This window comes from Pseudanabaena sp. FACHB-2040, assembly GCF_014696715.1.
In the GTDB taxonomy this organism is placed as follows: Bacteria; Cyanobacteriota; Cyanobacteriia; order Phormidesmidales; family Phormidesmidaceae; genus JACVSF01.
Genome location: NZ_JACJQO010000017.1, coordinates 114,203 through 169,919, shown reverse-complemented (window position 1 = coordinate 169,919; position 55,717 = coordinate 114,203). Strand labels below are relative to the sequence as shown.

The 55,717-nt window shown below is 53.2% G+C and carries 54 protein-coding genes (2 of these 54 cut by a window edge); 22 read left to right on the top strand and 32 right to left on the bottom strand.

Going from position 1 to position 55,717, the window contains the following annotated elements; translation table 11 throughout:
• The 3 genes from H6G13_RS19360 to H6G13_RS19350 form a co-directional block, all read right to left on the bottom strand.
• Window positions 1-323, bottom strand: partial view of an ATP/GTP-binding protein gene (locus tag H6G13_RS19360; RefSeq protein WP_190485828.1) — the 5' portion only. It extends 226 nt beyond the left edge of the window; the window shows 323 of its 549 coding nt (coding positions 1-323); the start codon lies at window positions 321-323; its stop codon lies beyond the left edge, outside the window.
• 78 nt (window positions 324-401) lie between these two features.
• Entirely contained in the window at window positions 402-773 is a 372-nt protein-coding gene (locus tag H6G13_RS19355; RefSeq protein WP_190485826.1) for a roadblock/LC7 domain-containing protein, read from the bottom strand.
• Window positions 774-914: 141 nt separating this feature from the next.
• Window positions 915-1,469 carry a protoglobin domain-containing protein gene (locus H6G13_RS19350; protein ID WP_190485824.1) on the bottom strand — a complete coding sequence of 185 codons (555 nt, stop codon included), beginning with the start codon at window positions 1,467-1,469 and terminating at the stop codon, window positions 915-917.
• Window positions 1,470-2,132: 663 nt separating this feature from the next.
• On the opposite strand from H6G13_RS19350, the gene H6G13_RS19345 reads away from it, so the two are divergent.
• Entirely contained in the window at window positions 2,133-2,882 is a 750-nt protein-coding gene (locus H6G13_RS19345; RefSeq protein WP_190485822.1) for a phytochelatin synthase family protein, read from the top strand.
• Window positions 2,883-3,036: 154 nt separating this feature from the next.
• On the opposite strand, the gene H6G13_RS19340 is transcribed toward H6G13_RS19345, so the two are convergent.
• The 3 genes from H6G13_RS19340 to H6G13_RS19330 form a co-directional block, all read right to left on the bottom strand.
• Window positions 3,037-3,381 (bottom strand): RNA-binding protein, encoded by a 345-nt coding sequence (locus H6G13_RS19340; RefSeq protein ID WP_190485821.1) that lies wholly within the window; start codon window positions 3,379-3,381, stop codon window positions 3,037-3,039.
• A gap of 190 nt (window positions 3,382-3,571) precedes the next feature.
• Window positions 3,572-3,883, bottom strand: a complete 312-nt coding sequence (locus tag H6G13_RS19335; RefSeq protein WP_190485819.1) for a hypothetical protein — start codon at window positions 3,881-3,883, stop codon at window positions 3,572-3,574.
• Between the two features lie 163 nt (window positions 3,884-4,046).
• Entirely contained in the window at window positions 4,047-4,736 is a 690-nt protein-coding gene (locus H6G13_RS19330; protein ID WP_190485817.1) for a tetratricopeptide repeat protein, read from the bottom strand.
• Window positions 4,737-5,054: 318 nt separating this feature from the next.
• Between H6G13_RS19330 and H6G13_RS19325 the strand changes: the two genes are divergently transcribed.
• Window positions 5,055-5,810 (top strand): succinate dehydrogenase assembly factor 2, encoded by a 756-nt coding sequence (locus H6G13_RS19325; RefSeq protein WP_190485815.1) that lies wholly within the window; start codon window positions 5,055-5,057, stop codon window positions 5,808-5,810.
• A 130-nt stretch (window positions 5,811-5,940) separates the two neighbouring features.
• Here H6G13_RS19325 and guaD read toward each other — a convergent pair whose 3' ends face one another.
• Complete coding sequence (gene guaD / locus H6G13_RS19320) at window positions 5,941-7,302, bottom strand: guanine deaminase (protein ID WP_190485813.1); 1,362 nt, start codon at window positions 7,300-7,302, stop codon at window positions 5,941-5,943.
• A gap of 712 nt (window positions 7,303-8,014) precedes the next feature.
• Here guaD and H6G13_RS19310 point away from each other — a divergent pair.
• The 3 genes from H6G13_RS19310 to H6G13_RS19300 all read left to right on the top strand — a co-directional run bounded on the left by H6G13_RS19310 (window position 8,015) and on the right by H6G13_RS19300 (window position 10,903).
• Window positions 8,015-9,109 (top strand): alkene reductase, encoded by a 1,095-nt coding sequence (locus tag H6G13_RS19310; RefSeq protein WP_190485809.1) that lies wholly within the window; start codon window positions 8,015-8,017, stop codon window positions 9,107-9,109.
• A 33-nt stretch (window positions 9,110-9,142) separates the two neighbouring features.
• A complete protein-coding gene (locus H6G13_RS19305) occupies window positions 9,143-9,520 on the top strand; it encodes a nuclear transport factor 2 family protein (protein ID WP_190485807.1) in 378 nt (125 codons plus the stop codon).
• 159 nt (window positions 9,521-9,679) lie between these two features.
• Window positions 9,680-10,903 carry an MFS transporter gene (locus H6G13_RS19300; RefSeq protein WP_190485805.1) on the top strand — a complete coding sequence of 408 codons (1,224 nt, stop codon included), beginning with the start codon at window positions 9,680-9,682 and terminating at the stop codon, window positions 10,901-10,903.
• 256 nt (window positions 10,904-11,159) lie between these two features.
• On the opposite strand, the gene H6G13_RS19295 is transcribed toward H6G13_RS19300, so the two are convergent.
• Complete coding sequence (locus H6G13_RS19295; RefSeq protein ID WP_190485803.1) at window positions 11,160-11,405, bottom strand: hypothetical protein; 246 nt, start codon at window positions 11,403-11,405, stop codon at window positions 11,160-11,162.
• Window positions 11,406-11,911: 506 nt separating this feature from the next.
• Between H6G13_RS19295 and H6G13_RS19290 the strand changes: the two genes are divergently transcribed.
• From H6G13_RS19290 to H6G13_RS19275, 4 genes are all read left to right on the top strand, one after another.
• A complete protein-coding gene (locus tag H6G13_RS19290; protein ID WP_190485801.1) occupies window positions 11,912-12,640 on the top strand; it encodes a class I SAM-dependent methyltransferase in 729 nt (242 codons plus the stop codon).
• Between the two features lie 303 nt (window positions 12,641-12,943).
• Entirely contained in the window at window positions 12,944-13,834 is an 891-nt protein-coding gene (locus tag H6G13_RS19285) for an AraC family transcriptional regulator (RefSeq protein ID WP_190485799.1), read from the top strand.
• A 110-nt stretch (window positions 13,835-13,944) separates the two neighbouring features.
• Window positions 13,945-15,387, top strand: a complete 1,443-nt coding sequence (locus H6G13_RS19280) for an amidase (RefSeq protein ID WP_190485797.1) — start codon at window positions 13,945-13,947, stop codon at window positions 15,385-15,387.
• 202 nt (window positions 15,388-15,589) lie between these two features.
• Window positions 15,590-16,723: a hypothetical protein gene (locus H6G13_RS19275; RefSeq protein ID WP_190485795.1), complete on the top strand. Its 1,134-nt coding sequence runs from the start codon at window positions 15,590-15,592 to the stop codon at window positions 16,721-16,723.
• Window positions 16,724-16,908: 185 nt separating this feature from the next.
• Here H6G13_RS19275 and chlP read toward each other — a convergent pair whose 3' ends face one another.
• Window positions 16,909-18,144 (bottom strand): geranylgeranyl reductase, encoded by a 1,236-nt coding sequence (gene chlP / locus H6G13_RS19270; RefSeq protein ID WP_190485793.1) that lies wholly within the window; start codon window positions 18,142-18,144, stop codon window positions 16,909-16,911.
• Between the two features lie 324 nt (window positions 18,145-18,468).
• On the opposite strand from chlP, the gene H6G13_RS19265 reads away from it, so the two are divergent.
• On the top strand, window positions 18,469-19,638 hold the full coding sequence (locus H6G13_RS19265) for a DNA double-strand break repair nuclease NurA (RefSeq protein WP_190485791.1): 1,170 nt from the start codon (window positions 18,469-18,471) through the stop codon (window positions 19,636-19,638).
• On the opposite strand, the gene H6G13_RS19260 is transcribed toward H6G13_RS19265, so the two are convergent.
• The 6 genes from H6G13_RS19260 to H6G13_RS19235 form a co-directional block, all read right to left on the bottom strand.
• Window positions 19,603-22,020 (bottom strand): EAL domain-containing protein, encoded by a 2,418-nt coding sequence (locus H6G13_RS19260; RefSeq protein WP_190485789.1) that lies wholly within the window; start codon window positions 22,018-22,020, stop codon window positions 19,603-19,605. The genes H6G13_RS19265 and H6G13_RS19260 overlap by 36 nt on opposite strands.
• Window positions 22,021-22,266: 246 nt before the next feature.
• The gene (locus H6G13_RS19255; RefSeq protein ID WP_190485787.1) at window positions 22,267-24,213 is read right to left on the bottom strand and encodes an ATP-binding protein; all 1,947 of its coding nucleotides are present in this window, start codon (window positions 24,211-24,213) and stop codon (window positions 22,267-22,269) included.
• A gap of 135 nt (window positions 24,214-24,348) precedes the next feature.
• Window positions 24,349-26,610, bottom strand: coding sequence for a transglycosylase domain-containing protein (locus H6G13_RS19250; RefSeq protein WP_190485785.1), 2,262 nt, complete (start codon window positions 26,608-26,610; stop codon window positions 24,349-24,351).
• A gap of 90 nt (window positions 26,611-26,700) precedes the next feature.
• Complete coding sequence (lspA, locus tag H6G13_RS19245; RefSeq protein WP_190485783.1) at window positions 26,701-27,219, bottom strand: signal peptidase II; 519 nt, start codon at window positions 27,217-27,219, stop codon at window positions 26,701-26,703.
• Window positions 27,220-27,225: 6 nt separating this feature from the next.
• Window positions 27,226-27,825: a biotin transporter BioY gene (locus H6G13_RS19240; RefSeq protein ID WP_190485940.1), complete on the bottom strand. Its 600-nt coding sequence runs from the start codon at window positions 27,823-27,825 to the stop codon at window positions 27,226-27,228.
• 103 nt (window positions 27,826-27,928) lie between these two features.
• Entirely contained in the window at window positions 27,929-28,738 is an 810-nt protein-coding gene (locus tag H6G13_RS19235; protein WP_190485781.1) for an ion transporter, read from the bottom strand.
• A gap of 124 nt (window positions 28,739-28,862) precedes the next feature.
• Here H6G13_RS19235 and H6G13_RS19230 point away from each other — a divergent pair, with 124 nt between their 5' ends.
• Window positions 28,863-29,906 carry a sirohydrochlorin chelatase gene (locus tag H6G13_RS19230; protein WP_190485780.1) on the top strand — a complete coding sequence of 348 codons (1,044 nt, stop codon included), beginning with the start codon at window positions 28,863-28,865 and terminating at the stop codon, window positions 29,904-29,906.
• A 205-nt stretch (window positions 29,907-30,111) separates the two neighbouring features.
• The gene (gene sipA / locus H6G13_RS19225) at window positions 30,112-30,366 is read left to right on the top strand and encodes a regulatory protein SipA (RefSeq protein ID WP_190485777.1); all 255 of its coding nucleotides are present in this window, start codon (window positions 30,112-30,114) and stop codon (window positions 30,364-30,366) included.
• 17 nt (window positions 30,367-30,383) lie between these two features.
• Here the strand turns inward: sipA and H6G13_RS19220 are convergent, their stop codons facing one another.
• Entirely contained in the window at window positions 30,384-31,088 is a 705-nt protein-coding gene (locus H6G13_RS19220; protein WP_190485775.1) for a PspA/IM30 family protein, read from the bottom strand.
• A 338-nt stretch (window positions 31,089-31,426) separates the two neighbouring features.
• Between H6G13_RS19220 and H6G13_RS19215 the strand changes: the two genes are divergently transcribed.
• Window positions 31,427-32,026, top strand: coding sequence for a hypothetical protein (locus H6G13_RS19215; protein ID WP_190485773.1), 600 nt, complete (start codon window positions 31,427-31,429; stop codon window positions 32,024-32,026).
• A gap of 57 nt (window positions 32,027-32,083) precedes the next feature.
• On the opposite strand, the gene H6G13_RS19210 is transcribed toward H6G13_RS19215, so the two are convergent.
• Window positions 32,084-33,445, bottom strand: coding sequence for a hypothetical protein (locus H6G13_RS19210; protein ID WP_190485771.1), 1,362 nt, complete (start codon window positions 33,443-33,445; stop codon window positions 32,084-32,086).
• 186 nt (window positions 33,446-33,631) lie between these two features.
• Between H6G13_RS19210 and H6G13_RS19205 the strand changes: the two genes are divergently transcribed.
• A complete protein-coding gene (locus H6G13_RS19205) occupies window positions 33,632-34,195 on the top strand; it encodes a DUF721 domain-containing protein (protein ID WP_190485769.1) in 564 nt (187 codons plus the stop codon).
• 59 nt (window positions 34,196-34,254) lie between these two features.
• On the opposite strand, the gene H6G13_RS19200 is transcribed toward H6G13_RS19205, so the two are convergent.
• The 6 genes from H6G13_RS19200 to rlmD all read right to left on the bottom strand — a co-directional run bounded on the left by H6G13_RS19200 (window position 34,255) and on the right by rlmD (window position 40,470).
• Window positions 34,255-34,731 carry a GNAT family N-acetyltransferase gene (locus H6G13_RS19200; RefSeq protein ID WP_190485766.1) on the bottom strand — a complete coding sequence of 159 codons (477 nt, stop codon included), beginning with the start codon at window positions 34,729-34,731 and terminating at the stop codon, window positions 34,255-34,257.
• A gap of 39 nt (window positions 34,732-34,770) precedes the next feature.
• Window positions 34,771-34,998, bottom strand: coding sequence for a hypothetical protein (locus H6G13_RS19195; protein ID WP_190485764.1), 228 nt, complete (start codon window positions 34,996-34,998; stop codon window positions 34,771-34,773).
• 452 nt (window positions 34,999-35,450) lie between these two features.
• Window positions 35,451-35,807, bottom strand: coding sequence for a hypothetical protein (locus H6G13_RS19190; RefSeq protein WP_190485763.1), 357 nt, complete (start codon window positions 35,805-35,807; stop codon window positions 35,451-35,453).
• 286 nt (window positions 35,808-36,093) lie between these two features.
• Window positions 36,094-37,683: a glycoside hydrolase family 57 protein gene (locus tag H6G13_RS19185; RefSeq protein ID WP_190485760.1), complete on the bottom strand. Its 1,590-nt coding sequence runs from the start codon at window positions 37,681-37,683 to the stop codon at window positions 36,094-36,096.
• A 343-nt stretch (window positions 37,684-38,026) separates the two neighbouring features.
• The gene (gene lpxD / locus H6G13_RS19180; RefSeq protein ID WP_190485759.1) at window positions 38,027-39,073 is read right to left on the bottom strand and encodes a UDP-3-O-(3-hydroxymyristoyl)glucosamine N-acyltransferase; all 1,047 of its coding nucleotides are present in this window, start codon (window positions 39,071-39,073) and stop codon (window positions 38,027-38,029) included.
• 29 nt (window positions 39,074-39,102) lie between these two features.
• The gene (gene rlmD, locus H6G13_RS19175; protein WP_190485756.1) at window positions 39,103-40,470 is read right to left on the bottom strand and encodes a 23S rRNA (uracil(1939)-C(5))-methyltransferase RlmD; all 1,368 of its coding nucleotides are present in this window, start codon (window positions 40,468-40,470) and stop codon (window positions 39,103-39,105) included.
• A gap of 406 nt (window positions 40,471-40,876) precedes the next feature.
• On the opposite strand from rlmD, the gene apcD reads away from it, so the two are divergent.
• The 3 genes from apcD (at window position 40,877) to H6G13_RS19160 (ending at window position 43,023) form a co-directional block, all read left to right on the top strand.
• Window positions 40,877-41,362, top strand: coding sequence for an allophycocyanin subunit alpha-B (apcD, locus tag H6G13_RS19170; RefSeq protein WP_190485754.1), 486 nt, complete (start codon window positions 40,877-40,879; stop codon window positions 41,360-41,362).
• A gap of 104 nt (window positions 41,363-41,466) precedes the next feature.
• A complete protein-coding gene (locus H6G13_RS19165; RefSeq protein WP_190485752.1) occupies window positions 41,467-42,102 on the top strand; it encodes a hypothetical protein in 636 nt (211 codons plus the stop codon).
• A 471-nt stretch (window positions 42,103-42,573) separates the two neighbouring features.
• Window positions 42,574-43,023: a tellurite resistance TerB family protein gene (locus tag H6G13_RS19160; protein ID WP_190485750.1), complete on the top strand. Its 450-nt coding sequence runs from the start codon at window positions 42,574-42,576 to the stop codon at window positions 43,021-43,023.
• Window positions 43,024-43,053: 30 nt separating this feature from the next.
• Here H6G13_RS19160 and rsmG read toward each other — a convergent pair whose 3' ends face one another.
• Together rsmG and H6G13_RS19150 are read right to left on the bottom strand one after the other, a co-directional pair.
• Window positions 43,054-43,815, bottom strand: coding sequence for a 16S rRNA (guanine(527)-N(7))-methyltransferase RsmG (rsmG, locus tag H6G13_RS19155; protein WP_190485748.1), 762 nt, complete (start codon window positions 43,813-43,815; stop codon window positions 43,054-43,056).
• 5 nt (window positions 43,816-43,820) lie between these two features.
• Window positions 43,821-44,477 carry an energy-coupling factor ABC transporter ATP-binding protein gene (locus tag H6G13_RS19150; RefSeq protein WP_190485746.1) on the bottom strand — a complete coding sequence of 219 codons (657 nt, stop codon included), beginning with the start codon at window positions 44,475-44,477 and terminating at the stop codon, window positions 43,821-43,823.
• 480 nt (window positions 44,478-44,957) lie between these two features.
• On the opposite strand from H6G13_RS19150, the gene H6G13_RS19145 reads away from it, so the two are divergent.
• Entirely contained in the window at window positions 44,958-45,887 is a 930-nt protein-coding gene (locus H6G13_RS19145) for a Sll0314/Alr1548 family TPR repeat-containing protein (protein ID WP_242028419.1), read from the top strand.
• 328 nt (window positions 45,888-46,215) lie between these two features.
• The gene (locus H6G13_RS19140) at window positions 46,216-46,668 is read left to right on the top strand and encodes a DUF3531 family protein (protein ID WP_190485743.1); all 453 of its coding nucleotides are present in this window, start codon (window positions 46,216-46,218) and stop codon (window positions 46,666-46,668) included.
• 69 nt (window positions 46,669-46,737) lie between these two features.
• On the opposite strand, the gene H6G13_RS19135 is transcribed toward H6G13_RS19140, so the two are convergent.
• Window positions 46,738-47,730 carry a ribose-phosphate pyrophosphokinase gene (locus H6G13_RS19135; protein ID WP_190485742.1) on the bottom strand — a complete coding sequence of 331 codons (993 nt, stop codon included), beginning with the start codon at window positions 47,728-47,730 and terminating at the stop codon, window positions 46,738-46,740.
• Window positions 47,731-48,079: 349 nt separating this feature from the next.
• On the bottom strand, window positions 48,080-50,617 hold the full coding sequence (locus H6G13_RS19130) for a glycosyltransferase family 39 protein (RefSeq protein WP_199306374.1): 2,538 nt from the start codon (window positions 50,615-50,617) through the stop codon (window positions 48,080-48,082).
• A 56-nt stretch (window positions 50,618-50,673) separates the two neighbouring features.
• On the opposite strand from H6G13_RS19130, the gene H6G13_RS19125 reads away from it, so the two are divergent.
• A complete protein-coding gene (locus H6G13_RS19125; RefSeq protein WP_190485738.1) occupies window positions 50,674-51,063 on the top strand; it encodes a VOC family protein in 390 nt (129 codons plus the stop codon).
• Between the two features lie 121 nt (window positions 51,064-51,184).
• Here H6G13_RS19125 and H6G13_RS19120 read toward each other — a convergent pair whose 3' ends face one another.
• Complete coding sequence (locus tag H6G13_RS19120; protein WP_190485736.1) at window positions 51,185-51,502, bottom strand: DUF3067 family protein; 318 nt, start codon at window positions 51,500-51,502, stop codon at window positions 51,185-51,187.
• A 588-nt stretch (window positions 51,503-52,090) separates the two neighbouring features.
• Here H6G13_RS19120 and petC point away from each other — a divergent pair.
• Window positions 52,091-52,633: a cytochrome b6-f complex iron-sulfur subunit gene (gene petC / locus H6G13_RS19115; RefSeq protein ID WP_190485734.1), complete on the top strand. Its 543-nt coding sequence runs from the start codon at window positions 52,091-52,093 to the stop codon at window positions 52,631-52,633.
• Between the two features lie 75 nt (window positions 52,634-52,708).
• Entirely contained in the window at window positions 52,709-53,677 is a 969-nt protein-coding gene (gene petA, locus H6G13_RS19110) for a cytochrome f (RefSeq protein ID WP_190485731.1), read from the top strand.
• A 321-nt stretch (window positions 53,678-53,998) separates the two neighbouring features.
• Here petA and H6G13_RS19105 read toward each other — a convergent pair whose 3' ends face one another.
• The 4 genes from H6G13_RS19105 to accD all read right to left on the bottom strand — a co-directional run.
• A complete protein-coding gene (locus H6G13_RS19105) occupies window positions 53,999-54,151 on the bottom strand; it encodes a hypothetical protein (protein WP_190485729.1) in 153 nt (50 codons plus the stop codon).
• 85 nt (window positions 54,152-54,236) lie between these two features.
• On the bottom strand, window positions 54,237-54,656 hold the full coding sequence (gene petE, locus H6G13_RS19100) for a plastocyanin (protein WP_190485728.1): 420 nt from the start codon (window positions 54,654-54,656) through the stop codon (window positions 54,237-54,239).
• Between the two features lie 236 nt (window positions 54,657-54,892).
• Complete coding sequence (gene psbV, locus H6G13_RS19095; RefSeq protein ID WP_190485726.1) at window positions 54,893-55,393, bottom strand: photosystem II cytochrome c-550; 501 nt, start codon at window positions 55,391-55,393, stop codon at window positions 54,893-54,895.
• Window positions 55,394-55,584: 191 nt separating this feature from the next.
• Window positions 55,585-55,717 carry the 3' end of an acetyl-CoA carboxylase, carboxyltransferase subunit beta gene (gene accD, locus H6G13_RS19090; protein WP_190485724.1) on the bottom strand. Its footprint extends 794 nt past the window's final position, so the window shows 133 of its 927 coding nt (coding positions 795-927); its start codon lies off the right edge, out of view; its stop codon occupies window positions 55,585-55,587.

Here is a 55,717-nt window from a genome sequence, read left to right as displayed (position 1 = left end):
CTGAGCAGACGACGAGCATACCGAAATTCGTGGGGACGGTGAGCTGCTACCAGCACAATGTAGGCGTGGGCTTTGCGAATCAAAATATCCCACATGAAGTCAAAGCGATCCTGGCCGGGAGTGCCATAGAGGTGCAGCGCCATCGCGGGACCAAACTGCAGCCGACCAAAATCAAAAGCAACAGTTGTTTTGTGCTTAAGCTGCGCCGTTTCGTCCGTTGCCCGACGGTCGGTATCGACAACTTCAATTTCACTCACCGCTCGGATGAAGGTAGATTTCCCTGCCCCCACAGGTCCGGTGACGACCAAGCGCATTATTTCCATTCGATTTCACGGGCAAAAGAAGTTAGCTGAAGAACTGCAACTAAGGGGACAGGCAGACCACCTCTCCCCCGGTTAACCCTATACCAACAGCAGCTTGAGTTCAGCGACTGCCCGTTTGATCTCCAGCATTAGCAGACCTTGCTTAGCTGCTTGATTCGCCAGCACTAGGAAGACGGCATCTTCGCCACAGCTGGTCAAAATGCCGTAGCCCGTATTGCCTTCTACATAAATTCGATCGATCATGCCGCGAGCCAGCTCACTGCCAATTCGCTCGCCCAGTGAGAGCATAGCGGCTGACATAGCCGATACCCGCTCTTCATCCATACCGCCAGGCAAGGTTGCTGCCAGCGGCAAGCCATCGGGAGTTACCAGAGCAGCGCCTTGAACATCATTAGTGCTAGAGACAAAGTTCTGCAGAATAGAGCTGAGCTTTTCTAGGTTGATAGACATGGTAGAAATCGTCCAAAGAAGGTGAAAAGTTGAGAAGAGGAGAAGCAAATATCAGTCTGGTAAGTTGATGACTAACAGCGACCGAACTTACCAGTCGTTTTTTGATCAAAAGTAAACGCTTGAAGGTAGGCTAGCGTTTACCTACATGGCGGCTGCGCCAGTGGTGATCATGCGTCTAAATAGCCGCTCAGACCAGCCGGTTTCTTTTAACACTGCAGCTGAAGTGACTTCAAGATAAGCCTGCTCGATAAACGCCAGGTCAATCATGCAGACCCGAGCCAGCGCATCTCTGAGTTCTTCGGATTTGCCTTCTTGGGTTACCCGCAGTCCAGCTTCACGCACCACAATTGCCATGGCTGGAACGACGTGCTGCGGGCCAATGCCAATCCTGACGTGAATCAGACCGATCCGCCAGCGACGGTCAGCGTAGGCTTCGCCCCAGCTGTCCATGCCCGTAAACATCTCATAGAACCACTGCACAAAGGTTTCGCGGAGACGATGAATGCGCCCTTCGCTCTCATTGAGAATGGCGCTCATTTCCTCATCCTTACCCATGTATCCGTAGAAAACGTCGGCCATATCTGAAGCGATGCTCAGGCCCCAATCAGCATTGGTATTGAGACTGGCTTTATCTGCATCAGAAAAAACCATTCTGCGGGTCATGCAATCCATAAATTCTGTAGGATTAAGCGCCATAAAAGTGGGGTCTCCCGGTTGTGTCTTACAGGTTGTTTGGCTTAACTGAGTAATAACAGCTTTGCTCAGGGCCACAGCACCGGGCTAACACTGAACAATGAGCGCTTCGTGGATGTTTATCCAGGTTTACGTTTGTTCATAAAACAGCGCTAAAAATATACTGATTTTACTTGCGTAAACAAAAAAGTTGTTTAAAGAGATGGGCCTGACAACGCGAACTGCACTGTGAGAAAGATGTAATCGTTTAATGCGTACTTGGAAGATTTATGGCTTATAGAGCTTCAAATGTATAGATCAATACTCTTAGAAGAGGACTTTTATAAGAGATATTACCCCTTGGTGTGAACGTGTTAATTTGGTTCAGATTTGCAGCTTAATTCAAGCCTTAATTTGATTAGAAATTTGGGCCATTGTTGACTTTGGTCGATAACAGGTTGTTTATAACCTGTGAATTCTCTTAGCAAAACTAAGCAGTAAATCCGCTAGAGATCGGATGGCTTGTCTGCTTTTGAGTACTGTTGCCTACGCAGATCTAGCTACAAAATTGTCCTTGGTCGGCCTGTTGTATGACGATATTTGTTTTTTGCCCTCGCTTTGAGCCAACAGCTAGACAAAACAGGCTCAATCGTTGAAAAATAGAGTCCTCTATTTGAGCGATTTGCAATGAGGTTTTTGCAGCCTGCGCTAATTGTGCCTTTACTGCTAGGGACTGGGTTGAGCGTTTTGCTGCATCCAGAGAGGCTGGCTGCTCAAACTCTGCCCTTGCCGGATCACTTAACCTCGCTCACTTCGCCTGAAGGTCAGGCCCTACTTTTGGAGAGCGAAGCTCAGACTGACTTCATTCCTCTAATGAGCCAGTTTGTGACTCAGGTTAACCAGGCTTTTTGCGGAGTTGCCAGTATGGTGATGGTGCTGAATGCGCTGGGCATCTCTGCACCTGCAGCACCCCAATGGGATCAGCAATACTTCACTCAGGAGAACCTATTTAGCGAGAAGACTGAGGCAATCATAACCCGTGACACGATTGAGCGACAGGGGTTGACTCTGGCCGAACTGGCTGGAATTTTGGAGAGCTACCCGGTCAGAGCTGAAACTTACTACGGCGGTGACGTTAGTCTGGAGGCGTTTCGCCAGCTGATTGCGGCCAACCTTGGTGAACCAGGCAATTTTGTGTTGATCAACTACCTGCGCCGAGCCATTGGTCAGGAACGGGGTGGTCATATTTCTCCTGTGGCAGCTTACGATGCCGACACAGATCAGTTTCTTGTCTTGAATGTTTCGCGCTACAAATACCCCCCGGTTTGGGTCAAGGCTGAAGATCTTTGGCAGGCAACCAATACGGTAGATACTGTTTCTAGTCGGACCCGAGGGTTTTTGCTGATTACTTCTCTGGAAAGTGCTGGAGAGCGTTGAGGGTTGAGCAAAAAAAGAGATGTGATGGGCCACATCTCTTTTTTTGCTATTCAGAAAAATGTTCGAGGTGCAGCTACACCTTACCTAGCAATAGTCCTAACCTCGGTTTGACAAGGTTCTGCACTGGTTAGCAGGGGTAGGGCTTGAGCCAACTTTACCAGCGGGAGAACTCGCGATCGCGACTGCCACGATCTTGACTGTCGCCCCAACCACCTCTGTTGTCAGAGGGTGCAGAGGTGCGATCGCGACTGCCCCCCTGACGTGGGCGGGCTTTGTTGACCCGCAGTTCGCGGCCCATCCACTCAGCTCCATCTAGGGCTTCAATGGCAGCATCTTCTTCGGTTTCGCTGCTCATTTCAACGAAGGCAAATCCCCGAGGGCGACCTGTTTCGCGGTCGGTCGGCAGCGTAACTCGGTTGACCTTGCCATACTCCTCAAAAACGGAGGTTAGGTCTTCCTGAGTAGCGTTGTAGGACAGATTCCCTACGTAAATGGACATAAACACAACTCCAACGAATATATGACGTGTAGCGAGTTCGATTCGGAGCGGTGCACATCCATGATCTCAGACCGAGTCAAAACCGTGATCAACCGACCTACCAGAAACAAACTACTTTCATACACACAACTTAGATTAGCACAGCCTTTAGGGGGATGATCCGGGGGCCAAGATGGTTGCCAGATAAAGGTTAGCGACGTCCGTAATAAGAAACTTCTATGTCTGCACACCAGCCTGGAGCTGTATTTTCGTAGAGAAATACGCGCTCTACTCGGTAGTACATACCGTCGCGAAAAAGGCAGTCGCCAGTGCGCGGAATGATGGGATAGGTGGCAAACCATAGCGCGTCTTTAGCAGGGCTTTTGGCGCTGCCGCTGCGGGCCGCTAGATAGATGACCTGCACCTTTAACCCTCCACTACTGGCTGGAGGCGGAGACGGAGGTGAAGCTGGTGGCGCTTGTTTTTTACTGCTGGCTTTGTCTGAGGGTTTTTTTGAGGTCACAGTAGCCTCAGGGAGTATGCGGTGGGGTAGCTGGAGAGAGTGGGCTAAACCTGATTCCTATAGCTATCCATAGTAATGAAGTCTCTATGGGATAACGCGTGAGATACGGTTTATCTTTCCTGCAGTCCTGCTGCTGGCTTTGTCGCTAGGTTGTTGCAAACCATCAACTCTCGTCGGTTAGGCTGCTCGCCAGAAGAGCTTCGACCTTGAGAATTTGGTCAGGGCTAAAGCCAGCCTGCTCTAGGCGTGGCAGATGGCTGCTGCTGCGGTAGCGGCCATCAATTTGCACTACCTTTTGATATAGGGTTTGAGCTTGAGCTAGGCTGCCGTTGGACTGGTGCGCCAGCGCCAGCGCTACCCAGGGGTGGGGGTTGCTCGGCTCTAGCTGGGTCGCTATTTCGGCGTGGTCAATGGCGGCTTTGAACTCTCCTAGTCTTTCGTGGGCCAGGCTGAGGTTGTAGTGAGCAATTTCGTTGTCGGGCTTGAGTTCGGTGGCGCGGGTGTGGGTGGTAACGGCGGCTTGCAGATCTCCGCTGACTAAATAGACAATGCCCAGGGCGTTCAGAGCCGGGATGAAGTCAGGATCTTGCCTGAGGGCGGTTTGTAGGGTTTGGGCGGCTAGCCCTTGATTGCCTGCCAAATGCTGAGTCCAGCCCAGGATGACATGGCTACTGGGATTGAGCGGATCGAGGGCGGCGGCAATTTTGAGGGTTGCGATCGCAGCCTCCAAGTTCCCTGCCTGCCGATAGCTCAGCCCTGCCTGCCGGTAGCGTTCAGCTGCCTGAGTATCGATCAAAAAGGCTGGATAGGCAAGAGCGACCTGAAGAGTTTTGCTTGGCGCTGCTGACACCATTGCGATAGGCGGTTCCCGGCTACAGCCGGCTAAGACTGTCAATAGCCCTAAACAAGCCACCCCATGCAGGTTCCATGACTTTCTCCTACTCAAGATTGTTGCCTCTTTCTAGAAGGTTACTTAGAGCCGTAAAAGACCAATCTCTTGAGGGAGTATAGCGCCCGCCGCTGCACCCTAGGATGTGATGCAGACAGCGGGCCCGTCAGGGAAAAGTACTACAGACTAACACTGAACCGGGCAGGGCTGAGGTCTTTAGAGCCAGCCCAAAGTTCTGTCTGATTAACCCCATTCCAAGCGACAGGACGCAGAGAGGACAGTATGGTTCAGCGTAATCAACTTCAAGGAAATCAAACCCAAAAGGCCCTGAGACGGGGAGCTAAAGCAGTTCTAATGTCGCGGGGCGTAAACCCCTCCACACGGCGCGGCAACAAGGAGTTGGACATGCTGCTAAATAAGCTGGCCCAAAAATCCTATGCCAGCCTTGAAGATGCCGTGCGTATGGGCGAAGCAGTGGGTTGGGAGATCGCTAAGCTCGCTGAAAGGCGCAATCAAACAAACCTAGATGCTAGCGTCATTCGGCAAGTTGCTGAAAGTGGCGACCTGTTTGCCCTAACCATGCCCCAAGCCGGAGCCGACCACGATCAGGCCAATGCAGCTGACTCACAAGTGACTGTAGACATTGACATGAAGCGAGGGGGTTCTCCTATTGAGAAAACGCCCGAAATATCGGTGAGCGGGAAAGCGTCTGAATCATCTCCCGCAGCAGAAAAGGCCCAGGAAGATATTGTTAAGTCTGAGCCCGTAACGCCGCTTTCTGATGAAGATGATGCAGCGACAGCTGCAGATATTGAATCAGATGCTCCAATGCCAGGAAGCCTTTCTGAGGCGATGGAAGTTGTTACCCCTCCTAGAAGCACCGATGGCGCTGATATGGACTCTGAAGCAGAAGAAGAAGCCGCTGCTGTAGATGCCGACGACATGGAAGATGTAATGCCCGACCCCGAAGCCTCTGAGGAAAGCACCCTTGGCGCTGACGATGACGTTACTGTTTCCGTTCCTGCCAAGAATAAGTGAGGCACCGATAGCTTAAAAGCTGCCACTGCCGTTGTGACTGCGGATAGTAAAGACAAAACCCCCAAAGAGGCACTTTTGGCTCTTTAGCGAAGAGAGTGCAGAAGCCCGGAAATAAGTTCGGCTCTCTGATTTAGAGAATCTTAAGCGGGGAATTTGCGGCTGGCAGATTCCCCGCTTGTCCTTTGCTGTGGGCCAATTCACCCAAGATATAGGTGGCCTGAACCGCCCGATCATCTCCCATAATCACTAGGGAGAAGAGTCGATCGGCGAGTTCTATTAGGGAAGCTGGGCTGGCTTCCGCATTGCGAAAGGCCATGACGGGCGTAGAGCGAGGGTCGAGAACAACAAAATCAGCTTCTCGACCGACTGCAAAGCTACCGATTTTATCGTCCAACGCTAGGGCTCTGGCACCGCCCAAGGTTGCTAAAAAGAGAGCCTGAAAGGGAGAGAGCTTTTGCTGTCTCAACTGAGCCACTTTGTAAGCTTCGTTGGCAGTTTGCAGCATAGAAAAACTGGTGCCTGCTCCAACATCGGTCGCTAGCCCTAATCGAATCGGACAATCCACCGATTTCGCCTTTTCTAGCTTAAAGAGCCCACTGCCAAGAAACAGGTTAGAAGTTGGGCAAAAGGCAATGGTTGCTTTTGCAGCTGCCAATCGCTCAAATTCTGCTTCTGTCAGTTGAATGCAGTGGGCAAAGAGGGAGCGCTCTCCTACCAGCCCTACCTGATCGTAGACATCTAGATAGCCCTGGCAATCTGGAAAAAGTTCTTTTACCCAGGCGACTTCAGCGACATTCTCAGACAGATGAGTATGTAGGTAGGTGCCAGGATACTCCTGCAGAAGTTTTGCCGCTAGCTGTAGCTGTTCTGGGGTCGAGGTAGGTGCAAAGCGAGGTGTCACAGCGTATAGCAGGCGGTTGTGCCCATGCCATTTCTCAATTAGGGTCTTGCTGTCTTGATAGGAAGAGACTGCTGTATCTAAGAGAAAGTCTGGAGCATTGCGATCCATCATGACTTTGCCAGCTACCATCCGCAGGCGGCGGCGGTCAGCTTCTTCAAAAAATGCGTCGGCAGACTCTGGATAGACAGCAGCCAGGACAACAGCAGTGGTCGTGCCGTTTCTCAGCAGCTCATCTAGAAAGAGAGAGGCTACCTGCTGAGCATAGGCCCGATCTTTGAACTTGCTTTCGGTGGGAAAGGTATACGTGTCTAACCACTCCAAAAGCTGCTCACCATAGGCCGCGATCATTTCCGTCTGTGGAAAATGAATGTGCAGATCAATAAAGCCTGGTGTGATCAGCTTGCCGGAATAGTCTTCAACGGGAACGCCAGCGTACTGTGGCTTGAGCTTGTCATAGTCCCCTAAGGCTTTTAATCGACCTTGCTCAACTACCAGCAGGCCATCTGAAAAGTAGCGGACGCTTTCAGCTTCGGATGTGTAGAAGGGGTCGTTTACAAAGTCTAGAAATGATCCACGAAAGGCTTTGAGCACGGCTTGAGTGGGGTGACCTAAATAGTGTGGTGAGTGACGCTTCTAGTGATTGACCGCTGTAGGGGAAAGCATACCCCCAATATTGCCCCGACTATTGTAAACGGATAATGCCTTAGCAGTTGCAAAGGCTTTTTGGCCTAAAGGGCATTCAAACAGCTTTTTAGGTAGGTTTTTGGAACTTATGATTAACCTACTCAGGGGATCACAGCGGTTTAGACACTGATACGACGCGCTGGCCAATTCTGCTTCTGCTCATATAGTGCAATACTACTCAACGCAGAAGCCCAAGATTCGAAGCTACTCTGATGGATTACCGCAAGCTCGGCTGCGACAAGTAACTGACTATATCAATGCACATTCAGCACAGAGTCTCAGCCTAATAGAGTTAGCTGAGGCGGTGCAGATGAGTCCTTATTACTTTAGTCATCTATTCAAATAATCTACGGGCCTAACCCCACATCAATATCTAATCAAATATCGGATTGAGCAGCCAAACGGTTGCTTAGAAATACAAATCTGTCAATCGCAAGCATTGCTACTCAAGTCGGTTTTGTGGATCAAAGTCACCTGGCCCGTCATTTCAAACGCCAGGTTGGAACTTCACCTAGTCAGTTTCGGGCTTCTTAGCAAGAACGTACTGATAAAAGCAAGATCATTCAAGACGACAAGGTTTATACCTGATACGCTTAGGCTCAAACTCAGAGAAAGAGCCATGAGTACAGCAATCAATCTTTTCTCACCCATCGAACTCGGTTCTAACAGCCTCGCCAATCGCATCATTATGGCACCTATGACTCGGCTGCGAGCAATGGGGGGTATCCCCAATTCTTTAATGGCAACCTACTACGCTCAACGAGCATCCGCAGGTTTGATCATCACCGAGTGCACAATGGTTTCACCCATGAGTAATGGGTACATGAACTGTCCGGGCATTTATTCGCCGGAGCAGATTGAGGCATGGCAAATGGTGACAGGCGCAGTACACGATGCAGGTGGAAAGATTTTTCTACAGTTGTGGCACTCCGGCAGAATTTCCCATCCCTCCCTACTAGGCGGAAAACAGCCTGTTGCACCGAGTGCGATCGCACCTGTTGGTGAACTGCACACTCCGACTGGCAAAGTGGCCATGGAAACGCCCCGGGCTTTGGAAAAACACGAAATCTCTGAAGTTGTTGAGCAGTTTCGCTCTGGTGCCAAGAATGCTAAAGCGGCTGGATTCGACGGTATTGAACTGCATGGTGCATTTGGATACCTGATTGACCAATTCCTGCAAGACGGTTCCAACCAAAGAAATGATGAGTACGGTGGCTCAATTAAGAATCGAGCCAAATTTCTGATGGAGGTCGTTGAAGCGGTTTCTAGTATTTGGGGAGCAGACCGGGTTGGCATCAAGCTCTCACCCAGCAACACATTCTATGGCATGGTTGACTCAAATCCTCAAGCGACCTTTAGTTACGTGCTTGAAGCGCTTAACCCCGTCGGGTTGGCCTATGTCCATTTAATGGAACCGAACGAAATAGATTTGAAGAGTCGAGATGTAATCAATCCTGTGACTCCTTTGTTTCGTCCCCTTTATCAAGGGACATTAATTTCTAATGGAAACTACACCTATGAAACAGCAAATGCTGCGTTAGCCGATGGAAGCGCAGATCTGATCTCTTTTGGAAAGTTGTTCTTAGCAAATCCAGACTTGCCAAGCCGCTTCAAGCTAAATACTTCGTTGAATGAACCCGATCCTGAAACGTTTTACGGCGGTGGTAAAGAAGGGTATACGGACTATCCTTTCTTAGAAAAAGTCGCGAGTTAAATTGACATAAAAATACAAAGAGCTATTAGACAAATGACAATTGATAGAGTAACTGAGGAACGCCTTATTCTCGAACTAGATGCTGCCTTTCTTGACGCTTTACTAGAACGTGATGTGGCAGTAGTTGATCGCGATCTGCCGGACGACTTTTTAGCTGTTTTCCCAGATGGCCGAGTTGCAGACAAGCAAATGGAACTGGAAAACGTTAAGCACGCTGAGGTTGAATCGTACACGACAGATGAGGTTCAAGTGCATTGGTATGCTGACACAGTTGCAGTAGTCAATTTCCGCATGACATTGAACATGAAGGAGCGAGGACAAAAACGAGTCAGAGATTTGCACGTTTACATCAAACGTGATGGAAAGTGGCAAATGATTACAGGACAAGTAACACCCATCCTACAAACCTAACTTATTGATGTATTGAAGAGATAACCAATGGAACAAGGCAATCATCTCTATGTTTGTTAACTGGATTTTAGCTTTCTTGGCTAACTCTCCAGGTTGAGAAGGCTGTAAGTCTTTGCACAGTCACTAGATATCAGCTCTATTACAACCCCTCGTAATTTTATGAGAACTCAAGATCCAAACGCAGGGCTGACGAAAATTACAATTTTGCTAGCCAGCACACTCACAGTGATGTCAGGAGCCACCATAGCGCCTTCTCTACCTGCTATGCAGGCGCACTTTTCGAACGTTGCCAATTCCGAATTTTGGGTACGGCTAGTCTTGACAGTGCCTGCCCTATTTATTGTGATCGGTTCGCCGATCGCTGGGCAAGCCGTTGATAAAATTGGCCGCAAGTCTCTGTTGTTGGGCTCTGCAATTCTGTATGGCTTTGCTGGAAGCTCAGGTTTTGTGCTGAATTCGGTCTTTACTATTCTTGTCGGGCGAGCGTTGCTAGGGCTGGCAGTAGCAGGTGTGATGGTCAGCGCAACGACACTGATTGCAGACTATTACCAGGGCGATGCACGTGCGAACTTTATGGGTTTACAAGCGGCATTTATGGGTTTTGGCGGTGTTCTGTTTCTATCAGTGGGTGGGTTTATTGCCGATTTGAACTGGCGTTTTCCCTTTTTGATCTACCTGTTTTCGTGGCTATTGATACCGGGTATTGTGTTTAGCTTATATGAGCCATTGCGGATTAAAGCTGATGTTGTAAGCGCTGATACGCCCGTGCCTACTGCAAAGCTGCCTGTAAAGCTGTTGGTGCTGATATACGCTTGTGTAATGCTACAGCAGATTGCCTTTTACCTGATTCCGGTACAGTTGCCTTTTTACCTTGAGCAGCTTTCAGGGGCCGGAGCTACTCAAACTGGGTTAGCGATCGCATTTTCTATTCTTTTCAGTGCCTTTGCTTCTATGAACTATGGCAGAGTTAAAAAACGCTTTAGCTTTATCAAGATTCTGGCGATCGCTTTTGGGCTAATTGGGCTAGGTTACGTTGGTATTGGAGTTGCCAGCAGCTACTCACTGATACTATTGGTGTTGATCCCGACTGGCATCGGGTTGGGTTTAATGATGCCAAACCTAAATGTCTGGACTGCTAATGAAGTTCCAGATGCTCTGCGAGGGAGAGCATTAGGAGGGCTAACCATGTTTATGTTTTTAGGTCAATTTCTCTCTCCTATCGTCTCTCAACCAATTAGTCAAAACTTTGGTATGACAGCGACCTACGGATTAGTAGGAGTTTCTCTAGTCGTACTCGCTGCACTGCTGTGGATATACAAAAAACAAGTTTGTCAGGCAGTGGACAGCACTATTGGGGCTGTCATCATACCAAAGAGTTTATAGGTGCTTCGGTTATGTGAGGGGAGGCAGTCACGAGCTTTTTATCCATTGTTTAAGGTTAGGTAGAGGTTGAGCGATAGTATCTAAATTCAGGATGATAAGGTGAAAAACTATGGCGAGTAGCCAAGCCATTAAACCAATTCGTTCTCATTAAAGGCAAAACAATCGTCTAGGGGAGTTGAAGCCTTTTGCGACATGAGCCAGGGAATCAAATCCCCTGGCTATCTGTGTAAATGTGCGGAACCGACCCTACAAAGACCTACTCAATCAGCAGGTGCTTGATCAACACCGCCATCCACTGGCTGTCTTTGCCGCTGGGAATAGGGTCGCTCCAGTCGTCGGGGTCGGCGTAGTGGAGGGTGTGCAGATGCTTGATGGTGCGATCGAGCACTTCTAGGCTGCCGTAGAGCACATTGGTCACCTTCTCGCGTCTCGGTTTGCGCTTGGTTGATTGGACAGGTGGAACTGTGGGTGGCTGAGCACCCAAATCGTTTGATTGAAACATGTGGTTCTGGTCCCTATGTAGTGTGAACTAGGAAACCAGAACTCACTTTCCTAGCAGCCCCGTGGTTGTGTGCAATCGGGGCGGCAGGGGAGGTAAACTAACCCCACGCCTCCGAACTGCCCAAGTCAGCTTCGGGGGAACAGTCGCCTGTTTGTGCTGAGAACACTTGCAGGCGGCGCTAAGTCAATGAGTTCCGGGTCTAGGCTGCCGCGCACGACAGCTTAAGGATTGAGAATACGGTGTGTGCTACGTAGGCGTCAACCGTATAAAAGATTTTTTTGAGTAGGGTCAGCAGCAGGAGCGAGGAACAAGATCGCCACCAGCTTAGCCACAACACGATACATCCACAAAGCCTGCCCAGTGCCTCAGCCCGTCTTTTAGCTTCACTGACTCTCTAGTTGATTTGTCTGAGATGAGCGGCTTAGGAAGTTATTGTTAAAGCATTGCTCGACTAGCGGTGGGCGATAGAGATGAGGCTAACCACATACGGAACTTTGTGTACTGAGGTGTATGAACTGACCAAGCCAGTCGGCGGAGAGTACCCTGATGTTCCTTACTTCATTCAACATCTTTCCAGAATTGGTGGAAGAATTTTGGAGGCAATGGTTGGGACAGGACGTTTACTAATTCCTTTACTGGAGGCAGGATTAGATGTCGAGGGAATCGACGCATCCCCTGACATGTTGACTGCTTGTAAACAGAACTGTGCAGTAAGAGGCTTAAATCCCGTACTTTATGAGGGTTCAATAGAAAACCTAGATGTCCCGGGTAGGTTCAGTGCAATCGTCATAACTTTAGGGTCATTTATGTTGCTAGGCAGCCGAACAGCTGCGATCGCAGCCTTACGAGCATGTGCTAGACATCTAGAACCTAATGGGCAAATCTTCATTGATCTAGAATTGCCTGTTGACTCCTTCAAGACAGAACATACTGTGAAGCAACGGCAGCCTATCCAATGCTCGGATGGCTCAGTGATTGTGATGCAAACGTCATCCTCGATTGATTGGATAGAGCAAGTTGAACACACGCTCATTCGTTACGAGAAATGGAAAGACGGAAAGTTAATTGACACAGAATTACAGCATCTTCCGTTACATTGGTTTGGGCGGGAAGAATTCATCATGTGTTTGCGAGAGCATGGATACGTTGATGTTACCCTCTGCGCTAATTACAAAGATGGATTAAAACCAAGGTCACATGATGACCAATTGTGTTTTTCAGCCACTCTTGCTTAAGACAGCGCCTAACATATCGCTGAACTGGAACGGAGCATAGATCACTGTTTGAGTACGAAGGTCGTTTCTACTTGATAGCTGAATCGGTGGAACACCTCAATCGTTACCATATCAATTAAACGCTTTGTATTTACGTAGTTTTTCATGATGTGACTGGGCAGGAAAAATGGATAAGAACCCTATAGAACCTAAAAGGAAGGAATACTTCAAGCTCAACTCATAAATTGCTCAGTTGAATAATACTCAACTGCGTTCTCTACTTGACGATAGAATAATTTTTACCTTCCATCAATCATCAAAGCCATGCAAAACCTTGAACCTCGGCTCGTTCAGCTTGAGCGATCAGACGCTTGGCAGCAGGTTTTACCATTACCGCCTGTCATGTCTAGCCAGCAGGCCGGATGGAAGGGAATTCATTTTGAATATCATCGCCAGCCCATTCATGCAACTCCCGACTATGCCTTTCCGGTGCACATCATAAGTATTGGGTTGAGCTACGAGTCAACTGAGTTTAAGGCAAATCGTCGAGTCTACAAACAGTTCTGGCCAGGTAATGTTGCCATTAATCCCGCGCACGAAAGCTTAAGTACCGAAGCGTATGGCAATGCGGAATTTATGTTGATGTCGCTTCATCCAGATTTACTGGCACTGGTAACAGACAGAAATTTGGGCGTAGAGCAAATTGAACTCACACCACAAGTCTTGGGACGAGATCCGCTGATCTATCACATGGGACTAGAGCTTAAACGAGAACTTGAATTTGCAGGCAGCGATAGTCAGCTTTATGCAGAATCGATGGCAACAGCTTTAGCAACGCACTTGATTAGACGATATGCAACCCGAAACGCAATTATCAAAGAGTATTCAGGTGGGCTATCTCCTTACAAACTCAAAACTGCGATCGCATATATCCAAGACAATCTTGATCAGTCGCTGAGTTTAGGGGAGATTGCAGCCGTCGTGCAAATGAGCCCCCACTATTTTGCTGGTCTGTTCAAACAGTCGATCGGCGTTGCGCCTTACCAATATGTGACACAATGCCGCATTGAGCGAGCAAAACAATTACTGAGCCGGCCTGAATTGGCGATCGTTGAAGTGTGCCATCGAGTCGGGTTTCAGAACCAGAGCCATTTTACAAAAGTATTTCGTGAGCATACGAGTGTCACACCTAAGGCTTATCGAAACTCACTCTAAAGTTTTTGGTGGATCACGATAATTTTTGGAAGATCGCGAAAGACAAGCCGTAATGGTTTTGACTAAGCTCGGCGTTGAGCAAAACCATTCAGAATTGAATTTCAGCACCTATGAGTGATCTTGTATTTTGGACAGCTAGCCAGATAGCCAAAGCGATTCGCGAGCGTCAAGTTTCAGCCCAAGACGTTTTAGAGGCGCATCTTCAGCAAATCAAAACGCACAACCCAAAAGTTAATGCGATTGTCACGCTGGATGAAGAACACGCCAGACAACAAGCGAGAGCTGCGGATAAGGCGATTACTAAAGGAGAAATCTGGGGTGCATTACATGGTGTGCCGATAACCGCTAAAGACTGCTACGAAACGGTTGGACTGCGATCGACTTGCGGCTATAAAAAGTTCTTTGACTACATCCCAACACAAGATGCCACGATCATTGCTCGCATGAAAGCATCAGGGGCAATTCTGCTGGGAAAAACCAACATGGCGATTCTTGCTTCTGATATGCAGGCTCTTTCTGATTTTGGGCGAACCAATAATCCTTGGGATTTATCTTGTACTGCGGGAGGAAGCAGTGGCGGAAGCGCAGCCGCAGTTGCCGCCGGATTTGTCCCAATGGATGTCTGTACTGGGTTGGGGGGATCTGCTCGAATTCCGGCTCACTTCTGTGGAGTATTTGGCATCAAACCGACAGAAAATCGGGTTTCAATGGCAGGCGCATGGCCTGCTCCCTTGGAGGGCGACACAGGGCTTCAATATCTTTATGCTCCGGGTGTCATGACTCGTGCGGTCGAAGATCTAAAGCTTTGGCTCTCAATCGTCGAGGGTGAAGATGAACGATGGATTTATGCTGCTCCTGCCCCACCACAAGCGGCTGATTCTCGCCCACTCAACACCTATCGGATTGCTTGGACAGATGACTTTGGAGAGATCTCTGCCAGTCAGGAAACCCGAAACGTGCTTACGAAGGTGACACAAATTTTGATTGAGCAAGGATGCCAGCTTGAAAAAGCATCGCCCTCGAATTTCGATTACACGAGTGCCTGGGAAACCTACGGCGAGCTGATTGGCGCATGGCTAGCATCTCGACCGATTCCGGTTCAGCCGATCTTGAAAGACAATCTGCGGAAGATAATTGCAGGCGGTAGTGTAATCAAGGGTGCGTTGAGAGGCTCAAGGTTGACGTTGAAGCAATACAGTACAGCCTTGGCTCGACGATCTCGCCTCATGCAGCAGATGGATCGCTTTCTCGCGCAATGGGATGCGTGGATTTGCCCAGTTGTTCCTTTTCCAGCCTTTAAGCATCAGACTCCTGGTAAGCCTATTCATATAGAAGGCCAGCAAGTGCCTTATGTTCTAGGGGGTGTTGCTTATACCAGTATCTTCACCTTGACTGGGCATCCTGTGGTAGTGCTGCCAATCGGACAAACTCAGAATGGATTGCCGATTGGCATTCATCTTGTTGGTAAACGGTGGAAGGATTATCAGCTTCTCGATCTAACCGAGAAAATTGTGGCGGTTACTGGTACAGTTTCGCACCCACCCGGATATTGATGGGTTGCAGATTAGCGATTCGCGGCACAACAAATCGATGAAATGAACGGATGAGGGGGCTGATGGTAATGCCGAGGTTGTCTGCCGCTGTTTATCTCGGTTGTTGGAACGCCCTCATTGGTGCCGTATTAAACTAATGCCTCGATAAGGCGTGCTCTACTGGTATTAATGTGGCTTCTTATGATGGGACTGGGCAAGAAAAATGGATAAGAACCCCATAGAACTTAGAAGGAAGAGATACTTCAAGCTCAGTTCACAGATTGCTCAGCTGGATAATGCGCAACTGCATTCCCTGCTCGGCGATAGTCACTCAGGCTTGAGTTGGGAACTCACTCACACCATAGTTCTTGGGCAATCCAAAATTTTTGTGAAACGCATTCCAGTCACAAACATTGAATATGACAACTTGTTCTCTACTAGAAACCTTTACGACCTGCCAACTTACTTTAATTACGGACTCGGCTCTGCTGGTTTGGGGGTTGCCGGGCTAGGGGTCTTCCGTGAACTTGTGACACATATCAAGACTACCAATTGGGTGCTTGATGGGGAGATCGCCACCTTTCCGCTAATGTACCATTACCGGATTGTTCCGTTCTTTGCGCAGCGTGCAGACGTGGATAGGGAGCGTCTAAAGGGCTTTGTGGAGTACTGGGGTAATAGTGCGAACGCCGGGAAATACATGTTAGATAGAGCGAGTGCCGACCATGAGTTGGTTCTGTTCTTGGAGTATATACCGCATGTTTTAGAAACATGGCTCAGAGAAAACCCCAGCAAATTCCAGCAATCTCTGGATGACTTATGCACGACCATCGCCTTTTTGCGGGCGAAGGAGATTATCCACTTCGACGCACATTTTTGCAACGTCCTTACCGATGGTGAGCAGATCTATCTAACTGATTTTGGTTTAGCGCTTGACAGGAGTTTTACGCTGACGAAGGATGAAGAGACTTTTTTCCAAGAGAACACCTTTTACGATTACGGAGAGATTCTGCGAAACCTTAGCCACCTGATTCGATCAGCGTATAATTTGTGCCCGGAGAACGATAAGCGCAGGATACTGAAAAAATATGGCGCAAAAGAGGGCTTACAACCCTACGAGTTGGGATCTCTATTACTCGACAATATTGAGCAGATTCATGCTGATAGGGACATCAAGCTAGATGAATTCTATGTGGCCAGCATCGTGAAGTACCGCAGCATTATTGCACTGATGCGAAACTTCTATTTTGAGATATGGGGAAATAACAAAAAAGACACGAAACTGCCTCACGCCAAACTACAGCAGCTGCTTAAAGAGACGGGGTTTCTTTTGAGTGCTGAACCTCAAGGCACATAGTTTTCATCATTAATTAACCGCCTGCTTTTCTGGGCCGGCTCGGCCTTTTTGCGATCGCAACAAAAATCACTGCCTTGAAGTGTCAGGCAAGGTGCCTAACTCGCATAAAAAACTAGGAGCAGGTTACTGACCTGCTCCTAGCTGCTGTTAAGGAAAGATGTTTTGCTTCTTGGAGGTTGCGATCGCTACCAGCCGCGAGTGGGAGATAGAGCGTTGCCGCGCAGCAAACTGCCGACGGTTTTAGCCGTTATCTTCATCTGCACCAGCGGGTTAGCAGGCACTACGGTTTTGTAGAGGTAGCTGTCAAAGGTGAGCTTTTGCACATCCATGTCGGCGCACATTTCCACGAAGGCTTCGCGGGTAGCATCGGTGCGGTAAAACACGGTTTGCAGTATGTCTAACACCTTGTAGGTGATGCCGTACATTCTGTCCCAGCGCTTCAGGTAGACCTTGAGCTCGTCTTCGGTGGGGATGCGCTGACCGCCATTGGAAAATTCCACGATGGCCTCGGCGCACATGCGGGCAGACTTGGCCGCAAAGTAAATGCCCTCACCAGAGGACTTAGTGACGGTACCCGCAGCATCACCGACCAGAGCCACTCGACCAACCACACGCCGGGGGCGGGGATGCTCAGGAATGGGGTGGGCTTCAACCTTGATGATCTCGCCGCCTTCGAGCCGGTGAGCTGCCCGTTCCCGGATGCCCGCCTGCAGCTGCTTGATCTTGGCCTGGTTGACCCGCATGGTGCCGGTACCCACGGCTACGTGGTCGTATTTGGGGAAGACCCAGGCATAAAAGTCAGGAGAGACATCGTTGCCCACGTACATTTCGGCCAGATCTTCGTAGTAGGCCATTTTGTCGGCGGGCAGCCGAATGCGCTCTTGGAATGCGATCGCATAGTTATAATCTCCGGCATCAATCGCCTTGGCCACGCGGGAGTTGGCCCCATCAGCGCCAATTACCAGGTCTACCTGCAGCGATTTGCTCTCACCCACGAGTCCTGCCTCGGAGTGAGCAGTGTAGTGGAGCGTGTAGGGATCATTGCTGCCCTTGGGCAATTCGAGCGTGTGCACCGTACCGTTGATCAGCTTGGCTCCCAGCATGGCTGCCCGGTCGCGCAAAAATCCATCGAGCACTTCCCGACGGCACATGCCGATGTACTCGTCTTCTTTGAGAGTACTGCCGATATTGACCTCGATATTGGAGGGCGAGATCATTTTCATCTTGCGCACCCGCCGGTCAATAATTTCCGGAGGCAGCTCAAATTCATCCACCATGCAGAGGGGGATCGCCCCGCCGCAGGGCTTGGCGTTATCTAGCTTGCGCTCAAAGAGATACGTTTCAATGCCTGCTTTGGCTAATGTCTCAGCAGCTGAGGAGCCTGCCGGACCCGATCCAACGACTGCAACCCGGAGTGACAAGGGCCTGTTCTCCACTTCGCGAGAAAGTTACCACGGCATCCTATCACGCGGGATTGGGGGTTTTTGAAGGGTTCTGGCAGTTGTAACGGGAATTGAAACACAGGTTTACATTCTGCAACTGAGATCAAGGGCGTTTAATGATTTTTTGAGAGAAAAATCTATGCTGAGATGAGAGACGCAGAGCGGGGGGGCAGAGGAGTGGGAGAGAAGAGGGGACGCGTCTCCCAAGACCCGCACATGACAAATCCCTCACTTCCGGCTAAAATTGCGCCAATCAATACGTTCGTCCTACTGTGGGCGTTCTACACAGGCAGTTGTGGGCCTATGCCGATCAGTCCATCGCAGATTCGCAGATTGCTGGAGGAAAACAAAGACGCCTTTTCCGGCTTTAATCTGCAAACTTATGAGTTATTGAAGGCATACCGAAAGGGGTGGGCTGAGTATGGCTCGCTGCCGCTAGACCAGCGTATTGGGCGGATGAAGGGCGTGCCTCTACCTGCAGGTGCTCGGCCGTTAGAGGATGGGCCGGTGGACGACAAGGGTATAGTCCGTTTTCCGTGCCGTTGGGCGAATCGGGAGGAAGGGCATGACTGGGTGCGGCAGGTGCTCACCGGCATTACCACGTTTGCTGTGGACGGGTCGCAGATTTTCCCCAGCAAAGATCTGTCTCTGCCGATTGCTTTAATCCAAATTGGCTGGTTTGAAAATCCTCACCTGCCGACGGGCAGCTACAAAAAAGACATTCGCCTGGAAATTCTCACGCCGGACGATCTAAAGACTGGGCCGCAGGGGCAATTGGGCGATCGGCGGGTGAACATTCGCCGGTTTGAAATGGAGATCGAGCGGCTGGTGGAGTTTATGGAGTCTTGCGCCGACTCTCAGCGCTGCCTGGTCTTTTTTGACGGGTCGCTGGTCGTCACTTTTGCCGAGCCTTTCGACGATGAGAGTCAGGCCGCCTATGTCCAGGCCATCTTGAAGCTGCTCAAGGCTAGCGAACAGTATCGAGTGCCGCTGGTGGGCTATGTTGATACCTCCTATGCCCACGACCTGACCCGGCTGCTGCACCACACCTGTGCTCTGCTAGAAACCGAGCGCATTCACGATGCTCAGGTGCTCACTCCCTACCTTGACTGGGGCGATCGCAGTCCCCTCTATCGTTGCGATCGCGGCGGCATTTTAGAGCAGTATGGGGAGCTGTGCGATCGCATTGGCTTTACCTACCTCAAGACCACCCGCGATAACTACCCGGTGCGCCTAGAAATCCCCCTGTGGCTGTGGGAAGCTGGGCAGCTCGATGCAGTATTAGACTGGGTGCGAGCCGAGGTGGTCGTCGGCGGCGGCTACCCCTACGCCATTGAAACGGCAGACCAAACAGCGGTGCTGCAAACCCAGGATCGGCAGGTGTTTTACCGCATCCTGCAGGAATGGGCCGAGCAGGAGTCGATTAAGCTGCGCTTCTCACGCAAGATGGTCAGTAAGGTGCGGCGGCGCTGATGCCCCCTCTAACTGGTAAGTCGGGTGCTGGGCATACGCGGGGTGTAGCATGTCTTCGGCCTGAGCCGCTGCCAGCGGTGGCGCAAACCAGTAGCCCTGAGCCTGCTCGCACTGCTGTCTCTGCAAAAATTGCAGCTCCTCTGGGGTTTCTACGCCTTCGGCAACCACCGTCAGCCCCAAATTAAGCCCTAGGCTCAAAATGGCCTTGACCACTTCCTGGTTTTCTGGGCGGGCAGAAATACTAGAGACGAAGGATCGATCAATTTTCAAGACATCGACCGGAAACCGATGCAGATAGCTCAAGGAGGAATAGCCGGTGCCAAAGTCATCAATGCACACCTCGATGCCGCGATGTCGCAGTTGGTGTAGCGTTTGAGCGGCAATCTCCTCATTCTCGATCAGCACCGACTCAGTCACCTCCAGCTTCAATGCCGAGCCCGTCAGCTGAGTTTGGCGTAAAATCTCGTCGATTCGCTCAATCAGATCGGGTTGGGCAAACTGCTTGCCAGATAAGTTAATACTTATGGTCAGCTCGTTACTGGCGGCAGTCTGCTCGCGCCAATGCTGAAGCTGCACACAGGCATGCTCTAAAACCCACAGCCCCAAAGGAATGATTAGGCCTGTGTGCTCAGCGATGGGAATAAATTCGACTGGGGAGATCTGCCCGTGCAGCGGGTGATTCCAGCGAACCAGGGCTTCAAAGCCAACCACCTGATGACGGCTCAAATCCACAATGGGCTGATAGGCCACCCACAGCTCCTGCCGCTCAATTGCCCGCCGCAGGCTGTTCTCCAGCTTCAGGCGACGGCTCACCTGCAGGTGCATAGAAGTGTCAAACACCTGATAACGGCCGGGCCCAGCGTGTTTGGCCCGGTACATCGCAATTTCGGCATCTCGCAAGAGCTCGGAGGGTTGGGTGTAGTGGGAATTGTTGAGCACCACACCAATGCTGGCACTAACAAAGACCTCAGTATTCTCTAGCAGCAGCGGCAGCTTTAAAACAGATTGAATCTCATCAATCACATCAATAACGGTCGTGAGGGCATCCACGTCTTCCAGCAGAATCGAGAACTCGTCGCCGCCCAAACGAGCCAAGGTGTCTCCAGTTCTAAGACAGGTGCTCAGGCGCTGGGCCATGACGCTCAGCAGGTAATCGCCCGCATAGTGGCTGAGACTGTCGTTGACCACCTTAAAATCGTCTAGATCGAGAAAGAGCACGGCAAAGTCGTGGGGGTGGCGCTGGCGATCTTCTGAGGTGCGCCGCCGAGAGAGCTGCAGGGCGTGGCTCAAGCGATCAATAAACAGAGCCCGGTTGGGCAGGCCAGTGAGGGTATCGTGAAAGGCATCGTGGCGCAGTTGGGCTTCGGCTCGTCGTCGCTGCTCCAGCTCAATCTGGGCCTGCTGATAGAGCTCCGCCTGATGAATGGCAATGGCGCACTGATCGGCCACAGCCTGTACCAGCATAATCTCCGATTCAGACCATTGACGCTGATGGTCTGTCTGCTGCAGACAAATAGCTCCCAGATAGCGCTGCTGATACACCAGCGGCACCCCAATGAGCGATCGCACCCCCGCCGCCCTAAATGCTTTGTGCCATTGCGGAGACTCATCATCCAGGATTTGCAGCGTTAAGGGAGCCTCAGCAAACAGCAGGATATGGAATGGGTCTGGCCTAGGTTGCAAACCAAGCTGATCGGGCAGGGCAGGAGGCAAGTCATCTCCTTGAGCCAGTCTTTGACTGAGGTACTGAACCTGCATCTGCTGCTCGTGGGGCCGCAAAATCAGGCACTGACTAACGGCAAGCGCCTGCTGTAGCTGGTCGGCGGTGCTTTGCAGCACCTCGTCGAGGAGCAGGGTTTCCCGCATGGCCTTGACGATGCGGTTAAGGATCGACTCTCGCCAAGCATTTTGTTCAAGGCGACTGAGGGCCTGCTTTTGCTGTTGTCGCAGCGCCCACTCAGCCAAAGCCCGCTGCAGCACAGTGGGCAGGCGAAATAAGCGATCTTTTAGAACATAGTCGGTCATGCCCGCCTTGATGCAGTCTACCGCTGCTTCTTCGCCCAAGCTGCCGGTCACTAAAATAAAGGGCAGATCTTGGTAAGACTGCAGCAGCAAGTCCAGCACTTGAGGAGCCTGCAATGACGGCAGCCGATAATCGGCTAAAACAGCGTCATAGCGATGATCGGCCAGGCAGATCCGACAGCCCTCAAGGGTATCGGCTACGTCAAAGGTGAATTGAATATCAGCGGTTTTGAGAACGTGTACGACTAGCTCTACATCTTCAGGGGCATCTTCAACAATCAGCAGATGCAGAGAAGATGGGCTCTGAAAAGGGCAAGGGTTCCCTTCAGCAGGGTACAGCGCAGAATTAAGCCGATTCATTGAATGATGCCTATGCAAGATGGGGGGATCTGCAGGGAGAGCGGAGCAGGCGAGGCAGCTGGGCCATGCTGTCTTAAAAGATGGCCGATCGTTCTACTTTAGAAAACCCTTGGACACGATGAATTAAACATAGAAAATGTTGCAAGCTTCTACAAATTCCCAAAGGTTGGTTTTTGGCTAAATTCAGCTGTGTCGGTCAGAATTCGAGATTTGTGAACTTCTTTAGCGCTTTGAGTCTGTCTGGCTCTACTCTGGCGCGATAGTTTCAGGGAGTTTGAAGAAGAAGGTAGTGCCCTGCTCTGGCTGGCTCTCAGCCCAGATCTCACCGCCATGCCGCTGAATAATTCGCTGCACAACCGCTAGGCCCAGGCCCATACCGCCAAACTTTCCTCGGCTATGGAGCTGCTGAAAGGGGCTAAAGAGCCGATCGGCCTGATCCATGGCAAAGCCAACCCCGTTGTCTCGCACGTAGAGGGTTTGATCGGGCAAGACGCCAATTTCGATTCTGGCGGGCTGGCGGTGCTGGCTAAACTTGAGCGCGTTGTCAATCAGGTTGCTAAAGACTTGCTGCAGTAGGCTCGGATCGCCTTCAACCACAGGCAGTTTAGCGACGCTAAAGACGGCATTAGCAGCAGCTGTATTGGGGGGAGAGAGCAGTGCGATCGCACTGTCTACCAGCCCATTAAGCTCAATGGGCTGGCGCTTAAGCTGGCGGCGACCCACCCGTGAGAGGGCTAGCAGTCCTTCAATCAGCTGGTCCATCTTGTGGGCGCTATTTTGGATGGTGTTTAGGTAGTGGGCCGTGGTGGGGTCGGCAGCGGTGGGTTGCAGGTGCTCACTGAGCATATCGATAAAGCCCCGAATGTGCCGCAGCGGTGCCCGCAGATCGTGAGATACCGAGTAGGAAAACGACTCAAGTTCTCGATTAACGGCTTCTAGCTGAGCTGTGCGCTGCTGCACCCGCGCTTCTAGCCCAGTGTTGAGCTGCTGTAGGGCAATCTCTACCCGCTGGCGCTGCAGCTCGGTCACGGCTCGGATGGCAAAGAGGCGCAGCAGTGCTTCGCAATACTCGGGCTGGGGTAGTGGGTGGCGAGACAAAATGCACAGATGGCCCATAGACTGCCCCCGATTGTCCTGCAAGGCAACTCCCATATAAGCAAGAGACTGCCACTCTGCTAGAAAAGGGGCATAGGGAAACTGCCGACTGACGTGCTCAGGGCAGTAGTAGTACCCCTCCTTCATAACGATTTCGCAAGGCGTTTGCTCTAGGGGGTAAGACAGGTTGGGGTGAAGATGCTCGTCTATCCAGGCCGCCAATGTCCGCAGCATTCCCTGGCGATACTCAGTGATCACCACATAGGGCACCGCTAGCGCTGTGGCCAGCTGTTGAGCTAAGACTGGAAAAAAGTCTTGGCCTGCTACTGCGCCTGTTTTGATCATCAGGCTGTTGAGCAGTTCTTCTGCCTGCTTTTGTTCGGTGATGTCGGCGGCGAGGCCAAAAATTCGATCGATCTCCTGGCTCTCATTGCTGCTCAAAAATGCCCTGTCACGAATCCAGCGGATTTCTCCATCTGGGCGAATGATCCGGTACTCCTGGTTAAAGGGCTTACTCTCTTCCCACTCAGCCTGAAGCGCGGTACGAACGCGATCGCGATCCTCTGGATGCACGCTCTCCGAAAAGGTCAGGGTATTGTCATAGACTTCTTGGCAGGGCCGCCCCCAAATCGTTTCGTAGGCGGGGCTGAGGTAGAGGGTGCTATGGGTAACCGGATCGTGCACCCAAAAAACCTGGGGAATGTTCTCAACCAACCGCCGGAAGGGATCATCAAACGCCTGCAAAACTTGATCTGCGGTAGGCACATCGACCGCTGTCAGCAGAAGCAAAAAACTGACCTCGGCGGGCTGGGGCTGGAGATTGGCGCAAACCGTTACCGCTAGGGTTGCGCCGGTTGCTGTGATGAAGCAAAGTGGTTGCGATCGCACCAGCTCACCCTGGCCACAACGGTGCAGCAGCGCCTCTGCCTGGGGCCGGTCAAATTCGGCCACCCGCTCAGTCCAAACTCGGCCCAATACCTGTTCAGGTGGATACCTCAACTGGTTTAGCCAGTCCTGGCTGGCGTCGAGAATCTGGCCCTGCTGGTCTAGAACCAGCACATAGCCCGGAAAATGTCGGTAACTGGCTGAAAATTCCATGTGAACCCCCTGACCGACTCAAGCTCAGCATACTTAAATTGGGCAGCAGATTTGCTCTACTGCCTATAAGTCTTCGGAATGAGCCGCTAGGGCACCTAGCCTATAGATTAACCTCTGCGGATTAGCTCACGCGGACTAGCGCACGATTTGCCGCATGTAGTTCCCCCAGACGGCAGCGGCTTGGCCGCTGCTGCCATCAGTGGAAGAGTTGTCGTCGTTGCCCAACCAAACCCCTGTAGTCAGGTTGTAGCCGGGGACAAACCCGATAAACCACAGATCCCGGTTGTCGTTGGTGGTGCCGGTCTTGCCCCCTTCCCCCAGACCTAAAAAGGCGCTGCGGCCTGTGCCTCCCTGCACCACGCCCTGGAGCAGCCCGACTAGAGTACTGGCGACGGGCGCTGGTAGGGCCTCAATCTGGCCATCTCCCGCCTGACCAAACTCGTAGATCACGCGGCAGGTACTGAAATCTTGGGGGTTGATACAGTCGCTGCTGTCGAGCACCTGCATGACGCCGTGGGGCCGATTCCAAATGCCGTTGTTTGCGATCGCAGCAAACGACCCTGTGATCTCCAGCGGCGTGACCTCGCTCTCCCCCAGCACTAGCCCCGGCGTGGGGTTGAGCTCCGACTCAATGCCCAACCGCTCAGCCGTCTGGATCACGTTACCTAGACCGGCTTCTTCGGCAATCCGTATCGCCACCACGTTCTCAGAGCGGGCCATAGCAGCGTACATATCTAGCGCCCCCGAGCCCGAGCGGCAGCCCTGAAACTCCTGCCCCCCCGAAACTAAGTTGCTGCAGCTATAGGTCTGACCTGGACTGGCTCCCTGCTCTAGGGCCGAGGCGTAGGCAAACACCTTAAAGGTCGATCCGGGCTGGCGCAGGGCTTGGGAGGCCCGGTTAAACTGGCTGGTCTGGTAGTCTACCCCACCCACCAGTGCCTGAATCGCCCCGCTTGTTGTGTCTAGGGTGACAATCGCCCCCTCTGTAAACGCCTGTTCTTGACCGGCGGTAGCCACAGCTTCTCGCAGGGTAGCTTCGGCCTCAGCCTGCATATCCAGGTTCAGCGAGGTCAGCACGATGAAATTGCCTTCTCGCGCCAGGGAGGAGCCCAAAACCTGATCGAGCTCGTCAAAGACATAGCTATAGAAAAAGGGAGCCCGAGTGCTCTGTAGCTGCTCGCGGGCCTTAGGGCTGATCTCAATGCGGGTACGACGGGCGCGGCGAGCCTCTTCCTGGCTGACCATGCCCAGAGTCACCATGCGAGTTAGCACCCGATCGCGGAAATCAACGGCAGCTTCGTAGTCTTGCACCGGGTTAAAGGCATTGGGGGCTGGCAAAATGCCCACCAGTGTCGCCGCTTCTGACAGGTTGAGATCGGCGGAAGATTTGTCGAAGTAGAACCGAGCAGCATCTTCAAAACCGTACAGGTTGTTGCCCAAAAACACCCGGTTCAGGTAAAGCCGCATCAGGTCGTCTTTGCTGTAAAACGTCTCTAGCTTTAGCGCTACGACGGCCTCGCGGATTTTACGAGCAGCCGAATCTTCGGTGCCTACATATTCCCGGTAGATACTGCGGGCTAGCTGCTGAGTAATGGTGCTGCCGCCCTCGAGGATCTCGCCACCACGCACGTTGGCCAGCGCCGCTCGCAGGGTGCCAATCGGGTCAACCCCCAGGTGCCAGTTATAGCGAGAGTCTTCTGAGGCCATGACGGCCCGAGGCAGATAGGGCGAAAAATCAGAGATGCGAGCCTGTTCCCGATGAGCCTGGGTAACCTGCTGCCGCAGGGGTATCGACTGCCCATCTTCCTGGGCATAGATCACGACAGGACCCTGCACCGACTCTGGCAACGGTCGTATGGGGATTTTGGGCCACTCTAGGGCGACAATCCAGGTGCCTACTGCCAGGGAAAGCCCAGTAAAGCCGTAGAGACCGTAGCGAGCAGTCTGCACGTACCAGGGGGGCGGATCAATGTAGCGCAGTGTAACGGCATCGGTCAGCTCGGGTGGCCCCAGGGTGATCAGGTCACCGTGGTTCAAGATGGTCTTTTTGAGTTTCTTTTTGCCCCGATAGACTCCGTTAGTCGAGTCCCGATCTTTGAGGACAAAGGGCTCGCCAGGAAGGTTGCGATCGCGCGTCAAGGTCACGTGTACCTGACTAACAATCGGGCTACGCACAACGATGTCGCTCTGCTGAGAGCTACGCCCTAGGATGTAATGTTCGCCCAGCAGCGGGTAAACGGCTTCCTGGTCGCCCGTAGTCACCTGCAAGGTGGCATTACGAGCCCCCTTCTTGAGGGCCAGCTTAGAGAAATCAACCTGGGCCTGGGCGGCCTGAAACGCCTGGGTAATCTTTCCCAGAACCGTACGAGGCGGGGGTGGCGGCGATTGCGGCGTCATCGATGGAGCGGATCCCAACCGGGGGGTACTGACCTATTCTAATCGCTAGCGCTAGAACAGCTTCCTTACTAACTGATTTTCTCCAGTTTGCTACTTGCCAGTGGGATTACTGCTACCACCATGACCAGAGCCGTTGCCGTTGGCCTTGGGCGGATACACGAAGGCCGCCACCAGCAAACAGATGATACCAATGTTGATAAAGACATCGGCAAGATTGAAAATAGGGAACTGGATCAGGCGAAAATCCAAAAAGTCAACGACTTCCCCGGCCAGGAGACGGTCGATGCCGTTGCCGAGGGCTCCCCCCAAAATAAACCCATAGCCTGCCTGCTCCCAACGGTTCGGTAGGTTAGCCCAGAGGCCCAGAGCCACCAGCCCCAGGCTGACCAGCAGCGACAGCCACTTCAGCCATTCACCATTTTCACTGAACAGGCTAAAGGCTGCACCGGTGTTAGTGACATAGGTGAAATGAAAGACCCCGGGCCAGATCGCCACGGTTTGAGGTGGGTTGGTCAACTCGAAGGTGCTGAGAATCCAGCGCTTGGTGATCTGATCTGCTACCAAGCTTGCCACTGCGGCAACCCAAAATAGGTGATTGCGAACGCTCATAGCCCTCTAATAAAACAGGAGATGCCGCATCACAAAGGCTATCACAGCTACGGCACACACTACAGCCAGTTGCCCAGGCAGCGGCTGAATGGAGTAGGTTAGCAATAGATCCCAGTAGGAGGCGCTGGTCGTTTGCAGCCAGCCTAGCAGCGAGGCCAGCGTCAGGTAGGCCAGCCCACAGCCGTGAATCATGCCTAGGCCGCACACGCTGCTGTAGGCCAGCGTTTCAATTTTGGGAGCAGATCGAAAGGCCAGGTAGCCGCAGATCCAGCCTGCCGGAACAAAGCCAATCAGGTAGCCAAAGCCGGGTTCGCGGACGTAGCTAAGGCCGCCACCCTGAGTAAAGACCGGCAGCTCAAAGACCTGAAACAGGATTAGCCCCAAAAACAAGTAGGCAATTTGAGACAGCGCTGCCGCGTTTTTGCCGCCTAGGCACCCGGTCAGCAGGACGGCCCCGACCTGAAAGGTCACGCCTAGCGACTGCACCCGCAGCCCGGTCTGGCTCCAATCCCAGGGAGCATTGAGGATGAACGTTTCCATCCAGGTAGCGGCAATGGTTAGGACTAGCCCAATCAGTGCCCAGAGCAGTTCGAATGGTGCCAACACCTTTTGTGTTTTCACTGCAAAAGTAACGATTAGCAGGATTCAGACTTTCAGGTTAGCAGGCTTTGCGAAAGCGGCAACGGGGCTCTAAAAATTTGGCTACGGGTTAGCTAGAGGGCGGCGGCAGTCGGGCTCCGCAGCGTTTGCAGAACTGAGCATCGGCGTCGTGGAGCCTAAGATCGCAGCTTTGGCACAGAGTTTGTACGGAGTGAGTGACTTTAACAAATTCCCGAATGAGCTCTCCAATTTGGGTCGGAATCAGCGCTACGCCAGTCAAAATCATCATCACAGTCAGGCCCCGACCGACTTCGGATAAGGGGGTGACATCGCCAAAGCCGACTGTGGTCATGGTGGCGACCGCAAAATAGACGGCATCTAAAAAGGTGCCAAAATCTGGGTTTTGGCCGTGTTCCACCTGAAAAATCAGCCCAGAGTAGATAAAGATGATCGCTACTAGGGTAAAGACGATGCGGGCGACAATCAGGGTGTCGGTGCCGCTGATGTAGCCAAACAGCACTCGATCTTCAAAAAAGCGAACCAGCCGCAGAAACCGCAGCCAGCGCAGCAGCCGGATAAAACGAACGTCCCAAAAGCCCACAAAAAAGGGCAGAATCGCCAGCAGATCGAGCAGGCCATAAAGGCTAAAAACGTAGAGCAGCGGCCGTTCGGCAGACCACAGCCGGAGTGAATATTCCAGGGTAAAGCCCACCAGAATAATCCAGTCCAAAACATTGAGAAAGCTGTAGAGGCGTTCTGAAATTGGGTAGGTTTCGACGACAAAGATGGCGGAGGAGAGCAGGATTAGAAATGCGATCGCACCATTCAACCACCGTCCCGCTGTCGTCTCGGTATCTTTTAGGTAAAACCGAACCCGCTGCCGCCAGTTCTGCTTTTGCCAGTCCAAATTGTTCTCCATTCTGGCCTCCCGATGCCTACCTCCGGCATATCTCCAATCAAAGCTCTGGGCTAAGATGACGAAGCATCCTGAACCCTACTGTATTGAACAGATAGGTGTCCTGGCGTTCCCTTAGCACTCCTCCATGTCAACTGCACCTATCATTACCACACTGAACGACTTTGCCTCGGAGCATTCTCCGGTGCTGCCCCTGCTGCCCAGTCAACGGCCCCTGCTGATGGTGGGCCACGGCAGCCGCGACAGCCAGGGCCGCGACAGCCTTCTAGAGTTTGCCGCTGCCTATCAGGCTTTAGATGCCTCCAGACCCGTCATCCCCTGCTTCTTGGAGCTGACCGAGCCGACGATTCAAGATGGGGTAGACCAGTGTGTTGCCAAAGGTTTTACCGATATCTCGGTGCTGCCAATCCTGCTGTTTGCGGCGCGGCACAACAAGTTTGACGTGACCAACGAGCTAGATCGAGCTAGGCAGCGCCATCCCCAGGTGACTTTCCACTACGGTCGCCACTTCGGCATCACCCCCGAAATTCTCACCCTCTGGCAGGACCGACTGGCCCAGCTCGATACGCCAGCCTTTAATCCAGAGGGCATTAGCCGAGAAGACACGGTGCTGCTCTTTGTGGGCCGGGGAGCCAGCGATCCCGACGCTAATGGCGATGTCTTTAAACTAGCCCGCGTGCTCTGGGAGGGCAGCGGTTACAAAACGGTTGAGATCTGCTTTATCGGCATCACTCATCCCCGCTTAGAAGAAGGCTTCCGCCGCGCCCACCTATACCAGCCCAAGCGGATCATCATGCTGCCCTACTTCATGTTTACTGGGGTGCTGATGAAGAAGATCTTTGAAATCTCGGCCCTTCAGCAGGCCGAAAACCCAGGTACCCCGGTTGTTTGCCTGCCCGAAATGGGTATCCACCCGCAACTGCTTCGGGTCTTGCGCCAGCGCGAATTGGAGACTCACCTGGGCCAGGTGCAGATGAACTGCGAGATGTGTAAGTTCCGGCGGGCTGCTTTTGCTAGCAACGGCAGCAGCCACGGTCATGATCACGGGCACGACCACGGGCATCACCACGGTCACGATCACGGCCATCATGGCCACGACCACGCTGCTGAACCTGTCGATCCTTATGCCGAGCCACAGCAGTATCACGATCGGGCTTGGCAGGTGCCTTGAGAGATGGGTGAGGGGGTAGATGGGTGGATCAGTGGACGGGTAGAGGGGAAGACTCGGGGAGATGGGGGAGGTTCTGCGTCGGTAGTTGAAATCGGGCCGATAATGGCAGTAGCGGGGTTAAGGGCGTTTGTCTCTTAACTTTTGGCCCCTCTCTCGATAGCCCGGTTGGGCGTTTAAGAAATACTTCTTACTTTTTGCTGTCTCTATGTCTTCTTTTACTGTTGGCGATCGCGTTCGCCTGACTAGCCTGCCCCCCTACTTCAAAACTGCTGATTCTATGCCCATGCTGCGCCCTCCTGACGTTTTGCAGGTGGGTGATGAAGGGATTGTCTTGGATCGGCGGCCTGGAGGCTATTGGGGTGTTCGCTTTGAGCGCGGTGCTTTTTTAGTCGATACCCAGTATTTGGATCGAGCTGGTAATACTTCGGAGTCTCCGGAGTCTTTGGAGTCTTCGGACTAGGAGTTCAAGAAAGACATTTAGGCTCCGGGGGGTAGGCTATTGCCTGTCTCTTCAGAACCCGTCATCAGTCGAGCCCGCATGGCGGCTAGCTCTGCATCGATGGAGTCGGGCGCTTGCTCCAGGGCCTGAAACTGTTTTTCTAGGCTGTCTCCGGCGTTGAGTTCGGCCACGGCTTCGGAGCGGGCCTCTAGATCCATGACGCGCTCTTCCATGCGGTCAAAGGCTGCGATCGCACCCGGTGTGCCGACCTCCCCGATCATCTCCTGGATCCGCTGCGAGGCAGCAGCAGAGCGGGCGCGGGCGATGTACATATCCTTTTTGGTTTTGGCTTCGGTAATTTTGCCTTCTAAGGCCCGCATGTTGCTTTTAAGCTTTTCCACCACATCCCGCTGCTGGAAAATTTGAGCGTCCATTGCGGTGGCGGTATCGACGTAAGTCTTGCGGCGAGTCAGGGCTTCTCTCGCCATGTCGTCTTCGCCCTTCTGCAGCGCTAGCTGGGCTCGGTTGTACCATTCTTGAGCAGTTCTGGTGGCCTGTTCGCTCTGGCGCTCAGTGCGTTTTTGAGTTGCGATCGCTTGGGCCACTGCCTGCCGCAGCTGGATCAGGTTGGCCTGCATCTCCTCTACGGCCTGCTCTAGTATTTTTTCCGGATCTTCAGCCTGATTGACGGCGCTATTGAGGTTGGCGCGAATGACCCGTGAAAGGCGATCTAGCAGTCCCATGACACATACCTTGCCTAAACAGCTCTCTGCTTAGAAGCATAACAGGGAGGCCCTGAAACGTGGGATGCAGGTATACCCATTTAGTAGCGTTTGGCTGCTTAAATCAGGTTTTAGTCTGGGCTGCTGTTCTAAAGCTGTAAAGATGTCGCCAAGAAGACTCTAGATGAAGTCGAATTTCCTATGAAGTGGGTGAATTAAATCGAATTCCTGCTCCTTGATTGGCCATGTTAAGGCTGCCTGCGTTAGTTAACGCTGAGCCTCAATACAGGCTTAAAAGCATCTCTGTATGAGGAACGAGGAACTACAGCTGGTAGGACTGAATATTTTTGGAGCGCGTAATGTCGAGAAAGTTTGCTTTGGTGGCTAGCCTGGTACTTGTGGGACTATTCCAGGCATCCCCAACCCTTGCCGATGAAGATTCGCCTTGCCTCTTTGTGACGGAATCAGGTGGCTCAATTGATTTAGGCTCTCTTTGCGGCGGTGGCGCAGGCCCTAGACCTACATCCGCCCCACCTGCACCTCAGGCTCCCCGACCTACCCAGACGACGGAGCAACTGTACGCCTTTCCGCAAACCCTTCAGTCTGCAGGATTCTACATATGGCAGAGCGGACGCTTTGACAATATTGGGTTTGATGTGTGGGCTAAGCGAGGCGGCGGTGGCTTCTATTACTTTCTTTGGGGCCAGCCCTACCCAGCAGACCGCAGCAACCCTGAGGTTGTTGTGTTCTTTAACAGCAACACCATCTTTGCCAGAGCAGAAGTGGTAAGAGCTTGCTATCTCAATGGGGCCTTGAGTTCTACCTGTGGTTCAACAGAAACGAACTTGCCTGCTCATACCCGATACGTAGGATCCTGTGCCTTTCCCTGGCAGGTGGCATCTACTAGGAGACAATGTGGGACCGGAGCGGCTATGCTGCGCCCAGCCAGCACACCTTGAAGCAGATCTTCCAGAACCACCTCATAAGCCAAGCGCCAGAGCCAGTTTATCTAAGGGTCACTCAGGAGCATAAACCTCAGCAGAGATACCCTGTTGCTGCAGGTTCTGCACCAAGTCTTGAGCCGAAGACTGCTGCTCAAATGCGCCCATCTGAATCCGAGCACCCGCGGGGAAGTTGCGCACGTAGGCTTCACCAACGGCATCGCGAGCATTAGAAAGAGACTGATCGCCAGTGTAGTCTGTGACCACATAGTAGCTGGGAGCAGCAGCAGGTGCGGCGGCTACTGGCTGGGGGCTAGGAGAGGGTAAAGGCGGTGGAGCAGACTGGGGCTGCGGGGCTGGGGTGGGTGCAGCGGGCTGAGGAGCTACTGGAGCTGCTGCCGCTGGAGCCGGGGCTCTAGGGGCCTGCACCGGACGGATTGTGGCTGGCACCGTAACGGGTGTGCGAATGGCGACGGTGGGAGCAGTCGGGGCGGGTGTTGGAGTAGGCGGGGCTGCCGCTGTGTTGGCAGGCTTGGCCTCGGCCCCACTCGCCGCTGGGGTGGGCAGAGAACTCGGTGGCCCAGCTAGGGCAAGAGGTGTGGAGGCTATGGTTGGGGCACCGGCAGCGCCTGAGGGCAGGGTGCTGAGAGAGCCTCGGTTCAGGTCAACAAACTCTTGTTGAGAGAGGTCTGGGCCTAGCCCTTCCAAACCCGGTTCAAATACACGGGTTGCTGGGGTATCTCCGGTTGCCGAGGGATCTCCGGCCTCTCCTGACTGGCCCCGCAGCGCCTGCAGCGTTGGGTGATTCCAGAGGTGGTTAATGGCTTTAGGAGTGGTCATCAGGTACCCCAGCCCGGCACTGCTGACTAACAACAGCAGGAATGCCCCAATTCCCAGAGGGGTCGTCAGTCGCCGGACTAATGAGGGGGAGTAGACGGTATCGCGAGAGGGCGGAGAAGGTTCATTAGCTGCTGTGCTTCTAAGCAGCGCTTCGGTAGTCTCCAAAAAGTCGTCTGGAATGGACTCGTAGTGAGCTAGCGATCCTTCCGGTTCACTAACATCCGGCTCAGGGCTATCTGATGGTGGGGCCTCAATTCTGGCTAAGGGGCTGCCTGAGATGGCGACGGTCTGCTCCAGCCGAGGATTGGGTGGCAGTGGTGGCGGCAGTGGCGTTTCTACAGGCGCGGCTGCCAAATTGGTTGCTGCCTGGGACTCTGTTTTGCCTTCCACCTGAATCAGATCAAGGGGCTGACGCCGTTTACGAAACCCCAGTCCTCGGGAAGCTGGTGCGGAAGCGCTGCCCTTGCGGCTCTGGCGGTAGCGCATTAGCTCTGTTTCGAGATCCACTGACAGGCTGGCTAAAGCCTGCTGTAGCGGCGGCTTGAGGCTGCTGTCGGTGCTGGGAGCTGAAGCTGAGACTAAGGATTGCCTGGGCATGAGCGGCGGCCACTTTCTCTAAAGTGTTTTGAGGTAAAAAGACTCAGACACATATGTTACTGATTTCTTCTGACTTGACAAGCTGTTTGACTAAGATTTGACCTGTTTTTGTAGAATAAACCTAAGAACAAACCCAGCATAAACCCAGAAGCTTTCCAAGTCTGGTGCTGCTAACACTGAGAAAAAATGCCCCTAGATGCCCTTAATCGGTTAATTAACCAGCTAGAAACCCAGCCTCAGTGGCGCAAGCAAGGGCAGTTTCGCCAAATTTCAGACTGCTGGCCTCGGGTGGTCGGGCCTTCGGTCGCCGTGCAGACTAAGCCTGTGCGGATTGACCAGGACATTTTGTATGTGGCAGTTGCCAACGCGGCTTGGAGCCAAACGCTCACCTTTGAGCGCCTGCGAATTTTAGAGAAGATCAATGCTCTAGTCAAGCCGCCTATTCAAGACATCCGATTTTCTACTGGAGACTGGTTTCGCCGCCCGCGAGATCGGCGAGAGCGAGCGGGAGCCGATGAGGAGGGGTTGCGATCGCACCCCAGCTACCTAGCTCAAGCCGCGCCCCTGTCTGTCCCAGTCCCATTCCCTAAGACTGCCCTCGAAGCCTTTCAGCAGTGGGCTGAGCGCCGCCAAGAAGAAGCCCGCCGTCAGGCCCAGTGCCCGCGCTGTAGCTGTCCCTGCCCAGAGGGTGAACTCAAGCGCTGGTCTATGTGCAGTCTCTGTATCGCTAAAGGCTGGCAGACTCGGTAGCTTCCCAACGGTCTATAGGTCTGTAAGGCTCCGCTTCGTTAGCGGCTCCGCCTGCCCAATTATTCTAAGGGCCGCGTCATCAGGACTGAAGCAGGGATATAGCCTAGTTTTTGATAGAGCTGTAGAGCCGCCTCGTTGCTGCTGAGCACCTGTAGAGCAATTTGTCGATCACCGCGCTGTTGAGCCCATTTGTGTCCCTGCTTCAGCAAGGCGGTAGCCAGCCCTTGCCGCCGATGGTCAGCCTCTACAAATAGCAGCAAGACGTAAGCATGCCGTTCGCCGCTGCGCTGGTCAATCGCGTTGCCCAACCACAGGCAGGCTACCGGCGAGCCTGCGGGGCCTGCTTCCCCAGATTTGTCTGGATAAACCCACCAAAGCGGAGTTTCACCTGAGAAATGCTGGTCTACTGTAGCAGCCACATGGCTAAGAGATTGACCTGGGCTAATCTCAGAGTGAGCTCGCTGCATCACCTTCACCAGCAGTGCTCGGTCTAGCCCTGAGCCCCGCTGCAGACAGTAGCCCGGCAAAAAACTCATTAGCGCGGCTGTTCCCCCTGAACGTCTGACACAGATGCCCTATACAGGATGGTCGGGTTGACCGTGCAGCAGCATGGAAATTCCCGGTGGCAGTGAGTCACCTGCGAGGGAAACTTCAGGAGACTGAGTCGGTTGCTCCAGTGTCTCAATCGGGGCAGGAGCCATCATGTCGCTCGGCAGAAAAATGCGGGCGCTAACGGCAACCATCGCCACTACAAAAATGAGAACAATGAAGAGTGGGGCAATATAGGCGCGAAAGAAAGCCATAGGGCAATGCCGACAAGGGAATTGAGAAAAACGAGATGGGGCTGCAAGTAAGGGGGTGAACAGACACTGCGGGCAGTAGCAGGTGGCACGGATGACAATAGCTAAGCCTACGTTCATGTTTTGTTACACCTGTTTTAATCTTACACGTCTCTGGGGCGATCCCACTCCTTCTCAAGTTCAGTTAGACGCGGCTTCTAAGACTCCTTAGCTGGTTTTGCCGCCTTTAAGATTCGGGATACGGACGCATCAGTTCCCCCCTTAAAGCATCTCTATTAAATCCTCGATAAAAATTTTGTGTTAATTCCGCAAACTTCCCCTATTCCTGAGTAGGTTCGTTAGGCTAGATCACATCGCTTATCGCGCAGTCTGCAAAGCACTTGCACATCGAAATAGGCGTCTCCTGATGGGGTTCCCCGGCTAACTGCCGGGGTTTTTATTGGCCAATCGTCAAATTAGAGATGGCCTTTAACCACAACCGCTACTCCCCAAACGCATCCAACAGCTGCGCTCAAAGCCCCCAGCAAGGTCAGCCGACTGTGCTCAGTCACAGCCCTTCTAAGGGCTATGTCTGCCTTTTCAGGGAAAGTAGAAATGGGTTTTGGCCGCATTCTTAAAAAACTGGCGGCAAAGGCAAAAGCTGCTAGCAGAAATAACAGAGACGGGGTAATCACAACCAGCCCAATGGTCTTGCCCTTGTCTGCATCGTAGGGAATTGCCAGAACGAAAAGTAAGAGATAAGCCGGAATCGCGATCAGGCTAGCAGCCAACATGAATTTAGAAAATTCCTGGCTTGTCTTGGCATACTCCATGGCCGTTACCTGGCTGTGAGCGCGCCTTTTTTTAGCCGCTAATGCCTTGAGGAGTACGTCCGTAGCCCCTATTGATGCGGATGAATCAGCCAGCGGTTTCTTTGGGTTCAAGGGCATTGAAATGTTGGAGGGTTGGTTTTAGGGCGTTATGATTGCCTAAATCAAGCTAGCACAAGAGCTTTTGCCATTTTGTCGGTCCCTGAGAGAAGTTCAAGGGAAATTTATGAAAGGCAAACCTGTAGGTTTGCCTTTCACTGCTAGCAGAGGGAACTGTGGGAGAGCTTGTCTAGACAGGCCGGTAGACGCGGTAGTTGATGCTGGGAAAGATGTTGTCGATGGCTTCTACTTTCTCCAGCCAGCCTGAGTCAACTTTGCCCTGATTGACGTCTTCCCAAATCTTGTTGAAGCGCATCAGGTGGGAGCGGGTGCGGCGAATTGCATAGGGCACCATGGTGCCAGTCCGCATGATGAAGGCCCAGTCAGAGGACTGCGCCAGCAACAGCTCTCTCGCGGCCTGGTTGAGCGCTTTCCACTCCAGTTCGTCGGCGGGTTCGCGCTTGGCCAGCTCAATCATGCGCTCGGCGGCTTTATGCAAATGGGGGTAGATCCAGGAATTGGTCTCGTTGAGCCAGTACTCGTGAAAACCTTTGTAACCCCAGCTCGATTGAGAGGGGCGACAGACCTGCTGAGAGGGATTGGTTTGCAAGTAGTCAGCCAGGTGGGTCATTTCGTAGGTGCTCTGGTCATACCAGCTCTTGCGGAACAGGTAATCAATAAACCAAGGGCCTTCGTACCACCAGTGGCCAAACAGCTCAGCATCGTAGGGAGAGACGATAATCGGTGGGCGCTGTGTCAGGTTGTGTAGGTACTGCACCTGCTGCTCCCGATTAAACATGAAGTTGCTCGCATGTTCGGCAGCTTTTTCGCGGGCCCAGTAGGGGTCGTACCATTCCTTCTCTGAGAGCCCTAGACCTTTGCCCGTGATCTTGTGGTACTTGATGCCCACGTTTTTGCGCTGGCCGTTGGGCATGACGTAGGGCTTAATGTACTCGTACTCGGCATCCCAGCCCAAGTCGCGGTAAAACTCTCGGTACTCAGCAGCACCGGGGTAGCCCACCTGGGAAGACCATACCTGCTGGGATGACTCGTGATCGCGGCCAAAGGCAGCGACGCCAGTTTCAGTGAAGATTGGGGCATAGGAACCGAAGCGGGGCCGGGGCCGAGCGTAGAGAATGCCGTGGCCGTCGGTCAAGAAGTAGCGCAAACCAGCATCGGCCAGCATGCGCTCTAGCCCTTCATAGTAGGCACACTCGGGCAGCCAGATGCCCCTGGGCGGACGGCCAAAGTTTTCTTCGTAGTGCTCACAGGCAACCTGAATTTGTGCCCACACAGCCTGGGGGTACATCTTCATCAGCGGCAGGTAGCCGTGGGTCGCGCCGCAGGTAATGATTTCTAGGTTGTTGCTGTCTTGGTACTGCTTGAAGGCAGTGACCAGATCGCCACTGTACTGCTCCCAGACTTGACGGACGTGGTTAAACTCGCGGGCGTAGTGCTCGGCCAGGTAGCGCAGGTGACCGTTATGGACGTTGCGCTCAACCTCCATTTCAGTCAGTTCTTCGAGCTGGGCTAGGTGAGCGTCGTAGCGCTCCTGCAGCAGGGGGTCTCGCAGCATCGACACCAGGGGCGGCGTCATGCTCATCGTCAATTTGAAGTCAACCCCGTCTCGCTTGAGCCCCTCAAACATCATGAGCAGCGGGACGTAGGTTTCGGTAATGGCCTCAAACAGCCATTCCTCTTCTAAGACGTAGTCGCTTTCGGGGTGGCGAACGAAGGGCAGGTGGGCATGGAGAACCAGAGCGAGATATCCGATAGCCATAGGCGCAAGTAACCGGGGTCAGTGGGTGCGGCAAACAGGGTCAGAAGAACGAAGTCAGTGGATCTTGACGTTGCCAAAATTGTAAAGCAAAAGTTAAGCGCTAAAAATTGTGCAGATTGCTTTGACTACTGACAGAGCTGCTAGTTCAGAGGAATCTTTGCAAAGCAAGCATTCCTCGAAAAACCGCTGTTGTCAGGGGGTATTGCTCTGCCCGGCCGAAGACAAACTCACAACGGCACATCCAAAAAGATATGAACTTTTACAAAGCGAAAACTCTTGTGATTTAAGTTGACAATCCATGGAATTTTCACCAAAGCGAGTCCGTTGGAAAGTCCAGGGATAACTATTTGGTGGAAGTAAATTGCCTCTGGAGCTGCTTGAGGGTCTGATACATTTCTGGCAGGCGGTTGTAAACTGCAGCGGCTTTCAAAAACAGCTTATGGGAAATGGCGGGAGATCCAGCCACGATGCTGCCAGCTTCGACATCGCTGTGAATGCCCGCTTTGGCGGTTGCGATCGCACCATCTCCAATCTTGGCCTGGTTAGCAATGCCCACCTGCCCTGCCAAAATCACCCGGTTGCCGATAATTACGCCGCCCGCCATGCCTACCTGAGCCGCCATCACCACGCCTTCGCCCACTTGGCAGCCGTGAGCAACATGTACTAGGTTGTCGAGCTTAGTGCCTCGCTTAATGCGGGTTTCGCCCACAGCGGGGCGATCGACCGTAGAGTTGCAGCCGATCTCAACGCCATCTTCCAGCACCGTATAGCCAGACTGCTCCATTTTCTCCCAACCCTGGGCCGTGGGCACAAAGCCAAAGCCTTCGGAGCCAATGGCTGCACCGCTGTGAATCACACAGGCCCGGCCTAATTTAGTGCGCTCATGGATGACGCAGTTGGCGTGGAGCACCGTGCCATCGCCAATCTCAACGTGGGGATAAACCACCACATTAGGTTGAATGCAAACGCCGCTGCCGATTTTGACCCCGGCTTGAATCACCACGTAGGCCCCAATTGCAACCTCTTCCCCCAGCGTTACGGAGGGATCGATGATCGCCGTGGGGTGAATGCCGGGAGCTGGCTTAAATGGCTGGTAAAAGAGTGCGATCGCACGGGCAAACCCCAGCCGTGGATCGGGTGTGCTTAGCCAAGCAATTCCTCGCTCGCTGGCTTGAGCCTGCAAGGCTTCATTTTTGGGCAAGATCAGGGCGCTGGCCTGAGTGGTTGCCACAAAATGGGCAAACTTGGCTCCCTCGATATAGCTCAGTGCTCCAGCCTCAGCCTGCTCCACAGCGCTCACCCCGGCAATCTCTGGGTCGCGATCGGCGTACTCGCTCAGGCTTGACTGTTCGGTAATCCCAATTTTGGCGGCAATTTCGCTAAACTTCATGGGGCGACTGGCTTTGAATCAGGGCGATTCTAAGCTATCAGAAATGCAGCACACTCTACATGCGCGGTTTGAGGAAAGAAGTCGGCAGGCTGTACCCGCTGGATCCGGTAGCCCCCCTCTTCGCAGAGGATCTTCAGGTCGCGGGCCAGGGTGGCTGGGTTGCAGCTCATGTAGACAATGCGGGCTGGGTTTAGCTCAATTAGGGCATCGAGGACAGTGCGATCGCAGCCCTTACGCGGCGGATCTAGGAGCACCACATCTGGCCCCCCCTCCAATTCTCCGGCTACCTGCGGCAGCAGCTGCTCAACACTGCCCGATCGAAACTCTACGTTTTCAATGTCGTTCAAAGCCGCATTTGCCAAGCCCTGCTGCACGGCCTCAGGCTGAACTTCTAGGCCAATGCAGCGGCGCGATCGCTGCGCCACTGGCAGTGTCAGCGTCCCAACCCCGGCATAAGCATCGATCACCGTTTCGCTGCCCTGGAGCGCCAGCTCCTCCAAAATCACCCCCAATATGCGCTCGGCCTGCTCTGTGTAGACCTGAAAAAACGTGGTGGGATGAATGCGAAAAGTTAACCCAGCAAAGGATTCTTCCAAATACGGCCGCCCTGCCACAGCGCGGGTTTCCTCCCCCAAGATGGCATTGGTCTTAGCCGGATTGTAGTTGAGGCAAACCCCTACTAAGTCAGGGTAGCGCTCTAGCCACACCTGAGCCTGCTTCTCCAGATTTTGCAAATCTCGCACTGTGGAAACCAGCGTTAGCAGGATTTGTCCGGTACGTCGCCCGATCCGTAGAGACAGGTGGCGCAGCCGCCCATGATGCCGTTTCTCATCGTAAATCGACCAGCCCTGAGCCTGAATGTCTTGCTTCACCTCCGCCAGCAGTGGGTTCAGCCGCCCATCCTGCACCGGGCACTGATTGAGATTCACCAGCTTGTGGCTGCCCTTACGGTAGTAGCCTGCCTTGACCTGGCCTTCGGAAGATCGAGCTAGGGGGTAGGTCACCTTGTTGCGATAACCCAGCGAGTTCTCAGCCCCTAGGATCGGGCTGATAGCAAGGTCAGCAAACCCGCCGATGCGTCTGAGCGCTTCCTCAACCTGTTGCTGCTTGGCCGCCAGCTGAGCCTCATAAGACACCGCCTGCCACTGACAGCCGCCGCACTTGTCTGCCACAATACAGGCCGGACGCACCCGCTCTGCCGAGGCCGTAACCACCTCCACCAGCTTGCCTCGCGCAAAGGTCGGTTTTACCTGCACTAGCTTGGTGCGAATAGTATCTCCCGGTACCGTGTCGGGCACAAAGACCACCCGGCCATCCCAGCGACCCAGACCATCTCCTGTGCTATTAAGGTCAGTAATCTCAAGATCCAAGGTCGCGCCCGCTTGCCAGTCAGCCATTGCCCATGCCCCGCGTCAGTCCAGTCTCTGACTCTAGCAATCTCGGTTGAGTTTGTGGTGTTTTTTTCTACTGGGTTCATTCCACAGCTCTAATGCTCTTTGCTAATTGCCCCAGTGCTGCTGATCTAGCGCACCTGTAGTGATTGCGGCGGCGATGGGTAACGCTGTGGCTTGAAAGATGTTTCAAATTCTTTACAAAAGAAACCCCTTTCTCATTCAGTTAACAACTCTCTAGATAAATAGCCAAACCCCCCGTAGAAAACCGGAAATCGGCTTTTTAGTAGGGACGTAGTTGGCCCAACAAAAGTAAGCGTTGAAGCGTTTAGATGAGAAAGGCGCTTTTCTTGGGTGCCCTGAAGTCGCTAAACTATCGTTGATACAGTGTCATCGCGGTCATCAAAAAACTATGTCAGTCGTTAGCCAAGTAATTCTCAACGCCGACGATGAGCTGCGCTACCCTACCAGCGGCGAGCTCAAGACGATTGAAGACTATTTAAAGACCGGCGACCAGCGGATGCGAATCGCCACCACATTGGCAGACAACGAGAAAAAAATCGTTGATCAGGCCAGCAAAGAGCTCTGGAGACGCCGTCCTGACTTCATCGCCCCTGGTGGCAATGCCTATGGTCAGAAGCAGCGGGCTCTGTGCATTCGAGACTATGGCTGGTACCTGCGCCTGATCACCTACGGTGTGCTAGCTGGCAACAGTGGTCCGATTGAGAGCATCGGCATTGTTGGGGTGCGAGAAATGTACAACGCGCTCAACGTGCCTGTCCCTGGCATGGCTGAGGCCATTCGTTGTCTCAAAGAGGCTTCCCTCAGCCTACTCTCTGATGACGATGCGGGTGAAGCTCGGCCTTACTTTGACTTCCTGATCCAGGCAATGTCATAGAACGTTTGAACTGAGTTCTGATTTCCTTGCACAATGGTAGGGGCGCAGCTTAGCTGTGCCCTTTTTATTTCTCTTGATCTTGATTCTTAGCGGGTGGAGGAAACATGGATCTGTTTGATCAGGCAACACCGCAGCGCTGCCGTATTGGCAAAGTAGTCAAATCCAACTCTCACCATGACTATGTGGTGCAGGTCGATGATCAGCAGGATGTCTCTGCCCCGCCCTGTGCTGAAGACTTTGGCTTTGGCCAGTTTGTCAGCTTAGAGAATGAGAATCGGCACTGGGCTGTGGGCCTGGTTTACAACTCGCAGCTGTCTAACCCCATGTTTCTCAATAGCGGCCCTCGCCTCTCTAGCGAACCCGACCCGCTGTTTACACCCGATCTGGTGCAGGAAACCCGCATACTGCTGGGCGTCGTTCTGATTGGCACTCTGGAGCTTGATGACGGCACCTGCCACGGCTGGCACGGTATTCCCAGGGCAGTGGTGCCTGTGAATACGCCGGTTTATCAGATGAGCGGAGAAGAGGTGTACCGCTTTCACTTGAGCCCTCAGGGCCAGCCTCAGTTTTCCTATTACAGTCAGCTGCTGAGATCGGGCGGCACCTTTGCTACGCAGCTGGCCCAGCAGGTGCTAACCCAACTAATCGATAGTGGGCTTTTCCAGGGAGCTGACCAGCGAGCCTTAACTGTCCTTTGTCGGGAGTTGACCTGGAAAAACACGATGTCAGCGATGCGCTGATCAGAAGGGCCTGACCTCAAATCTGATCTCGAAAAAGAGCAATAAAAAACCGACAGGAATCCCGAAGGTCTGTCGGTCGGTTGTGTGTTCCCTGTAGATGACTCGGCTAGAGTTGAGTCTTCTTAAGTATCCGTAAAAGCCCTTCGCAGCAACAGGACTTTGGTCACAGCCACGTGTGAGTTTGATCACACCCAGTTGACCGCTTGTAGTAGCAGGCCTTTAAATTGCTGAGGCTGCTTCTAGCAAGGCACTTTAGTAAGCAGGTTGCCCCTAGTCGAGGTGAACCAACGCACACGAGTTGGCAACCTTTGCCAAGCCTTACCTCAGTCTTGGGCTGGGTGAAACGCTGCCTAAAAGCTCATCTTAATGTGCCGAAAACTGCCCGCAGCTAGGCTGTAAAGTCTCTTCAAAACCTCATTGCGCGCCTAGAGAATTGAGGCAAGATGTATTAGCGATGTTAGAGGATAGCTTATGGGGCCATCAGACGGTGTTTTCGAAACCGAAGTCAAACCGGCAGCGGTGAGTTTAAGTGCGGCAGAATCTTTTGCTTGTGTGGCTCTAGTTGCGATCGCAGCCGACGGCTACCTCTCAGAACAAGAAGGCCAGGAAATGACCCTGGCCCTTTCTCGAATGCAGCTCTTTAACAGCTACTCTGCCGACGTGATGCATCGGATGTTTGACAAGCTGTTGGTGATGCTAAAGCAGTATGGCCCGGGCGAGCTGATCGCCCTAGCCAAACAATCTCTGCCCCAAGATCTGCGAGAAACCGCCTTTGCGATCGCCACTGACTTAGTGCTCTCCGATGGCACAGTCGCGCCCCAGGAACAGTCTTTCCTCGACGATCTGTACCGAATTCTGGAAATTCCGGGCGACATGGCCCTGCAGATTGTGCAGGTGATGAATATCAAGAATCGGGGATAGAGGAAGACGCGTCTCCCTGTCCCTGATTCTTCACCCCAATGGCTGCTTCGCAGGTGTCCCCGGCGCGCGCGGAAACTCAACTGGGGTAGAGCTCTGCTTGCGGATGTAAAGGCAGTGCCGAACACCCTGAGTCAGGGGTGTGGTTGCTGCCTGCACCTCAATGTCGCCTCCTCCCAAGCGGGCTGCCGCTTCGCCTAGGGCGCTGGCTTCGGCTGCTGTCCACTGACCTCGGTAGAGCACTGCAACGCCGTTGACTTTGACTAGGGGCAGGGCATATTCGGCGCAAACGGTGACTGGCCCAACGGCTCGGATAAGGGCCAAGTCGTAACTTTCCCGCTGGGCAGGGTGGCGACCAAAAGACTCGGCTCGATCGGCGGCTGTCTGAACCTGATCGAGACCTAGAGACTGGCTAAGTTCCGCTAGAAAAGCAATTTTCTTGCGGGTTGAGTCGAGGCAGGTGATTTGCCAGGTGGGCTGTGCGATCGCAACCGGCAGTCCCGGAAAGCCGCCCCCGGTACCAATGTCGATCACCCGTTGGACGGGGGGAACGGCTATTTCTGATGGCTCTGCAGTCGGCAGCCAGGGAGCAATGCCCAGCAGCGAATCCCACAGGTGCTTTTCCCAAAATTCTTCTGGAGCTGTGATGCGGGTTAGGTTGAACTGTTGATTGCCCTGCAAAATGCCTTTATAGAGCTTTTGAAAAAGTGCCCTTTGAGACTTGTCAGGCTGCCACTGCAGAGTTTTCTGCCAGGTGTCACCCAAAGTGGGTAGCGAAGAAAATGCGGTTGTCATATCTGTTAAGAAACCACCTTGAGCTTAGAGGGCTGGGGCACCGGAGTTAGTTCTCCGTGGTCGATCCGCCAGCACCGATCGGCAAGCATCGACAGCTCCTCCGCGTCGTGGGAAACCACTAGCAGGCTCCACTCTTGCTTCAGCTGCTTGAGAAGATCGACTACCTGCCGCCGCATTGACCAGTCCAGCCCAGCAGTAGGCTCATCCAGCAAAAGCAGATAGGGCTGGCGGATTAGCTGCACCGCTAGAGCCAGGCGTCTTTGCTGCCCACCACTGAGGGAGTGGGGCATGACATCGAGATCTATATCGCTCAAACCCACTGCTGCCATCGCTTCTCTCATCCGCTCCTGGGTTAGCTCTGGGTGCCCCAAGCGCAGTTCTTCTAAAATGGTATGGCCACAGAAGTGGCGCTCTGGAAACTGAAAAACCAGCCCAGCAATCTGTTGCAACGATTCCGTATTGAGAGGTTGGTCTCGCCACTGGATGACGCCTAGGGTTGGCTGGGCTAACCCTGCCATGATTTCTAGCAGCGTACTTTTGCCAGAGCCACTCGGCCCAGTTACCAGCCCCATCTCCTGGGGAGCCAGTTCGAGTGAAATGTTTTTCAAAATGGCTACAGGACTAGCAGTGGGGTGGTAAGTAAGGTTGCGGAGGTAAAGCATTAAACAAGGAAAGTTTGCTTAGCTTCAGTATGCCCGACCGGCAAGCTGAAACAGGACTAGAAGCTGTAACGACGGCATCTCTTTACCCATGCTACAGGCTGGCTTAAGCAACTCGCCCGGATTCGCTACAGACCCTCTGTTATAAGGACAACTTTCAGAGAACTTCCAGAAAACTCCCAGAGAACTTCCAGAAAACTCTCAAGAACTCTCAAGAACTCTCAGGGAACTCCCCCAGTAGTTTGCCGTCTTCAGGTATAGTCGGCTACAAGCTAGCTCTAGACCGCTGCTCTTTATCCGGAAACAGAAACCGACGGTCTGGAGACAGTCACTGAAGCCCCCTTTCTCTGGCCCCCAACTGTCGCCCCCTTGACAGGAAGCTTTGATGCAACTGGCTGCTACACGGTTGCTGCCTAGTAAACGCTATCCTGGTTTCAGAATTAGATTGCTCACTGGTTGTGGTTCTGCACACACGGTATTTCTATGGCACTGCGATCTTTTAAGTTTTCTCGCCACGCTCAACAGTTTCAGCGCTGGTTTGCAGGGACTTTGGCTGTCACGATTAGCCTTGCGAGCTTGCCCGCGTTCGCGGCTGACCCATTCCGCACGGTCAATCCTCACAGCATTGGCGACGCCTCCGAAGAGGCTTTTAATGCGATGTTCTACGCTGGCGACTATGTAGAAGCGCGGCAGCTCATCAATGCTGCCTTGGCGAGTGAACCCGATGAGCCGATGGTTCAGGCGATGGCGTCAGCTATGGCATACCTGGATCAAGACCTGGCCGAAATGGATCGACGGGCCAAGCTTACGCAGCAAAAGGCGCGAGCTCTGGTCGATGCCGATCCGCTGCGCGGACACCTATATACCGCTGTTGGCATTTTTCTAGAAGGGGGCTATGTTTTGCAGACTCAGGGCATTGCTCGGGGCACCCCTACGGCCCTAAGAATGCTGCAGCAGGTCTTTAACGAGCTGGGGCAAGCCGAAGATATCAACCGCAACGATCCTGAGTTGAGCTTGCTCAAAGGATTTATGGATTTGCTGCTGGCAGTCAACCTGCCCTTTGCTAACCCTGATCAGGCTATTGCTCGCCTCCGCAGCAGCCATCCGCCCTATCTGGCAAATCGAGGCATTGCCATTGGGCTAAGGGATCTTGGCCGATACGACGAGGCGATCAAAGAGGTCAACTTGGCGCTGCAGGCTGCTCCTGAAAACCCTGATCTGCTTTACTTAAAGGCTCAGATTAATCAGCTACAGGGCAACACTGCTCTCAGTATTCCTCTCTATGAGCAGGCCCTAGCTTATGCTGACCAAATGCCCAAACAGACAGTCTGGCAAATCCGGTTTGAGAAGTGTTTGGCTGAAGGCCTTGCTGGTGAAGCCTGTTCTGAGCGAGCGAGCCAGGCCCAGCGCTGATCCCCAACCCTTCTAAAATTAAAAGAGCTGACAAACTGCCGACCCCTCAATCTCCTATGGGAGGTTGGGGGGATCACAGTAGAGAGCGGTTCTCAAGCCTTTAATACCAATTCTCTAAACAGCCGCTACTCATCCACCCATCCACTCTCTCACCCCCTATCTGCAGCGCTTTTTTCTGGAATTGGTATGAGCTCCCTTCATAAAGAGCGCTAATGCCTACTTCTGCTTCGGCTGGGTGCAGATCTCTGCGCTTCCGCCTTTTGACCTGATTTAGCGCAGGTTCGCGTCAAATTGGGATAAGGTTTATCTGGCTCTACTAGGGTGAGTTATGCAGGTTGAATTTAGGGAATGCAATTTTTTCAATCTTTGGCTTTGGCTGGAGTTTGAAACCACTCCCTCGCTAATGGAGCGGCAATACATTGAAGAGATCTTTGACTCCTGGTTTTTCCTGGGTAAGCTGGGCGGCTTTAATGCCGAGAACCTACAGGTTCAAGAAACGGGCCTCGAGATCAGCTACATGGATTATGACAATACTCTGGCGGGCGATAGCCTGCTGTCGCTTATGCATAACATAGGCGACGTAGAGTATGAGGGCACCTGGGCTCGGTGCTGGGTTGATATGGGCACGAGTGATGCGATCGCAGTCGATGTGCTAATCAATGCCTTCACTCAGTTCAATCGGGATTTTTTCGCCCTGAAACGGTTGGTGATTGGGGGTGAAAACTCGGACTGGCCTGTTCCTAATAGCGGTCGGCCTGAGTTTGAGAGTGAGGACAGTTAGCAGTAGAGCCGCGATTAATCGCGGCTCTACTGCTGAATATACAAATTGTGCTAGTGCTAGAAAGCGAAATTAGCGGAACATGATGCTGACGGAGCTTTCTTCGTGAATGCGCCAGATGGTTTCGCCTAGCAGGTTAGCGACTGAGAGCACCCGCAGCTGAGGAAAGCGCCGCGTATCCATCATTGGAATGGTGTTGGTGATGATCACTTCTTCAAACAGACCACTGGAGAGCCGCTCCACAGCTGGCGGTGAGAACACAGCGTGGGTGGCGCAGGCGTAGACCTGGCGAGCGCCTTCCTGCTTGAGGATACGGGCCCCCTCGCAGATGGTGCCAGCCGTATCGATCATGTCATCGACCAGCACGGCTGTCTTGCCTGCGACATCGCCGATTACGTTCATGACTTCAGCGACGTTGTGGGCTTGACGACGCTTGTCAATAATTGCTAGAGGGGCATCATCGAGCTTCTTGGCAAAGGCGCGGGCGCGGGCCACCCCCCCAACGTCGGGGGAAACCACCACAATGTCTGACAGCTTCTTGCTGGCGATGTAGTCGATTACGACGGGGGAACCGTAGACGTGGTCACAGGGAATGTCGAAGTAGCCCTGAATCTGAGCAGAGTGCAGATCCATGGCCAGAACGCGATTGGCCCCGGCTTTGGTCATCAGGTTGGCTACTAGCTTGGCGGTGATCGACTCTCTGCCTGCTGTTTTGCGGTCTGCCCGAGCGTAGCCGTAGTAGGGAATAACAGCGGTGATCTGACGGGCCGAAGCACGACGGCAGGCGTCAATCATAATCAGCAGCTCCATCAGGTGATCGTTCACCGGATAGCAGGTTGGCTGAATCAGATAAACATCGCAGCCTCGAATCGATTCCTGGATCTGGATATAGACTTCGCCATCAGCGAAGCGTTTGCGAACCATCGGGCCTAGGTCAATTCCCAAATACCGGGCAACCTCTCTAGCCAACTCTACGTTGGCCGATCCCGAAAACAGTTTAAGCCGGTTGTTGTCACCCAGAGACGGAAGCGGTGTCTGAAGCGGCAGCGTGGCAGAGCGAATCACAGCGGGCCCTCAAAGCGTGTTCACCTAGGAAATCCTAGCATTCCAATTTGGAATTCTTCTGAGCATTTTTCCCATCTCTAGGGGGTAAAGAAACAGAAGAACTACGGAAAAAATAAGAGCTGATGCAGCTCGATGAGCGAAATGTTGTGAGCAGCAGCAAGGATTAAAACCAGCCCCAGACGTTCAGCAAATGTTGGCAAATGCTCACCAACGCACCCCTGTCTGCGGCATTTAGATACAAAATGAAATGTTTGTTATTTAAAAAAATGATATATCAATCCGATCATAGACCTAAAAATTAGAGAAAGGCTTAACTTTTGGCGATTAGGCCAATCCAACTCGCGGCTGCTCACAAGAGTCCGCTAGCCTGAACCAGCTGCCAGGCTCGGAGCAAGTTGAGCCGCTGCAGGGCGGCTACTGCCTGTAGAACCTTCAGCTCTGGCAGGTCAGGGGCCAGCGTGGCGGCCTGGTTGAGAGCCCGATCAGCGGCATGGGGCTGCCAGCGATAGAGGTGAACAAAGCCCAGGTAGAGCCAGTGATAGGGGTTGGTAGGGGCGAGGGTCGTGATCTGAGTGAGGGTTGCGATCGCACTCTCTGCTTTCTGCTGCAGCACCTGGGCCATGACTCGGGTATATAGCCACTCTAGCCGGGCCGGTGCCGTCTCAAGGCGATACCCCATGGCTTGCTCAGCCTGCTTCAAGTAATCCTGCAGCGGGTCATATTGATTAATGCGGCCTACGGTATTAAAAATAGGATCCAAACTGCCCTCTGCCAGGCCTTGGCTCAGCCCATAGAGCTGGCTAACCAGATCCGGTTCTGGGCCGGAGACAGTGCTCTCTCCAGAGGTGATTGCGATCGCAGCATCTGCGATCGGCAAGGGGTAAGACGCCCCCGTTTGGCGATTAACATACTCAGCGACCAGTCGGTATCGGCCCGGTTGGATGTCGGCTGGAACGACCATACCTAAGCGCTCTACAACGGTAAATCCAGCGTTGGCAGGTGACTCTGGGCCAGTATCCAAATTGCCTAGGCCAATGCCGTGGTCGTGGATCCACTGTATAGCTGGCTGCGATCCCGGACTGGCTGACTCGGCTTGCCATGTCAGGATCAGCAACCCTTCGGCCAGCTCGTCCCACGGCCCCTGCAGCGTGTAAGACACGGGCACTGTGCTATTAACGGTAGCGGTGGCAGGAGCAGTGACCCCAGTCAGGCTAACCCGGTTCTGAGGCTGAGCTAGGGGAGTGACCTCTACAGGGGCAGGCTCTCGATGGTACAGGGTCATCTCCGTATTGTCTGGCAGAGGCCAGGTTCGCACCGCCTGGTAATCGGAGCTTTGCTCGACCTGGGCTTGAAGATCGACTTTGGCCTCATTGCCACTGTTTTGCGGCCCCTGGTCCCCAGCCTTGGTCAAAACCCAGGTGAGCGATCGCGCATCCAGCGGCGCGTACTCTGGGCTAAAACCAACTTCCCGGCCAAACACCCGCAGGTCTCTCAAAGCCCCATAGAAGTCCACATTCATGGGGTTGAGTTCAGCGATATTGGGCAAAACGCCAATGGTCGAACGCAGATAGGGCTCTGTCGTTAAAACCGTCTCAATCAACTGCGAGTGGGGCCAAACTGGTCCCTGGTAGGGATATTTTGCTAACTGGGCCTGGGGCAGGGAGCCGATGGGAAAGAGCGTGCCAGCGGCAAAAACCGCAATAACACTGACCAAACCCAGCTTGAGCCAGGCCCACCCTCGCCCTGACCAGGCCGTTAGCCCTCGCACCAGCAAGATCACGACTATCGGCACGTAGGGCACGATATGGCGCGGATCTTTGTTCTGCAGAAGAGACAGCAGCACGTAGGTGCCCACGACATAGCTCAACAGCCAAAGCCACTGCTTCTTTTGATTTGGGTGAGGGCGATCCCAGTTAACAGCAGGCTTGATCAGGCCAGTCTTCCAGGCGACTAGCCCCAGGATCCAACTGCCCACGCCTGCCCAGAGAAGGGCTGGTGTGATCATCCGGGGCAACATTCGCAGGTAGTAGGTCCAAACAGACCAACGACTTTCTAGGTCGAGTTCGGCTGCAATCCAGCCAGCGTTTGACTTACCGCTAGTAGAGAGAATGGTGATCCAGTTGGTCTGAAACCAGGGCCAAAAGATAGCTACGGCAACCACAGCGGCGAGGCCCCACTGCAGCCAAAGGTGCCAGCGCCGTTTCAGCAAAGACTCAACCGCTATCCACCCCATTGGCAACAGTAAAAACAAGATCCCGGTGGGCTTGGTCAAAAGGGTCAGGCCAAAGCTCACCCCAAAACCCAGTGCCCAGCCCCAGCGCCCGGCTGCTCCAGCAGTGCGCCAAGCCGTGAGGCAGAGAAAGCCGGCCAGCACACACACAATCAGGCCGTAGTCGAGCAGATAATCGACTCGCAGCAGCAGCAAGACGGGCACCAGCGCACAGACGGCTGCTGCCCACAATCCTGTCTGTCGGTCAAAAACCCGCCGCCCCAGGGAGTAAGTCAACAGTAGCAGCAGCCCGTTAAATACGCTGTTGACCAGCACCGCCTGGTCAAACCCTCGTCCTAGAACCTGGAAAAGCGGCACCGTCATTAAGTAGACAAAGGGAGCCCGGTAAGTCGGCGAGAGCTGCCACAGCGCCTGCCACCAAGATTCCTCAGTAAACGCTGGGGTCTGAAATAGTTCCCAATGGTTCAGAGCGCGGGTTAGATGCTCGCCCTGATCCCAGGCAGGGGGGGCCTGATCTAGCCATAGCCAAAGCCCATCTACAAAGGTTGCAGCTAGCCAGACACATCCCAAAATAGCCAGATCTCGCCCATCATCAGCTAGCTTAGGAGTGGGTTTGGATATTGGGGCAGTTGGCCCCACAGAAGAATTTGTCGCCACAGAGAACCTGAAAACAGCACGACTGTTCAGACTGATTATTACAGAGGAAAACGCGTATGCCCCTGGCTAAGGGCCTTCATCATGTGGCCATTATCTGCTCTGACTATGAAGCCTCTAAGCGGTTTTATGTGGAGCAGCTAGGCTTGCAGGTGGTTGCTGAGACTTACAGGGCAGCGCGTCAATCTTATAAGCTCGATCTGCGTCTGCCAGACGGCAGTCAAATCGAGCTATTTTCGTTTCCTGAGCCGCCATCTCGCCCCTCGCGGCCCGAGGCCTGTGGGCTGCGGCATTTGTCTTTTGTGGTGGCAGATTTGGCAGAGGCAGTGACAGAATTAACGGCCAAGGGCATCGAGACTGAACCAATCCGATTGGATGAACTAACAGGCAAGCGCTTTACTTTCTTCAAAGACCCCGATGATTTGCCATTAGAGCTATACGAGGCTTAGTTGGCGGCTAGCCCTCGTAGGTTGGGGTTGAGCAAAGCGAAGCCCAATAAGCTAAAAACTCGAAGACGTTGGGTTCGCTTCGCTTAACCCAACCTACAAAAAGCTAGACATGCGGGTACGGCTAAAACTCGTCGGCCAACCACTCTGAGGCGCGCTGGCCTAGGTCGAGGGGAATGTTGACGGCTTTGCCTAAGCGCGGCTTCTCTCGAGTCTGTTCAATCCAGGTTTCTAGATAATCAGTCTGGTTCCAGGCTGTGAGATAGCTGGCGACCTGATCTAGATGTGCCAAATATTCGGCTTCGCTCAGTGGAAAGGAGGCTTGCTCCTGGTAGCGCCACATGACCTGGAGAAAAATTTTGCCCTGGGTGCGGCGCATCTGAAGATCGTAGGAATATCCCCACTTGGAGATTAAGAGTGCCTGCAGCTCTTGCCCTGTCATGTTCCTATCTCCTAGAGTACGCGACGGTTTTTAGCAGCCGATCTTTGTCGTCGCGAGGTGTGCCGTTATAAAGCATGTTGTGCTGAAAATTGCTATAGAGTTTGCTGCGTGCACTAGGCGACTGCATTTTCAGGGGAACATAGGGCCTGCTTTACAAATCTTCATTGCTTTCCCATCTTGAAAAAACAGCCAAGCTGACTGGAGCAAACCCCAAATGCCAGCATAAAGGGTGCTGCGGCGGTTTCTGTCAGAACCAGCCTCTGCCTGGGCGGAGAAAGCGCTGGTAGATGCAGATTTATCGGTTTAAACAGGGTTTATTCTACAAATATAAAAAATTTTTCTGAAGCGGCTGACCGATTTCCTTGCAGCTCTCAGGTTTCATCGGGAACGCCAAAGTGCGATAATACTCTTCAGAAAAACTGCAAACTTCTGTGACAATTCAGCGGTTGTTAGTGGCTTGAAGCATGTCTTCTCGCTCTCCCCCTAGCAGTAGGGGAAGCCGCCAGTCGCCAGTTTGATAAGCCGCTCACTTGCGTGGGGGCTCAGCTTAAATTCCATTACGTTTGAACGGATATAACAGCCTGGATCATGACTCAAGCTTCTGGAACCTCTGATGTCCCCAATCTGGGACGACGCCAGTTTATGAACCTGCTGACCTTGGGCGCAGCGACTGGCACGATTGCGGGAATGCTTTATCCGGTCGTTCGTTATTTCATCCCCCCTTCTAGCGGTGGGGCTGGCGGCGGCGTAACAGCCAAGAACGAACTGGGTAACGACGTTGTTGCTAGCCAATTTGTGCAATCCCATAACCCTGGCGACCGGGTGCTGGTGCAGGGGTTAAAGGGCGACCCTACCTATCTGGTGGTCAAGACCGACGGCAGTCTGGAAAACTACGGCATTAACTCTGTCTGTACACACCTTGGCTGTGTAGTGCCCTGGAATGCTGCTGAGAACAAGTTCATGTGCCCTTGCCACGGCTCTCAGTATGACGCTACTGGTAAGGTCGTGCGTGGACCGGCACCGCTGTCTTTGGCCCTGGCTCATGCTGATGTCAGTGAAGCCGACAAAGTGGTGCTCTCTCCCTGGACCGAGACCGATTTCCGGACTGACGAGTCGCCCTGGTGGAGCTAGCTCGCAGCTGCGGCTCTCCCTCCTTGGCACGTAAGCGTGTGCTTGAGATTGACAAAACAATTGGCGTTTAAGCGAATGAAAGGACGATTTTTATCTCTACGGCGGTTTATTAAGCCTGCGGCGATTGCGATCGCAACCGCAATTCTCTTCATCACCGGGCTGTTGGCCGATGCCCAACCCGCTTCGGCCTATCCCTTTTGGGCGCAGGAAAACTACGAATCTCCCCGCGAGGCGACTGGCCGGATTGTCTGTGCTAACTGCCATTTGGCCCAAAAGCCGACTCAGGTAGAAGCGCCAATGGCGGTTCTACCCGACACTGTTTTTAAGCTGGCCGTTAAAATTCCCTACGACCTCAATACTCAGCAGGTTTTAGGTGACGGCAGCAAAGGCGGGCTGAACGTGGGTGCAGTGGTCGTCCTGCCTGAAGGGTTCAAGCTGGCTCCCCCAGATCGGATTCCTGAGGAGCTGAAGGAAGAAGTGGGCAGCACCTACTTCTTGCCCTACAGCGATACCCAAGACAACATCTTGCTGGTGGGTCCTTTGCCAGGTGAGCAGTATCAGGAGATCGTTTTCCCGGTGCTCTCTCCCAATCCCAACGAAGACAAGAACGTCTACTTTGGCAAATACCAAATCCATGTAGGCGGCAACCGGGGTCGGGGGCAGGTCTATCCGACCGGTCAATCCAGCAACAACACGGCTTACAACTCCTCTGTTGCGGGCACTATCGCTGCGGTGGCTGCTCAAGACGCAGGTGGCTACCAGGTGACCATTCAGCCGGAGTCCGGCGAAGCGGTGTCTCTGGCGATTCCGGCTGGGCCTGAGCTAGTCGTCTCTGAAGGCGACGTCGTGGCTGCAGGTGCTCCGCTGACTAGCAACCCCAACGTGGGCGGCTTTGGTCAGATAGATGCTGAAATCGTGCTGCAAAGCCCCAATCGGGTCAAGGGCCTGATTGCCTTCCTAGCAGCGACCATGCTGACCCAAATCATGCTGGTGCTGAAGAAGAAGCAGGTCGAGCGCGTACAGGCGGCCGAAATGAGCTTCTAGTAAGCTATCCGCTGTTATTAATCTCTCTTGTGAAGTGGTTGGGGCGCAGGTATCTGCGCCCCTTTAATTTTGAGAAATACAGCCGTTTCGGGCGAGTACAACACTTCGCTGAGCTGTAGGTAGCGGCCTACCTGCTCATCCTAGTCCGCTCCTAACGCCCCTAAATAGAGGATTAAGTGGGTTGGCTTGAATGGAGTAGCCCTCAGCTTTAGAGAGGAGTCTTGGGTTAAGCAAAGCCAAACCCAACACCAATTTTGGCTAAAACCGCCCAGCGCATCTCAGAGCTGGGTTTCGGTGCGTCATCGCCTATCGTGAGGCAACCTATGCGATCGCACCAGAGAGCCGGAAGATAGCCCTGTAGGCTGGCGTCAAGCGCAGCGCGACCCAACACTCCGAATCTTCACTGGTAACAAGCCTAGACGCCCTGAACAAGCCAGTGGCAGGCTTCCACGGAACCGTTAGAGACGTGCTCATAAAACAAGAAAGGGCCTCCAGAGGAAGCCCTTTCTATGAGTTGCTTAAAAGCTGCTAGAAGCTCAAGAGTTACTTAAGCTCAAGCCTACTTTTCAACGGTGATTTTGCCGACCATGCCAGCGCCACGGTGAGGGGCGCAGAAGTAGGTGTAAGTGCCACCAGGCAGGTCATCAGAGAAAGTGGTGGAGTAGGACTCCCCAGGTGCAAAGGTGAGCTGGTCGTGGGAGAGCTTAGTGGCTACAGCCTTTTCTCCACCAGGAATGCTGGCCTCATCAAAGATGACGTTGTGAGGAGCCATTTTGTTGTTAACCCAGGTGACGGTGTCGCCAGGCTTAACAGACAGGTTAGCGGGTTCGAAAATCAGCAGACCTGAATCAGATCCCATCTTGACTTCGTAGTTGGTGGCCGACGCGGGAGCTGCAGCCAAAATTAGGCTACCGACTACCAGAAGGACGGACAGGAAAGCGATACCCAAACTACGAGTAACACGTGCAACAAGTTTCATAATGAACCTCTAAAGGCGAATTTCTCCAGTTCGCAGGTTTCTGAGACAGTATTCTATCTCGGATTAAAACCGTTTTTTCTACCAGGCGATTATATCAAGCCAAACTGTGAAGTCCGCTAGGGACTGGGTTTGGCTGAGTCTTGATAGACCGGCAGTAAGCTCACAGGTTATTCCCAAAGTCGTCCCTATTCTAAGCGACAAGCTCTCCCTATGACAGGAAGAGCTTAGCAAGTTGGTTAGGGAGCAGAGAAGCGGGTCTTACCAGCGCCCCACATGTCGCCGACGACTTGGGGTTGAAGCAGGATGTGGCCTGATATTGCAACCAGGTCTTCTTCGGTAAAGCTACGCATCTTGGGGAAGATGTCGGCGCTCTTGGTGCTGGGGTGAAGACGAGAAATGTCTTCTTGCCCGTCGTAGGTGGTTGGATTCTTCAGGTAGTCTACTAGGGCATCGACGTTGTCACGGGGAGGCAAAGCACCGGCTAAAGTCTCTGGATCGAGACCGACGGTGGGGTTGGTCTTGGTAATGCCGCCTACGTGACAGGTGCCACAAGCATAGTTAAATTGTTTACGACCCCGGGCGACTTGCTCCAGGGACAGCACTAACGTGTCACCCTCTGGGTTGAGCTTAATAGTGCGAGTCGCTTCATCCAGCTCTGCCGCGATCGCATCACCCATCACCAGGTGGCTGACAAAGAAGAGTGCGATCGCAACAAGCCAAATGCATCTCTTCAGCATGGTTCTCCTCGAAAATAGATGGCTCGGTTTGGACTTTCAACACAGCCTGACTCAATCGAATGAGTCACTCTAGTATGAATATCATGCCACCGAAGGGTACCATTCCCAAAGTATTCCAGAATGCGCTGACTTCTTGGCCTGATAGCGTTTGACCGACTGAGTAAAAGCACTCAGATAGAACTCAGACAAACTCAGATAGAGCTAGCCAGACCGACCGTAGGGGCTGAAGCTGGACTAGCTATATGGCCGATGGGGCTGCTGTGGGGCTGGTGCAGGCCAATCAGCTGAGCCAGGGTCTGCTTGAGCTGGGTGCGCGGCACAATG

Excerpts from the sequence above, each read along its gene's own strand:
- H6G13_RS19325 (WP_190485815.1), top strand. The coding sequence starts at position 5,055 with ATGGTTCAGCGTAATCAACTTCAAGGAAATCAAACCCAAAAGGCCCTG.
- H6G13_RS19280 (WP_190485797.1), top strand. The coding sequence starts at position 13,945 with ATGAGTGATCTTGTATTTTGGACAGCTAGCCAGATAGCCAAAGCGATT.
- H6G13_RS19200 (WP_190485766.1), bottom strand. The coding sequence starts at position 34,731 with ATGAGTTTTTTGCCGGGCTACTGTCTGCAGCGGGGCTCAGGGCTAGAC.
- H6G13_RS19330 (WP_190485817.1), bottom strand. The coding sequence starts at position 4,736 with ATGGTGTCAGCAGCGCCAAGCAAAACTCTTCAGGTCGCTCTTGCCTAT.
- H6G13_RS19205 (WP_190485769.1), top strand. The coding sequence starts at position 33,632 with ATGCCCCTAGATGCCCTTAATCGGTTAATTAACCAGCTAGAAACCCAG.
- H6G13_RS19265 (WP_190485791.1), top strand. The coding sequence starts at position 18,469 with ATGCCGATCAGTCCATCGCAGATTCGCAGATTGCTGGAGGAAAACAAA.
- H6G13_RS19230 (WP_190485780.1), top strand. The coding sequence starts at position 28,863 with ATGTCAACTGCACCTATCATTACCACACTGAACGACTTTGCCTCGGAG.
- H6G13_RS19350 (WP_190485824.1), bottom strand. The coding sequence starts at position 1,469 with ATGGCGCTTAATCCTACAGAATTTATGGATTGCATGACCCGCAGAATG.
- H6G13_RS19340 (WP_190485821.1), bottom strand. The coding sequence starts at position 3,381 with ATGTCCATTTACGTAGGGAATCTGTCCTACAACGCTACTCAGGAAGAC.
- H6G13_RS19165 (WP_190485752.1), top strand. The coding sequence starts at position 41,467 with ATGGATCTGTTTGATCAGGCAACACCGCAGCGCTGCCGTATTGGCAAA.
- petA (WP_190485731.1), top strand. The coding sequence starts at position 52,709 with ATGAAAGGACGATTTTTATCTCTACGGCGGTTTATTAAGCCTGCGGCG.
- H6G13_RS19300 (WP_190485805.1), top strand. The coding sequence starts at position 9,680 with ATGAGAACTCAAGATCCAAACGCAGGGCTGACGAAAATTACAATTTTG.
- H6G13_RS19310 (WP_190485809.1), top strand. The coding sequence starts at position 8,015 with ATGAGTACAGCAATCAATCTTTTCTCACCCATCGAACTCGGTTCTAAC.
- H6G13_RS19140 (WP_190485743.1), top strand. The coding sequence starts at position 46,216 with ATGCAGGTTGAATTTAGGGAATGCAATTTTTTCAATCTTTGGCTTTGG.
- H6G13_RS19195 (WP_190485764.1), bottom strand. The coding sequence starts at position 34,998 with ATGGCTTTCTTTCGCGCCTATATTGCCCCACTCTTCATTGTTCTCATT.
- petE (WP_190485728.1), bottom strand. The coding sequence starts at position 54,656 with ATGAAACTTGTTGCACGTGTTACTCGTAGTTTGGGTATCGCTTTCCTG.
- H6G13_RS19120 (WP_190485736.1), bottom strand. The coding sequence starts at position 51,502 with ATGACAGGGCAAGAGCTGCAGGCACTCTTAATCTCCAAGTGGGGATAT.
- H6G13_RS19235 (WP_190485781.1), bottom strand. The coding sequence starts at position 28,738 with ATGGAGAACAATTTGGACTGGCAAAAGCAGAACTGGCGGCAGCGGGTT.
- H6G13_RS19255 (WP_190485787.1), bottom strand. The coding sequence starts at position 24,213 with ATGGAATTTTCAGCCAGTTACCGACATTTTCCGGGCTATGTGCTGGTT.
- H6G13_RS19190 (WP_190485763.1), bottom strand. The coding sequence starts at position 35,807 with ATGGAGTATGCCAAGACAAGCCAGGAATTTTCTAAATTCATGTTGGCT.
- H6G13_RS19105 (WP_190485729.1), bottom strand. The coding sequence starts at position 54,151 with ATGAGCACGTCTCTAACGGTTCCGTGGAAGCCTGCCACTGGCTTGTTC.
- H6G13_RS19260 (WP_190485789.1), bottom strand. The coding sequence starts at position 22,020 with ATGAATCGGCTTAATTCTGCGCTGTACCCTGCTGAAGGGAACCCTTGC.
- lspA (WP_190485783.1), bottom strand. The coding sequence starts at position 27,219 with ATGAGCGTTCGCAATCACCTATTTTGGGTTGCCGCAGTGGCAAGCTTG.
- H6G13_RS19285 (WP_190485799.1), top strand. The coding sequence starts at position 12,944 with ATGCAAAACCTTGAACCTCGGCTCGTTCAGCTTGAGCGATCAGACGCT.
- H6G13_RS19275 (WP_190485795.1), top strand. The coding sequence starts at position 15,590 with ATGGATAAGAACCCCATAGAACTTAGAAGGAAGAGATACTTCAAGCTC.
- H6G13_RS19305 (WP_190485807.1), top strand. The coding sequence starts at position 9,143 with ATGACAATTGATAGAGTAACTGAGGAACGCCTTATTCTCGAACTAGAT.
- psbV (WP_190485726.1), bottom strand. The coding sequence starts at position 55,393 with ATGCTGAAGAGATGCATTTGGCTTGTTGCGATCGCACTCTTCTTTGTC.
- H6G13_RS19185 (WP_190485760.1), bottom strand. The coding sequence starts at position 37,683 with ATGGCTATCGGATATCTCGCTCTGGTTCTCCATGCCCACCTGCCCTTC.
- H6G13_RS19250 (WP_190485785.1), bottom strand. The coding sequence starts at position 26,610 with ATGACGCCGCAATCGCCGCCACCCCCGCCTCGTACGGTTCTGGGAAAG.
- H6G13_RS19295 (WP_190485803.1), bottom strand. The coding sequence starts at position 11,405 with ATGTTTCAATCAAACGATTTGGGTGCTCAGCCACCCACAGTTCCACCT.
- H6G13_RS19215 (WP_190485773.1), top strand. The coding sequence starts at position 31,427 with ATGTCGAGAAAGTTTGCTTTGGTGGCTAGCCTGGTACTTGTGGGACTA.
- lpxD (WP_190485759.1), bottom strand. The coding sequence starts at position 39,073 with ATGAAGTTTAGCGAAATTGCCGCCAAAATTGGGATTACCGAACAGTCA.
- petC (WP_190485734.1), top strand. The coding sequence starts at position 52,091 with ATGACTCAAGCTTCTGGAACCTCTGATGTCCCCAATCTGGGACGACGC.
- H6G13_RS19145 (WP_242028419.1), top strand. The coding sequence starts at position 44,958 with ATGGCACTGCGATCTTTTAAGTTTTCTCGCCACGCTCAACAGTTTCAG.
- H6G13_RS19210 (WP_190485771.1), bottom strand. The coding sequence starts at position 33,445 with ATGCCCAGGCAATCCTTAGTCTCAGCTTCAGCTCCCAGCACCGACAGC.
- H6G13_RS19355 (WP_190485826.1), bottom strand. The coding sequence starts at position 773 with ATGTCTATCAACCTAGAAAAGCTCAGCTCTATTCTGCAGAACTTTGTC.
- rlmD (WP_190485756.1), bottom strand. The coding sequence starts at position 40,470 with ATGGCTGACTGGCAAGCGGGCGCGACCTTGGATCTTGAGATTACTGAC.
- H6G13_RS19220 (WP_190485775.1), bottom strand. The coding sequence starts at position 31,088 with ATGGGACTGCTAGATCGCCTTTCACGGGTCATTCGCGCCAACCTCAAT.
- H6G13_RS19160 (WP_190485750.1), top strand. The coding sequence starts at position 42,574 with ATGGGGCCATCAGACGGTGTTTTCGAAACCGAAGTCAAACCGGCAGCG.
- H6G13_RS19125 (WP_190485738.1), top strand. The coding sequence starts at position 50,674 with ATGCCCCTGGCTAAGGGCCTTCATCATGTGGCCATTATCTGCTCTGAC.
- apcD (WP_190485754.1), top strand. The coding sequence starts at position 40,877 with ATGTCAGTCGTTAGCCAAGTAATTCTCAACGCCGACGATGAGCTGCGC.
- rsmG (WP_190485748.1), bottom strand. The coding sequence starts at position 43,815 with ATGACAACCGCATTTTCTTCGCTACCCACTTTGGGTGACACCTGGCAG.
- H6G13_RS19150 (WP_190485746.1), bottom strand. The coding sequence starts at position 44,477 with ATGCTTTACCTCCGCAACCTTACTTACCACCCCACTGCTAGTCCTGTA.
- H6G13_RS19345 (WP_190485822.1), top strand. The coding sequence starts at position 2,133 with ATGAGGTTTTTGCAGCCTGCGCTAATTGTGCCTTTACTGCTAGGGACT.
- sipA (WP_190485777.1), top strand. The coding sequence starts at position 30,112 with ATGTCTTCTTTTACTGTTGGCGATCGCGTTCGCCTGACTAGCCTGCCC.